Origin of the sequence: Spirosoma validum (genome assembly GCF_014699035.1) — a bacterium.
In the GTDB taxonomy this organism is placed as follows: domain Bacteria; phylum Bacteroidota; class Bacteroidia; order Cytophagales; family Spirosomataceae; genus Spirosoma; species Spirosoma validum.
The window spans coordinates 576,715-634,385 of sequence record NZ_JACXAA010000002.1 but is presented as its reverse complement, the minus strand read 5'-3'; the positions used below and the strand labels follow the sequence as shown (position 1 = coordinate 634,385).

Below are 57,671 nucleotides of genomic sequence, written 5' to 3'. Positions count from 1 at the left end.
TTCTTGTTCCAGGCAAGTATTTCGGAGAAGGTTGGTATTTGCTGATCTGTCAACTCTCCAACAAGGGTTTTAAGCTTTATTTCTCTCAGATCAGACAATGTCCATTCTGCAACGGGTCCTTTGGCATTCGATTCCCGGTCCAACGTAGCGTCATGTAACAAAACAAAACTACTGTCGCGCGTCATACGCACATCCATTTCGATGATTGCATCTGGAAGCATCTTTGCCGTTTTGGCGAAGGTTACAATTGAGTTCTCCGTATCTGCCGGACCAGGTCCACCCCGATGAGCAAGTATGAGTGGCCGTTTCCGGTTGGGTTTATACTGAAAGAAATCATCAATAGACTGAGTATTCTGAAAGCGATTTATCTGTTGCGCAGCTACATTGCTCGCTACAAGCGTAATGAGTAAGACTAAAAACGGAATCTTCATAGACTTCTATAAATCAAAATCCCCCGTCACGACTTGGTGTGCGGGGGATTTTGCTGACTTGATAAATGCTCGACTAGAATGAATAACGAATGCCAAGCTGAGCCTGCCAAACGTTATCAATCGTTATGTTTTTCACAAACGAATCTCTGAGCAGAATTGTCTGGTTAACCCCATTGTCAGTGAGAGTTTGCGTTGCAAGCCGATATGTTGGCAAACCGGCAGTATTTACACTAGCTACCGTCAGCGGGTTAGCCGACGTATTCAGCCAGCCTACTCCCCATTTGTTATTCAACAGGTTACCAACGTTCAAAATATCGGCCCGGAACTGAATCGTATGCCGGGTGCCTTTAGCTCCTGTTCTTACAAAGAACTCCTGCATCACGGTGAAGTCGAAACGGGTCAGCCAGGGCGCATAGCCACCGTTACGCTCACTATACTGGCCACGGCGCGTTTTCAGGTATTCGTTTCCTTCGATATACGATTCGAAAGCCGCCTGTTGTTGCTCTGGTGAATAAACAACGGCAGAAGTACCTGAACCGACGGTCGTTGAAGCAAACGCCAGATCGGTCGCTTTCGCCGGTACGAAGAGCAGGTCGTTATTATTTTGTCCGTCACCATTCAGATCACTACCATAAACGTATGATACTTTATAACCGCTGGTCGATTGCATACCCAGCGTAAAGGTTGTTGCTCCACCGAACTTACCGCCATAAGTCAGCCGATAATTTACGTAGCCGATGATTCGATGCCGTAAGTCATTATCTCCGAACGATACAGTCAGGTAATTCTGTCCGCCAACGGTTGGTGCGTTCCCCACAACCGTACTACCAACCGATTGCAAATCTCTGGCCAGTCCATACGTATAGGCTAACATTCCACCAAGCCCATTATTCGCAGGCTTTTCGAGTTTTGCCGTGAATGTGTACGCATTTCCCTCGGTCGTATTTTTCAGTACGAAGGCGTTTGTGTTATACGGATAGTTGATAAAGCGGGTCGTTCCATTTGGGTAACGCCCCCGCGTGTCGGGACCGGTAAGCTGGCGATCCGGAGCTTTCAGGTTGGCGTCAATGTAGCGCAGTCCCTGAATTGTCTTGTTATAAATCACTTCCAACGTACCTATCAAGCCCCAGGGCAACCGTTGATCAATAGCAATGTTTGTTTTCCAGACCACAGGATATTTCAGATCAGGGTCCGTTGCGTTAACCGCGTAACCTGTCAAACTCGAAACATCGGTGGTTTGGGGATTGGGCAATACACCGGCTGGCAATTTGCTAGGATCAGTTACAAATGGGAATCTCCTGGTATCATCAGGTCTGGTAGCATCATAGTTAACGGTTAGGACGCCTGTATTAACCCCATTATTGCCTAACTGATTGGATACCAGTACTTCAGGAATACGCGATACGAACAGACCGCTACCTCCGCGGATTTGTGTTGATCTATCCCCTTTTACATCCCAGTTGAACCCAACACGGGGAGAAATCAGCAGGCGAGGTTTCGGGAAAGCGCCCGTATTGAGCTTATAATCGGCCCCGTTTTCATCCCGATATGTCTGGAGAGCTACACGTGGGTTGTTAAAGGCTGCGGCCGTCGAATTATCGTACGCGAAAATATCAGCCCGTATACCAGCCGTCAGCTTAAAGCTCGGATTGATCTGGAACTCATCCTGTACATAGGCACTATACGAACTTCTATGTAAAGTTTGTAAAGGCTCGGCACCACCAGGTACCAGCGAATAACGCAGGTTATAACGAGCTAATGGAACCGGCGAGGTGGTAGCCGTTGGATTATTTATCGAAGCCAGTGCCGCTTGTTTAAATTCATCAATCGATCTGTATACATAAACACCATTCGACGCTGGGAAGAATACGTTGTTCGATGTATATTTCTCATAGGCCAAACCAAACGTTAGCGTGTGCTTACCGGCAAATACACTGAAATTGTCAGTAATATTCAGCGTCGAATAATTAAGCTTGTTGTTTGGCGTAAACGGATCAAAACCGATAGAGGTGTATGTCGTTCCATCTTTCAGAATATCGATGGTTGGAAAGATGTCTGTACGGTAAGTACGATCTTCGATTTGTTTGTTGTACGTACCAACCAGTTTATTCGCGAATTTACCGCCAAATGTAGAGTTCAGTTCCACAGCAATCGAGCGGGTATTATCCGCAATTTTGTAGCCCGTGTTCTGTGGCGAAAGAGCGTCTCTACCCGAATAACCCGTTGACGAATAACCCGTACGGTTACCAAAACCTGCCGTACTGCTGCTATTACTATTGCTGATGGCCTGATCCGACTCCGAGTCGTGATGTGAGTAACGAACAGCAAGTTTATGATTGTCGTTGATGTTCCAGTCGAGTCGAAGCAACCCTTTCAAACTTTTCACATCATTGTTAAAGTTATCAATAGCTCCCAGATCACGGTTAAAATTATCTTTCATAAACTTGGAAAGATCATCCAGATCAGATGCTAAGACGCGCGATACGTTACCGCCAGTTGTTCCCCGGTTAGCTACCCAGTCGAGCGCGGGTGCACTACTTTTATACTGCTCTACGTTCGCGAAGAAGAACAACTTGTTCTTAATGATCGGACCACCAATCCGGAAACCCTGCGTATTCTTATTGATCGTCACCGGTGGCAAATCCTGGCCATCTGCTTTTTTCCCAGCTAAGTCACTATTCTGAAACAGGTAATAAACCGATCCTGAGAAATCGTTCGTTCCAGAGCGCGTTACGGCGTTGATACCAGCTCCAGAGAAACCCGTCTGACGAACATCATAAGGCGCTACGTTCAACTGAATTTCATCCAGAGCATCCAGTGAGACAGCCGTTGTACCAGTACGTCCACCAGCCTGAGCCGATGATCCTAAACCGAAACCGTTGTTAAAAACAGCTCCATCAATCGTGATGTTATTGAAGCGGGAATCCTGGCCACCAAATGACTGACCGTTTCCGTAAGCATTATATTTAGTAACGTCATTCAGCGTACGACCAATGGTTGGTACAGTATTGATCGTCTCCCGACCATAGGTAGCAGCGGCTCCTGTACGTTCAGAGCTAAAAATACCACTACGGTTTCCTGAAACAACAACCTCTGTAAGCTGAGAACTAGCATCTGACAGATTGAAATTCACGTCAGAGGACGTACCGAGGTTTGTAAAAACTCCGTCTTTTACCTGATCTTTGAAGCCAACAAACGTAGTAGTAATCTTAAACGGTCCACCCACGCGGACACCTGGAAGTGTATAACGTCCCGATGCATTCGTGGTCGTACCATACCGGCTACCTGATGGTTCGTGAATAGCCACAACGGTAGCACCAGGTAAGCCCACACCCTTATCGTCTGTTACGAGACCGTTGATAACGGCGGTGGTTACCTGCGCTACCGCTATGCTTCCAGCGAGCACAGTCAATAGCATACTGCCGAACAGCACGAACGCTACCCGAAATTGCAGTAAATTTCTAGACATAGAAGTGTTTGATTTGGTTAGTATTCTTGAGACATATACCGAATCAGACCGGCGCTCAAGTTTGTGACAAATATGCTTATATTTTTTGAGGCACGAAAGCCCCCCTTCTTAAAAAAGTACCACTATATGCAAAGTCGATAACTAATCTATAAAAATATTCACATTTTTAGACTGTTCTGTTCTATAACAGAAAATTATCTAATTGTTAAGTCAGTCAGCATAATATCTCTTAATTTAATAACATGACCGAATCATTTATAAATATTACCCTTACCAGACGTGCCATGTTGATCCATTCCTCCTTAGTTTTGTCTCGTTACAGCGCTGGTCGAAATAAGCTTATTTATCTGCCCTGATATACCTTTTTGATTTGCTCATCCAGGCAGATTATAGCTTTTGACGGCGATGGTGAAAAAGTTATTTATGAAAACCGAAGAGTGACGAATAAGATTAATAGATATAGAGTTCTTTTATTCGTTCGCTTTTTCACTTTTGAAGTTAGATGAAATTGTTCTATCGCCAGACGGGCGAAACAGGCCCGTCTATTGTTATTCTTCACGGCGTTTTTGGCTCGTCGGATAACTGGCTCACTATCAGCAAATCCATTGCCGCCAAAGGGTATCGAGTATTTGCGCTCGACCAACGTAATCATGGCCAATCGCCCCGTGGCGACGAACATGATTACGTTGGTATGGCCAACGATTTACATGAATTTCTTATTGACCATCAACTCGACGATCCAATTCTGGTTGGGCATTCGATGGGCGGCAAGGCAGTCATGCAATATGCGATGCTTTATCCGGGCACGTATCAGAAATTAGTTGTGGTCGATATTGCACCCAAATTTTATCCAGTTCACCACGCCGAGCTTGTTCGTGGGATGAAAGCGATTGACTTGGCGACTATCAAAAGTCGTACGGACGCTGATGCTGCCCTCAGCCGCTTTGAGCCAATCCTGACAGTACGTCAGTTTCTGCTCAAAAACCTTTACCGCAATGAGCAGGGAGAATTTGCCTGGCGGCTAAATCTTCCTGTTATTGAACAGGAATTGCACGGTATTGGCGAAGAGCTGACTAATCCGCGTGTGATAACCGAGCCAACTCTATTCATGCGCGGTAGCGAATCTCCTTACATTCTGGACGAAGACATTCCGACAATAAAACGTATTTTTCCAAATGTCGAGATCGAGACTATTCAGGGAGCGGGTCATTGGGTACAGGCCGAAAAGCCAGCTGAGTTTGTTGATGTGTTGATAAAGTTTCTGTCGTAATCATGCCCACGCTTTATCTTATCCCAACTTTACTTGCCGACGATACTGCTCACCAGGTTCTGCCTTCGTCAATCCGTGAGATTGTTGAAAAAACTGACGCTTATTTCGTGGAGAACGTCCGTTCGGCCCGGCGTTTCATCAGTGGGCTAAAAACAAGCCGAATTATTGATGAGACGACATTCTTTAATTTGGACAAAGACACGTCCCCGACCGATACGCGCCGACAGATTCAGGAACTGACAGAACGTAAACGTAACGCGGGCGTTTTGTCGGAAGCTGGTTGCCCGGGTGTAGCCGACCCAGGTGCAGTCATAGTTGGCATGGCGCATACGCTGGGCTGGAAAGTAGAGCCATTAGTGGGACCATCATCTATTTTACTGGCGCTGATGGCATCGGGTATGAGTGGTCAGTCGTTCGTGTTTCATGGCTATTTGCCCATCGAGCGGCAAGATCGCGCCCGCGCCGTACGTCATCTCGAGAAAGAAGCCCAAGAACGCCAGCAAACGCAGATTTTCATGGAAACGCCCTACCGGAACGACGCCCTTTTTGCCGACGTAGTAGCCAATTGCCAACCCAACACGCGCTTATGTGTGGCTTGTAATTTAACGGCTCCCGACGCCTTTGTCCGCACATTAACCATCCGGGAATGGAAAACACAGGTGCCTGATTTACGTAAAAAACCAACGGTGTTTTTACTTTTGTAAAGGTATCTCGGGTTTTAACCCGCATTTTTGTCAATACTCTACGGGTTTTCTCCCGTGTTACGTTATGATTCAAGCTTTCGAATTTTCGCCCTTGCAGGAAAATACCTACGTCATTGCCGACGACGCTACCAAAGAGGCTGTTATTATTGATCCTGGCTGTTATGAGCAGGTTGAGAAGGAAACTCTGGGACGATTTATCGAAACTAATAAACTCACAGTCAAATACATACTTCTTACTCACGCTCATCTTGACCATGTGTTTGGCGTTGCTTACGTGAAGCGTAAATTCGGCGTGAAAGCTTATCTACACGAGTTAGACATGGTGATCTACAACGACGTACCAACGCGTTGTGCACTTTATGGTTTGCGTGGATACGAACCTTCCGAAATTGACGCTTTTCTGAAAGAAGGCGACAAGTTTACGTTTGGGAATATCACCCTGGATGTCATCTTTGTGCCTGGACACGCACCTGGACACGTAGCGTTTGTGAACCACGCAGATCGATACGTTATTGGGGGTGATGTGTTGTTTCAAGGCAGTGTGGGGCGAACCGATTTCCCATATTGCAATCATGATGACCTGTTGAACAGTATTCGAACAAAACTGTATACACTACCTGACGATTACATCGTTTATCCCGGTCATATGGACCCAACCACTATCGGTCAGGAGAAGCGAACAAATCCATTTGTTAGAATGTAGTAACGGGCTTAGCCCGTTACTACTAACTATGAACTTACTCAAACATTTACCCAATGCCATGACCTGCGGCAATTTGCTGTGTGGGTGCATTGGTATAGTTATGACGTTACGTGGTCATCTCGACACGGCCGCCTGGCTGATTGGTCTGGCAGCTATTCTCGATTTTGGCGATGGGTTTGTGGCTCGTCTGGTGAAAGTTTCAGGTCCATTTGGCAAGGAGTTGGATTCACTGGCCGATGTTGTTACGTTCGGAGTATTGCCCGCTATGATTGTTTTTCAGCTTTGCTGGTTCCAGGGCCTGGGTCCTATTTCCTATGGTGCTTTTCTAATTGCTGTCTTGTCAGCGTTACGTTTAGCCAAATTCAATATTGATACCCGGCAAAGCGACCAGTTCATTGGTGTGCCGACTCCAGCGAATACGTTGCTGATTGCCGCTCTCCCGTTAATGGCGCGCTACCAGCCTCAGTATGATGCGATCTGGAAAAACGATATTGCCCTGGGTATGATCATCGCGTTTGCCTTTCTGATGGTATCTGAGATACCTCTCTTTGCACTCAAATTCAAATCCTTCGGCTGGTCTGAAAACCGGATTAAATTTAGTTTTCTAATCGCTTCCGTTCTGCTCCTGTTATTTTTGCAGTTCGCAGCCATCCCGCTGATTATTTTGCTTTACATTATTCTGTCACTAATTTTTAATGAGCAAACGAGGGCATGAGTGATTTGGCAGGCCGTTACCTACCATTTACTTATTCGCTCATTCGCTCATTCATTAAAACCATGAAATACATCGCTGAAATTAACATCATGACCCGATCGGAAATTCTGGACCCACAGGGCAAAGCCGTCAAATTAGGGCTTCATAATCTCCAGATGGATACGATCGACAACGTTCGTATTGGTAAGCATATCCGGCTCGAAGTGGATGCCGATACCGAAGAGCAAGCCCGCACAACCGTTGATTCGGCTTGCAAACAGTTGCTGGCCAATCTTATCATGGAAGAATATTCATTCGACTTACATACAGCCTAAAAACAGGCGTTTTCTTTTTCGGTATTAATAGCACAGGTAGCTTCTTTTCAAAGGAGTCTACCATAAAAAGTGCTATTTTTACCGACTTTTTTTCTACTATCGAATGAATACGGTTTACTCAAGTATAAAGGGGTTAGGTTTTTACGTACCCGATAATGTGGTTACGAACAATGACTTGACTCAGTACATGGATACGTCTGACGCCTGGATTCAGGAGCGGACTGGTATCAAACAACGGCGCTATTTTACCTACGGCAAAGATACTAATGCCAGCATGGCCACAGCAGCCTCCCGGATGGCGCTTGACCGCGCCAGCTTAAATGCCAGCGATGTTGATCTCATTGTCTACGCTACCATTACGCCTGACTATTACTTTCCAGGCTCCGCTTTTCTGATGCAGCGTGAATTAGGTCTGGAGGGGGTTGGGGTTATTGATATTCGGAATCAGTGTTCAGGTTTTGTGTATGCTCTGTCGATAGCGGATCAGTTTATCAAAACGGGGATGTATAAAACCATTCTGGTAGTAGGCTCAGAGATTCAATCAACGTTTCTAAACAAAAGCAACGAAGGCCGAGGGGTAGCCGTCATTTTTGGTGATGGCGCAGGCGCGGCCGTTTTACAGGCTACAACCGACCCTGAACATCGAGTTTTGTCCACGCACCTCCACGCCGATGGACGCTATGCCGAGGAATTATACGTTCGTGATCCTGGTAGCAGTCGGGATGGACGCTGGCTGAGTGAAACAACACTAGCTGAAGGAAATTACAACGTAACGATGAACGGGAATACGGTTTTTAAGCACGCCGTAGTACGTTTCATGGAAGTGATCAATGAGAGTCTGGAGGCAAACGGTTATAAAGCGGAAGATCTTGCCCTCTTAGTACCGCATCAGGCCAATATCCGTATTTCGGACTACGTCCGGCAGCAGATGAACCTGCCCGAAGAGAAAGTTTTCAATAATATTCAGCACTACGGGAACACAACAGCGGCTTCGATTCCAATTGCTTTAACCGAAGCGTTTGAAGAAGGTCGAATCAAACCTGGCGATTTGGTTTGCCTCGCTGCGTTTGGCAGTGGTTTCACCTGGGCATCAGCACTAATTAAATGGTAAATACTGAATGACGAATGATACATGATCTATTACTTGGGTCATGTAGTTCATCATTTAGTACGTTCCAATCGACAACATTACCAGCGTGCAACCTTCGATCGGCTCGATACCCTCGCTACGTAGCTGACGTTCGAATTCCGGATTTTCGGCACCGGGATTGAAAATTACCCGACGAGGCTTCAGGCCTTTGATATAGTCGTAAAGTCCGTCTTGGTTCCGTGCCCCAACGTACATAGTCACCGTATCCACATCTTGCAGTTCTGGGTGCCCGGTATGAATTGGATGTCCTTCTATTTCGCCTTCTTTTAAGCCAAGCAATTCAATAGCATGGCCGTGCCGGAGCAAGCTGTAGGCAGCTAAATTAGCGTAACGACCCGCCTTTTCTGTCGCTCCAACCACTAACGTTTTTTTCGCAGGAGTTTCCATCTGATTTTGAGCATACACGTCAAGGATGTACACTATACTCTTAACTAATCAGAACCTATAGCGGTTCTAAGACCTGCTCATTTTCCGCAGAAACCTTTCCGTACATGACGTATTCTGACCAGAAGGGTACATGAGGGCAAAAGTTTATTTAGCGGATACTTTCACAATTCGTCCAATTTATTCTACTGATTTTCAGATAAGCATTAAAAATTTGACAACTATTTTAATGCTGTGTTGTTAAGCACTCACTAAAAGGCTCTGCCCTATTCAGTTGTAACGTATTGAAAAACAAGTAAGCCTCAAAATTTGCTTCGGTTATGGACGCCAAGGGGAATCAAAGTTTCTGGAATGAAAAGTGGGCGCCAATTCAGTTTGATGGCATTGAAAACCCGCCCCGCTATGAGGTTTCAAACTACGGACGACTACGTAGTTTCCAGTCGTCATTAGCGGCTCAGCAACGCCCTGAAGCGAATAATGCCCCAAGTAAACTCATTAAAGGATCGACCATTCAGGGGTATCGGTCCTTAAATATTCGTTCGGAAGGAAAAACGCTCAATCGCTACGTTCATAAGTTGGTTGCCGAGCTGTTTGTTAACCACGAACAGCCTGAACAGACGTTCGTGATCCACCTCGATCACGACAAGCAGAACAATTATTACCAAAACCTGCGCTGGGTAACTAAAAATGAGATGATTGAGCATAACCGGCAAAACCCTTATCTCAAAAATCGTACGCTTCCCCGTCAGACGCGTAACTATAAGCTTACCGAAAGCAAGGTCAAGATCATCAAGAAGCTATTGTTGAATGATAAAAACAGGCTGAAGATGATCGCTAAACAGTTTGGTATTACTCATACCCAACTCAACCGAATTCGTTCCGGCGAGAACTGGAAACACGTAACGATTGAGTAAAACATATTCTCAGGAAATCCTGCAATAATTTCTTTTAGCAACAGCGTTGACCACGTCTGACGGATCTTAATCGCTTTCCTACTGGCTTTCATTTTCCTTTTCAATTGTGAATCCGCCCGGTTCATAGCCAATTTCTGTGCCGATCACGTAGAGTAAATGTTTCCGGTCAATAATGACGCGCACGCCTTCTACGTTATATACTTCGTCGGCAGGGCCAGGCAGGTCAAACCCTAACAGCCACGACGATCCGCAACCGCCCCCCCGGATACCTACGCGCAGGCCATATTCACCAGGAATTTTATTGGCCTGCAACGTATCTAGAATCTGGTGACGCGCTTCGGGCCGAACTTTAACAGGATTATCGAGTGTCAGCATGAACGAGTTTATTGTTTGACGAGTATGGAAGGTAACAACTGACATACCACGGTCATCAAACTGAATAACGTTTTTACCATTACCCATTTTTACCGAACAACGTTCCCGTTTTTTATGGATATACTGAGTGACTTCCTGAAGCTAATCGTCCCGGCTGCGTTAGTTTTATATGGTATGTACCTGACTATTAAATTGTTGCTGGAACGCGAGGCAGACCGCCATCAATATGAAGTCAAAAACCGTTATACCGAAGCCGTAGTACCAATTCGTTTGCAAGCCTTCGAACGGATGGTTTTGTTTCTGGAACGTATCAGTCCCAATAACCTACTGTTACGCCTGGGTGGAAGCTCAACGACCGTTCTCGAACTTCAACAGCGGCTCCTGCAGGAAATTCGGGATGAGTACAATCACAACCTATCGCAGCAGGTATACATGAGTCAGGCCACATGGGATCAGATTCAGGCAGCCATGAACGACGTAATGGTACTCATTAACCAGGCATCAGGCGATACCCGTCCCGATGCGCCCGCTCTCGACCTGTCAAAGCGAATTTTTGAGCGGATCATTCAGAAAGACAAACAGCCTACTTCTGATGCGCTCAAAGCCGTGAAAGAAGAAATTCAGGCAATGTTTATGTAAGGTATCGCGGGTCTTCAGCCCGTATAGCCGCAGGCTAACTTGCAACTGATGATCTTTCTTTAGCCTACGGCTACGCGGACTGAAGACCCACGATATCTTAAAACACGCCCGCTGACAGTGTCAACGCTTTTTGAAATGCTTCCTGATTAAGAGATACTGCAATGCCTTCATTAGTTAGCGTTTCGATGATTTCTTCAGTTGGCAGGTTACCTGTAAGCTCGTCAGCCGCCATTGGACAGCCACCAAAACCACGTAGCGCACCGTCTATACGCTTGACACCCGCTCGTATAGCCGCTCGTACTTTATCTGGTGCTTCACCAGGCCGGGCATGCAGATGCGCTCCGAACTCAACCTGTGGGAACGCAGGAATTAACTGACCGAATAAGGCTTCAATAGCCTCGGGAGTTGATGAGCCTACGGTATCAGATGGAGCAATAACCTTGACCCCGATCTCCACTAACTGCGAAGTGAACGCACCAATTAGTTCAGGGCTGTAAGGGTCTCCGTAAGGATTTCCAAAACCCATTGACAGATAAACGACCAGTTCTTTCCCGGTCCGAATACACAAATTCTGAATTTCCTGAACGTCGGCAAATGCCTGCGTAATAGACTTGTTGGTGTTACGTTGCTGAAACGTTTCGGAAACAGACAACGGAAAGCCAACGTATTGAATTTGCGAATACGAAACGGCTTGCTCAGCTCCACGAACGTTGGCTACAATCGCCAGTAGTTTTGTTTTGGTCTTAAACAAATGAAGACCGGCCAGTACATCGGCAGTATCGCGCATTTGCGGAACTGCTTTTGGGGACACGAAACTCCCAAAATCGAGCGTATCGAAGCCAACCTGCAGGAGTGTATTGAGGTAGCGAATTTTAAGATCTGTTGGCACAAAATGCGACAGGCCCTGCATGGCATCCCGAGGACATTCGATTAATTTCATCGGCGTAGTGGTTTGCGCATCAACACAGCTAGCATTACCATTACAGCCGCACAAATGGCTAGTCCACCCGCTTCACGGGCCATTTCAATATTCATGCTACGCATTCCCATTTCACTAAATAGAAACCCTTCAAATACGGAAGGCCATTGGTACCAGGCCGCAATGACATATAAAAGAGCCATTGCCCCGAAAAACCACCACTGCCCCACCCCCGCGAAGGCCATAAAACAGGCTACAGCCGCAAAGCCATAAATAGGTATCCAGACTTCCGGATCAGGATCATTATACTGAAAGGCTGCAAATAGAACGAAGAGCAGACCAAAAATGATGGAAAGGGTTTTACGCATAATCAGTCAACATTCACCAGTCGAGTTGATAAGTCATCTATCAAGTGATTCTAATCTATCAGTTATTATACTCTTGATAAACAAATAACGATCACGCAGAGCTTTTCCGTCAATGGCAATATTCCGTCACGGCGTTGGTGGCGTCAGCATAGCCTAGCTGTTGAGCTTGTTTTAGATTCAGGCAACCCGTTTCTCGTTCATTATGAACTATTTGTGCAATCCCTAATCCGTAGAACGCTTTCCCGAATTTCGGATCTGCATTTACCGACTGCTGAAAATCGGCAATTGCCCCGGCGAGGTCCTTCTGTTGAAAACGCAGATTACCCCGGTTGTATAAAGCCAGGAAATTTTTCGGATCTAACGTAATAGCTTGCGAAAAATCAGTCAAAGCGGGTTGAATCTGTCCCTGTAAAGCAAACAGTTGTCCACGATTCAGGAAAATTTCAGCGCTGACAATACGACCTGTATCCGGCATCAGTCGGATCGCTTCTGAGTAATCTTTCACAGCCCCTGTTAGATCATTTTGCGCTGCTTTCAATAACCCTCGATTGTAATAGGATCGATAGAAATCCGGCTTGAGTTTGATTGCCTGGTCGTAGTCGAGAGTCGCATTGGCATATTCTTTCAGTTCAAAATACGCTACGCCCCGCGAGTTAAACGCTTCCGAATTTGCTTCATCAGCTTCAACGGCCTGATTCAGGGATTGAATAGCTTCCCGAAATTTTCCTTCTTTTAAATACGCCCGTCCCTGCTCAACGTACTTATCCGATGAACTACAGGCCAACAAACAGAGTAAGGCATAACAAATAATATAAGATGAGCGCTTCATGGGCCTTATTGCTAGAATGAGTGAATAGGTTAATAATTGGCACAAATCTTTATTAACCTATTCACTCATTCAAAATTGATTTTAGACAAAGGTACGGGTGAAATTTGGTCGTTTGATGAACAATTGCGTAACTTTGCATCGGCAAATCGGTGCTACCAGCTCCTGCTGAATCCCCCAGGTCTTGACCGAAGCAAGGGTAGGTGGTCGTAGCGGTGAGACATTGGTTTGCCATTTTTTATTTCCGTCTACTCCAGTTTCTATCAAGACGACGGTTAGTTTTGTTTAGCGAGGTGTTTATGTAGTAATAGCATCGAATCGCTAAATTTCTAAACCCAACATGAATCTGCTAAGTCAACTTGCCACGTCGTTTCAAAATGCGTTTCACGCTGACCCTCTGCTAATTTGCTCCCCCGGCCGCGTCAATCTAATTGGTGAACATACCGACTACAACGAAGGGTTTGTTCTTCCGGCTGCTATTGATAAAGCCATTTATTTAGCCGTTGGGCTTCGATCAGACGATGAGCTTCATTTTATTGCTCATGATCTGGGCAAAAAATATCAGGGGTCTCTGGCTAGTTTAGCTCCCACTCATACCTGGGCCGACTATCTATTGGGAGTAATTGCTCAATTTCGACTGGCAGGGCACTCTGTTGGCGGTCTTAATTGTGTTTTTAGCGGCACTATCCCCATGGGAGCAGGTTTATCTTCGTCGGCTGCACTTGAAAATGGAATTGGGTTTGCTCTTAACGAACTCTTCGGGTTAGGCCTCGACCGGCTAACCCTTTTAAAATTGTCGCAACGAGCCGAGAATGAATTTGTTGGCGCGAAAGTTGGTATCATGGACATGTTTGCCAGCATGATGGGCAAAGCCGACCATGTTATCAAACTTGACTGTCGTTCGCTCGAATACACATACGCCCCTTTACGTATGGACGGAATCAGTATTGTTCTGTGCGACTCGCGGGTGAAACACTCCCTCGTAACGTCGGAATACAACACGCGCCGGGCTGAATGCGAAGCCGGGGTACGATTCCTGCAAACATATTATCCGGAAATAAAAAGTCTGCGCGATGTGACGATGGCCATGCTCGACGAGCATTTGCGCAATACAGAACCCTTGATTTATCGACGGTGTGCCTACGTAGTACAGGAAAATCAGCGACTGCTCGATGGGGTAGCGGCCCTAGAGGAAGACGATATAGTTACCTTCGGACAATTGATGTATGGCTCGCATGAAGGCCTTAGTCACTGGTACGAAGTGAGTTGCCCAGAATTAGATGCGCTCGTCGATATTGCCCGCCAGCAACCGGGTGTACTCGGAGCACGCATGATGGGTGGAGGCTTCGGTGGATGTACCATTAACCTGGTGCACGAAGAGTCGCTTGATGCTTTTAGTGAGCAGATTATGAAACAATACAAAGCCCAAACGGGGAAAGATACGTACATTCACGTTTGCAAAATTCAGGATGGAACGCACGTAGTTGATGAGTCAGTAACTGTGTAAACACAACGTACCGGCAATCGAACAAACCACTTAATTAACTTTAGTTTTAACCATGAAATTTTTCATTGATACGGCCAATCTGGCCGACATTCGTGAAGCCCAGGAAATGGGTGTTCTCGACGGTGTTACCACCAATCCTTCGCTGATGGCTAAAGAAGGTATTACGGGAAAAGACAACGTAATGCGTCACTACAAGCAGATCTGCGAAATCGTAGGAAGTGATGTCAGCGCGGAAGTTATATCGATCAAATATGAGGAGATGATCAAGGAAGGCGATGAACTGGCCGAACTTGATGAGAACATTGTTGTGAAGATCCCAATGACCGGCGATGGTGTAAAAGCCATCAAGTATTTTTCCGAAAAAGGTATTCGTACGAACTGCACGTTGATTTTTTCGGCAGGTCAGGCACTGTTAGCCGCTAAAGCGGGCGCTTCGTTTGTGTCGCCTTTTGTTGGCCGGTTAGATGATATTTCGACTGATGGCATGGAACTGATCGAACAGATCGTCACGATTTTTACGAATTACGGGTATACAACCGAAGTTCTGGCCGCATCAGTACGTCACCCGATGCACGTTATTAAATGTGCCGAAATTGGTGCAGATGTAATGACAGCTCCTTTGAGCGTTATCAAGGCGTTGCTGAATCACCCACTCACCGATAGCGGTCTGGCGAAATTTTTAGCCGATCACGAAAAGGCAAATCTGCCGGTGAAAAAGTAAATAAAGTCGTCAGTCGTTAGTCAATAGCCGTAAGTTACTTTTACGCAAGAGACTGACGACTGACAACTGCTGACTGACGACTACTTTTATGCTTCCCCCCGAACCCGTTCTTAGCCTCGACCACGCCGACATTTATCAGGGCAAAAAGTTGGTCTTAGGCAACGTATCGTTTCAAATCAACAAAGGTGATTTCGTCTACGTAATTGGCCGTACGGGCAGTGGTAAGTCATCGATGCTCAAAACGTTATACGCCGATCTGTGGCTTCAGACAGGGAAAGGACACGTAGCTGGTTATGCGTTGAATGCCCTCACCCCGCGGGATATTCCTCAGCTTCGTCGAAAAATCGGGATTGTCTTCCAGGATTTTCAACTGTTTTTTGATCGGTCGGTCGAAGACAATCTGAAATTTGTTTTGAAAGCCACTGGCTGGACGAATAAAGCAGACATGGATCGACGTATTGCCGAAGTACTTACTCAGGTTGGTTTGGATACGGCCCAGCAAAAAATGCCCCACCAGTTGTCAGGTGGCGAGCAGCAGCGCGTCGTGATTGCCCGATCATTGCTTAACCACCCGCAAATAATTATCGCCGACGAACCAACGGGTAACCTCGACCCAGCCGTGGCTGATCAGATCATGAAAGTCTTTCAGGCGATCAATACCGGTGGCACCGCCATTTTTATGGCTACTCATAATTACGAGTTGATACACAAATACCCAGGTCGCGTGTTACGTTGCCAAGATGGTCAGGTAGTCGAATTGAGGGGTTAATTACTACGTGTTGGTTTACTTTGTCTTAGTGTAAACCTGCACTTTCTGGCTGTTGATGCCCGCAATTAGTTGATTATTGATAAACATCAGCGACCTGACATCGCCCCGCAGGTATAGCCCCGATTGATGCTGAGGTACATAGGTGAAATTTCCTTTCCGGTTATTCAGAAAAACCTGTCCATAGTTCGCGTCGATATTTCCCGTCCTGACTCGCCCGCGAGTCTGATTACCTGCCAACACCAAATCCTTAAATCCGTCGCCGTTCAGATCCTGCGAAAGTATAGCGTATACCGGAGCAAACTGAGCCTGAATGGGTAAATCCCGGCGCTCAAAGCGGCCGATGTTATTCACTAAATAAAGCGTAGATAAATCATTAATCGTCGCTTTCTGCGGTGTTTTTCCATTGAATTGCTTCAGTACATCGTCGGCCGTGGCGTCTGAATAAACAGCATAAGACGTGTACGTTTTGCGAAGGGGTGCCAACTGATCCAGTAACTCATCACGACTATAAGCCGGATAATTTTTCCCCTGAATGTAATAGCAAATAATTGGGTCAATGGTACCATTCCCATCAAAATCGTCGGTTAGCATCGTTAGAGGTAATTCAGAAGAGGCTCTAAAGTGACAATTCAGGCCGTAGTTTCCAACGATCAAATCCATATCTCCATCCTGATCAAAATCATCGGCGGCAATACGTTGCCAGAAACCGGTTGTTTGCTCCAGTTCATCGTATATCCGCCTGAAAACGCCATGTTCGTTTTGCAATCGAATAACGGGTGTCCACTCCCCTACTGCTATAATATCATCGAAACCATCTTTGTTGAAATCGACAATGCAGGCATCCGTTAACAGCCCTAAGTCGTTGAAGGCGTCACTTTTTACGAGAACGAACTTCCCCTTATTATTACGATATAATCGACTCGGCTGAAACCGGGGATACTGGTTCGGAACAACAGATCCACACACAAACAAGTCCAGATCACCGTCTTTGTCAAAATCAAGTGTTTTTACAGCATTGCCTGCATAATCGTTTAGATCCAGGCGATTCGCGTCTTTCGTAAAATTTCCTTTACCATCGTTCAGATAAAGTCGATTCTGGAGCAATAGATCGTTTGGCAAGTATTCATAGCCGCCACTTGTTACGTATAAATCCAGATCGCCGTCGGCGTCGGCATCCAGAAAAGCCGCGTCGGTATCCGTACATAGAGCATCCTGTTTGAATGCAGCCTGATTTGTTTTCAGAAAACGGCCGCCTTTCTGCTGGAGAAATAATTCGCCAGCCTGGCCTTTTCCTCCACCAATGTAGAGATCATCTAAGCCATCTTTATTTACATCCCCTTTCGTCATATGCGGACCTGCATACGAATACATATGCGGCAATAACAGTTGCCGGCCAAAGTCATTTTGTGGGAGTTGGGTATGCGTAAAATCCAACGTATTCGTCTGTGTAAACATCGACGTTGCAGTGCCTGGTTTGGGAGCTATTGCCGAAGCTGTCGGTGCATACGTAACGTTTAACCGTTGATTTGATTTAATTCCGCTGAGTTTCTGAACACTTCCGTTTGGCCACACAACAATCAGACTGTCAATTGTTTGATGTTTTCCCAAACCAAAATGCATAGGCACCAGCATACTACTCTGAAATCCGTGCGTTGGCGTATACTGCTGATACTGTTTTAGGTCGCTGCTGTACATGAATACCTTTGTCCCGGTTACGGACTGGGCCGTTTTTTTGGGGTCCAGAATCAAATCAATGAAGTTGTTTTCAGCTTTCTCAACGGCAAGATTCTGATACACAAACGCTTTTTCGTTGATGTTATTCGTTACAAGTTCCAAATCCCCGTCGTTATCCAGATCGGCGTAAACGGCCCCGTTGGAGACCACTGGTGTATCGAAACCCCAGTCGACTTGTTTGTTGGAAAAAGTCAGATTGTGCTCATTCCGAAAGATGTAATTTGGCGTTTTTGTCGATGGCATGTGGCTGATTGTTTCCATCACGCTCTTGTTTTGTTGCTGGCCCTGATCGGCGTAATATTTCACGAAATCGTTGTTCGTATAATCGCGCAGATAACCATTCGTAACAAACAGATCTTTGAATCCATCATTGTCATAATCGGCCAGTAAGGGTGACCAACTCCAATCTGTACTCGATACACCTGCCAATTGCCCGATTTCACTAAATATTGGGTTCCCAGCCGGATCGACACCGTTATTGAGTTGCAGCATATTCCGCATCGTTTCGGGATGGAATCCGTTACGTAGCATGGACAAATACGCTTCATACTTATCTGGCCCGAACAACAGTTTCTGCCGCTTATTATCTTCGGGCAACATATCCATCGTAACAATGTCAGGCAGTAAGTCATTGTTAATGTCCCCAACATCGTTGCCCATTGAAAAATAACTGACATGCCCCGTCGCCTTTTTCACTACGTCAGTAAACGTACCGTTCTTGTTGTTCAGGTATAAGTAATCTTCCTCCAGATAATCGTTGGATACGTAAATATCTGTCCAGCCATCGCCGTTCAGATCGGCAGTATGGATGCCTAGTCCAAAGCCAATGGGATTTCCTTTAATACCCGCCTGAACGCTAACATCAATAAATTTCTTATTTGGCCCGTCATTGCGCATAAGCCGATGCCCGGCCAGTGAATCGCGCATGGCGTGAACGGCGTCGGCGTCGAAACGTTTAAAGTCCTTTACGTTGTGATTGAGCAGATAAACATCCAGATCACCATCCTGATCATAATCAAAGAAAGCGGCCTGAGTTGCGTAAGTGATCAAATCCAGACCATAATCAGCCGCCCGGTCGGTGAACGTCAGGTTTTTGTTATTGATATAGAGCTTGTGATGACGTAACGCCGGTTTGTCTACGTTAGCTGACACCGATAGGTAAATATCCTGCCAGCCATCATTATTGATGTCAACAACCGTTACGCCGGTTTTCCACTCGCCCTGCCAGGTAATTCCAGCCGTTTTCGTTACGTCCTTGAAGGCGAGTTTTCCTTCGTTAATGTAGAGTTTGTCTTCGCCCTGATTGGCTGTAAAATACAGGTCAATTAAGCCATCATTGTTGAAATCTGCAGCCGCTACGCCCCCACCGTTATAGAAATACTCGTAGTTCAGTACGTTATCTTTTTCGGTTTCCTGAATGGCGTTGACAAAGTTGACATGCGTATCGTCGGCCGAAAGTTGTGTGAAGAGGGAGTCAGCGGATTTGTTTTTGCAGCCCACCAGCAGGAAGACAAACCAGGCAAGCGAACAAGTAACGCGGAGATAAGAAAAAGCCATAAAAAGCAAGTAGTCAGCTAAACAAAGATAAACCAAATTTCACGGGCTTCTGAACACACCATCGTAATGACTGCCCATGTAAGCCCCCCACTGATGCCGCCTGGATAGGGGAATGGTTGTGCCGATTTTATTAACGCGCATCCCGTCGAAGGTGTAGGTTTTGCGTGGGTTCGTTCCGTTACAGAAGACAATATCCAGGAAGCCATCCTTATCTAAATCGCCCACCCAAGGTGTCGATGATACGTTATGCCCAGGTAACCCTTCCAGCAGTGGTACAACCATATGCTTATCAAACTGAATAACCATCAGAGTATTAGAAAACGACTTGAATCCCAGCGAGTCAATCAACTGATAATCAACGCTAAGAATTACCTCATCAACGCCATCTTCCGTTACATCAGCCACCACGGGACTACTGGTCTGATAAAAGCCCAGGGAATCTGAGAACTCGATCTGTCCATTTATGCCATTGACCATAGCCTGTTTCGTCCAGGTCAGGTCGGGCCAGGTTCCCTGCGCAAACGACACGAACACATCCGGAACGGGATCCCTATTGAAATAACCAATGGCCATGGACGAATAGGCTTCGGTATACAGCAGTTGAGTAGACCAAAGCGAACGGTGCGTCTTGCCGTCAAAAGCCATGACCCGCCCATCCACACTGTTGACGACTATGTCTTTTATCCCGTCGTTGGTTAGGTCGGCCCAGGCGGGCGGAGCTATGAAGCCTTTGGTAGCGCAAGAGGCCAGTTGTTCGGCACTCGACAAATCGCCTTGCAGCAACATGCCAATCGTGCCCACAAACAAATTACCGCCGATGGTTTCGCCCCCCGTGCCGAAGAGAATCGGCGATCGCTCAGGATGAAGCGAGTCTTTATTGACTACCACCGACATATAAATCTCCTTTCCGTCGGGCATGGTCGCGCTGGCCAGCAGTTTACCAGTTCTGGTACTTATGACAACCAGCCGCCCTGCCCGCCGGTTCGGATTGTGTGGCGGTACGATAATATCGCCCCCATTGGCTAGTAGCAGATCGTCGATACCGTCGTGATCGACATCGTGAATAAACTGCGGGTTGTAAAAATTAAACCATGACTTGCCTGGGTAATTTAGCGTATCAAATTTCCAGATGACGCGCCCGGTAGCACCATCAATCGCCTGTAGTTCGGAAGACCGTCCGTTAATGAACACATCGTCAATCTGGTCTGCGTTGATGTCTTTCAAAGCCGCTGACCCAAAAATCTGATCATTCGCAGACCGATTCCAAAGCAATTTACCCGTTTTACCATCTAATGCGATAATGGCCGAGTCGCAGCGCTGAAATTCAAGTCGCCCAGCCCCCAGTATAATGTCCTGAACCCCGTCGCGGTTCAGATCGGTTACGCGGGGCGAGGAGAAGGTGCCAATGGTGGGTAGCAACGTCGACCAGGAGGTTTGCCCAACCGCTACCTGTGCATAAAACAAACCGAGGAGGAGTAAACTGAAAACGAAAAGGTGACGAGCATTCATTGGAACAGGGTAATAAAGATCATAACAGAACTGACGAGCCCCTTTGCTCTTAAACAAGGAATGCCTTCGTTTCCAAAGGCATTCCGAGGTGATGCATGGGCAGGGATTACTGCTTATCCCACCACACTCGTGAAATAAACGAATCACCACCCTGACGATCATTCGCAATAGCGTAGTTCGGATTTACAGCCGCTTCGGAAGGCGGATAGAGTAACCGACGAGGAATCTGTCCACCCGATGAGTTACCCGGATAATTTACCGGTGTCAGCTTGGGCAACCCCGTCCGGCGCCAGTTGGCCCAGCCTTCATAAAAGTTTAGTGTGGTGGCCGTCAGAATAAACATCTCATTATGAATCTGCGCCAGCTTATCGTCCAGCGAACCGCCTGGATAGGGGTTAGCCGCTACGTAATCGGCGGTGTTAGTGATGGCCGCCGTTGGGTCATAAAGCACTAATTGCGAGAGAGCGGCTGCCTGCCCTTTGGCATACTCGTCTTTAGCTGAACCGGTGGCCCAGCCACGCTCGATGGCTTCAGCCAGCAGGAAGCGTGTTTCAGCATACGTTAAAAAGATATTCGGATCATCGGCATTAACCATGATGGGTGCAGGACGTGAATAATTTTTCAGATTTGCATCACCGACAGTGGCCAGACTATATGGCGTCCCGGTTGTGTTATCGTAGCCATTTGGCAGACCCTTTTGTTTACTGGGCGTCTTATCACCACCAGCAATAGCCGCGATGACGTTTACCCGGGGGTCTTTACGCGCCTTCATCATGTCGATGAGAGTTTTCGACCACAAAACGGCGTCTTCGTTCAGAATATTTCGCCCGCCCGACGAAAAGATGCTGAGGTTATACGAGTTGGAGTTGATGCTATACGTAGGACCGTCTGAATGTTTAATCGTGTACGTATCATCATTGCTGGTCATCAGCCCCCCATCAACCGCTTTTTTGGCCCAAGTCTGGGCAGAAGCCGCATCAACTTTCTGCATCCGCATGGCTAATCGCAACATGAGCGAGTTGGCAAACTTTTTCCATTTAGTAACGTCGCCCCCGAACGAAAAATCAGCAGACGCTGGTGTAGTTGCCGACGCCGATAAAGCCTTACCTGCCTCATCAAGTTCCTTCAGCATATCAGCATAAATGTCTTTCTGAAGATCATACTTAGGCGCAAATGTCTGGTTCAGATAGCCTAAACCCGCTTCGGAGTAGGGCGCGTCGCCGTACATATCTGTAATGATATGCATTTGAAATACTTTCAAAATGCGAGCCATCGACAGAATGTTGACGTTCGCCGGATCGGTTTTGGCAAGGGCAATCAGGTTGACCAGGTTTTTAACCGAGTTTGAGTAGGAGTCGGCAAAATAAGCCCCGCAGTTTTCAGTACTATAGACGTATTTGTCGCCTACATAATACGAGTTTGTGGAAGCTAGTTGCTGAACCATTGGACCCGAATAAATCAGGTTTCCCCGCCAGGTTTTATAACCAGGGTCTGGCGACGATCCATCAATCATCAGCTGTACCTGTCCCAGCAGGAAAGGCAATGGCACGGATGATGGTGCATTCGGGTTTACGTTTATTGTCTGGAAATCCTTTGTGCAAGCCCCCATCGCTACGGTCAGGGTAAGCATTGCCAATATCTTACGTTTCATTTTTTCGAGGTTTTCAAGATTAACGTCAGGACGATTAGAATTTCAGGTTGAGGTTAATCCCCATTGAGCGCGTTGGTGGGGCACCCGCAAACTCCAGTCCCTGTGCGTTTGTGTTATTGTAGGTCGATTCCGGATCGATGTTCGGCGTGTGCTTCATCAGGATAGCCAGATTACGGCCCACAATGGAGATAGACGCGGCTTTGAACGGCATTTTATTCAGCAACCGTGCCGGAATGGTATAGTCGATAATCACCTGACGTAGTTTAAGGAAATCAGAGCTATAAACGAACGGCTCAGCAAAATTATACAGGTACTGGTAGTACTGCTGGGCCGGTACGTTCACCGCATTGGGTTCGCCTTTCTCGTTCACGCCCTTGCCAACAATACCCGTTTCGCGACCGGGCAGGGTTTCGGCATGAAGACCATAACGATAGGCCAGCGCGTTGGTACCCGAATAAATATGGCCACCAAACTTGCCGTCAATCAGGAAACTTAGCCCAATACCTTTGTAGCGGAAGGAATTATTAAAGCCAAGTGTAATTGGCGAAACGCCCGTACCATACGAGACCAGATCGCTCTTCAGCGGGTATCCCTGTGCGTCATAAATTACGTTACCGGTTGCATCCCGTTTATAGGCAAACCCTTTAATCAGGCTAAATGGCTGGCCAATTTGCTGAAACACGTAAGACGACTGCGAACGGGCCGGATCACCGACTTGCAGGTTCTGAAGATCACCGTAGAGAGAGATGACCTGGTTTTTGTTGTAGGCGAAATTAAACGAAGCATTCCAGGAGAAGTCACGGGCTTTAACGATATCGTAGTTCAGTAGCAGTTCAATGCCGTTATTCGAAATCTGCCCAACATTGAACAGAGCGCTGGAAAAACCCGATGTTCCGGAGATGGAAGCCGCTACGATATCGTTAGTTGTTTTACGGTTATACACAGCAAAGTCAATTCCCATCCGGTTATTGAACAGTCGTGCTTCAAGACCCAGTTCCGACGTAGTAGACGTTAGCGGCTGAAGATTTGAGTTAGGAACCTGACTACCATTAATCTGGGCCAGAGGTTGTCCTAAATGAGAGCCTGTCAGACCATAATAGAGCGAGAGATTGTAGGGATCCGTATCACCCCCGGCCTGTGCCCATGAACCCCGAAGTTTGGCAAAACTGATTGCAGCAGGTAGCTTAAACGCTTCTGTTAGCACAAAGCTGGCTCCAACAGATGGGTAAAAAATACTGTTTTTACCCGCAGCCAGCGTTGAAAACCAGTCATTACGACCACCTAAGTTCACATACAGGAAATTTTTGTACGAAAGGTCAGCCGATGCATATACTGAGTTAATACGTTTCTCGATATAATTGTAGGAAACACTTCGAGACGCCGGGCTAATGTTGGAAATATCGTAGAAGAACGGAATATTGAACCCACTACCACTGTAATTATCCAGTTTATTCACCTGCTTCATCAGGTTTCCGCCCATTAACAGGCTAAACCCAATATCATTTGTGATACTGTGCTTTATGGTCGCATTCAGGCTGTAGTTGCTTTCCGTAAAATTACGCAGGTTATTATTGTAGCCACCATTGAGCTGATAAGCTGTTCCTGTCGGCGTAATTTCCGTATTCCGGTAGGCATAGTTGTCGAAACCCAGACGTGCCATCAGCGACAACCAGGGCGTTACGGTATACGTAGGCTCAATGGCTGCAATGACCCGGTTTTTCTGATCATCCTGCTTGTATTGGTTAGTAGCAAAATAGGCGTTCTGGACGTAAATGTTTTCTGACCAAACCTTCTCATACCCACGGCTATCGAAGATATTATCCTGCATGGTTGAAATCGGCAGCGATGTCGGCATCGTAAACAACGTATAGTTCGCATTGCCCGGCGAATCGGACAGGCGTGGCCGGTTATGGTTTTTCTCCGTGATGTATTTAACGTTGGCCACAACCGTCAGCTTAGGCCCCAGCGTAGCGTTGGTATTCAACGCAAAGTTGTTCCGATGAAGCGTATTACCCGGTACAATCCCGTGGTTATCCAGGTTATTCATCGACAAACGATACGTAACTTTTTCGCTGGCTCCACTGATTGCGATCGAGTTGGTAAACGTATTGCCCGTTTTGTAGAAATTGATCAGGTTGTCGCGCTGCGCTACGTAAGGGCGGGCCACGCCATCGTATTGCATAACGCTGGTCCCATCTAATTTTCCGCCCCAACTGTTTGTCGTTGTGGCTTCCAGTACAGTCGTTGGTTTTTGGCCGTTATTACCAGCGCCGTAATCGTACTGATAATCTTTAAACCGTTTGATCAGCAGATCTTCAGCTACGAAATTACTGTTCACCTCAACCCCAATTCCCCGACCCACCTTGCCACCTTTGGTCGTTACCAGAATAGCGCCATTCGAGGCCCGCGAGCCATAAAGAGCCGCGGCTGTAGCACCTTTCAGTACGTTCATGGTTTCGATCTCGTCGGGGTTCAGACTCGAAATGCCGTCGCCTTTATCAGAACCACCCCACATCCCTACTGAACCCAGGTTATCGTTGTTAATCGGAATCCCATCCACAACAATCAGGGGTTGGTTGTTGCCACCAATCGATCCATTACCCCGAATCGTAATCCGGCTCGATCCACTTGGGCCCGTCGCCGTTCCAGTAATGTTCAGACCAGCTACTTTACCAACCAGCGAGTTCGCTACGTTGACCGACCGGGCCTGGGTCAGATCTTCACCTTTGATTTCAGTAGTCGAATAGCCGAGTGATTTACGCTCTTTTCTAATACCAAGGGCTGTTACAACAACTTCATCCAGCACAGACGATTGAGGAGACAGTGATACGTTCAGCGTCGAATTATTCCCGATTGGAACATCTTTTGCTACATAGCCAATAAAGCTAACCGTCAGTATTGATCCCTTAGGCACCTGAATTCGGTAATCACCTTTCTCATCGGTGACTGCGCCCTGCCGACTGCCCTTGACCACTACGTTGGCACCGTAGATAGGCGTACCTCCTTCGCCGGTAACGCGCCCTCTGACGTCAACGCTCTGCGCAAAGCTGAGCGTTGTCAGAAGGGAAAGAAGAAGGATTTTGAAATAAAGTAAGTTTTTTTTCATACTAGTGAAAAGAGTGAAAGACAAATGCGCTGCTGTCTATTGAGTTTATTCACACTATTTTGTACTTATCCTTGAATTTCAGCATGGGTAAATACCAAAAAATACTAAATAAATTCAACTGAAAATAGCCATCTAAATATAAGTAGATATACTCTAAATAGTACATCAAATAATGCTGCTTTTTATCATCTTTTAATCTGGAATATTTCTCGAAACATTTTTATGCATGATAGATATTATTGTATTTTACCAATAACTGATTTTAATCTCACGCACCGTCTTGTTTTTGGAACCGACCAGAAACAGCGTGTAATTAGCCTATCACTATACCTCTTTATCATGCGTAAACGTTTACTTCGATTAGCTCAAATTGGATTGTTGGCCTACTTAGTAGGGCCAACTATACTAGAAGCAAAAAACGATCGTAACAAACCCATCGACCCGAAAGCGACCAAAGAGACAAAAGCGCTCTATCGAAACTTACGAAAGCTGAGCAGGAAGCATATTTTGTTTGGTCATCAGCACGCTACTGAATATGGTCATGGATGGGTGGGTGATTCCAATCGGTCAGATGTTAAATCGGTAACGGGTTCGCATCCGGCCGTTATTGGTATCGACTTTAGTGGTTTGTCGGGTCGTTCGCTCGAAGCGATTGACAAGACAAAAGCGTTGCTACGTCAACAGATTATTGATACGTATAATCGTGGGGGCGTAACGACTGTTGCCTGGCATTTTTCCAATCCGGTTTCTAAAGGTGGATTTTACTGGATTGATACGGTTTCTGTAGCTGCAGTATCCCATCTAATTCCAGGCGGTTCTCACCATGAAAAATACAAAGAGATTCTACGTACCGTTGGTGATTTGGCTCGCTCCGTGAAAGGCAAAGACGGGAAACTAGTGCCGATGATTTTTCGACCGTATCATGAGTTCGATGGCGGTTGGTTCTGGTGGGGAAAGCCGCACTGTAGCCAGAAAGATTTTGTCTCCCTATGGCGCTTCACGGTTTCGTACCTGCGCGATAGCCTTCAGGTAAATAATTTCCTGTATGCCTTCTCGCCCGACTGCCTTTTCAAAACAGAAGCCGAGTATTTGGAGCGCTATCCAGGCGATGCGTGGGTTGATATGGTCGGCATGGATAACTACGCCGATTTCGGACGTAACGGTCGTTATGATGTAAGCGCTGGTATTCAGAAATTAAAAATTGTATCGGAGTATGCACAAAAAGCCGGGAAATTGGCCGCCTTCACGGAGACAGGACTTGAATCAATTCCGGATACAACCTGGTGGACCACTACGTTATTGAAATCGTTGAAAGCTGAAAAAATGCGACTAGCTTACGTACTGGTCTGGCGCAATGACAGGCAAAGTGCAACCCATTATTACGCGCCCTACCCCGGGCAGGCCAGTGTGCCTGATTTTCTCCGTTTTTATCAGGACCCGTATACGTGGTTTGAGGCAGATTTACCAAAAATGTATCGCTGAGGACGTAGTAGAAAGTCACTTGGAGCATTCCAGGAATTTACTCGCAGTCCAGACTAATCCTGTAACTTGACGTTAGAAAGTCTTGACGCTCCACTTCTCTAATTTTTTCATAGCAAACGACTTGCTTAATGCCTTCCTTTAGAACCGGTCTTATTCTTTTCATTTCCTGGAAAAATAAGACCCTTGTTAAGCTTATCGGCAAATAACTAAATTGCTCACGATTGGCATTTTTAGCCCGTCAGATCAGCAGAGTGGCACAGCTATTTTTATGGCTACGCACAATTACGAGTTCATACACAAGTACCCCGGTCGCGTGCTACGTTGCCAGGACGGTCAGGTAGTCGAATTGCGGGGATAACTAATTTTTCGTACAAACCTTTAACGGCTAATCAAACGAGCTTACCGTTTTGATGCCGCAGCGGAGCGTAGCGTGATTTTGCTCAGCACCGCTTCTCCAACAGACTTTCCCATAAGTTGACCGTTGTCTAATGCTGGTCGATAGTGAATACCGCCATATAGCCGACTGATTGAGGCTTCATCAGCCGCCTGGTTGAACGATGTAAATCGACGGGAAGGCAAGCCATACGCCATCTCTGTACTATCCGTAAAGGAAACAGCCTTTCCAAAAAAATGGGTCAATACCACAGCCGAGGCTGTTGAAACAACACTATGGCCACTGGGGTATTCAGGAAAGGGGGGCGTTTGCAAAACTGGTCGCCAGCTTTCATCCAGATGAGCATTGATATACGTCTCGGGCCGGATTACGTTGTATTGGTATTTCTCTGCCCAGCAGCTAATGAAACCGTCGAAAAGCGCAATAGCCGTTAACGTGTAAGCTGCACTTGTCGCCATCAGATCAGATTTCGTTTGCCGGGCCACTTGTCCAGCAATAGCCATCCAATGACCTCCCGGCGATAGTTTTTTACTGGCGAAATTCAAATGCCCCTGTATGTTCAGGAAAAACGGATTACAATCCCAATAATTAGCAATGAGTCGTTGGTCCGTAGTTAAATTCTTCCCTGTATCATAAACCTCTCGCACCATTGCATAAAATGGACTCCCATTAGTCGTGCTAAATGATGGCGGTCCGACGGTTCGACACTGTGCGGCTGAATCAAGCGTGAGCGGCCGGATGCGTGCCCAATAAGGTTCGACAGCGGCCAGATAACCGGGTGGAGTGGGTGCCCAAGCGCCGGCTTTTTTTGTAGGCGCATATCGACGTAATGACCGAGTCTGGCGGTAATTATCGCCTTTAGCCCATTCCAGAATATGCAGCGCAACCTGTGAACCAAATTCCTTTGAGGCTATAATCGTTCTCTCCGAATACCCTCGTTTTTGCGCCTGTAACCAGAGTTGAGCCGTGAGTTTGTCAAGCCGTTCTTCCGAGAAAATCAGCCCTTTCCCCACTCGCAAAAATGCTTCAATAGCCGCCAATTCCGGTCGACATTCAGTTGATGGACTAGCCGTTAAAGATGATAATGAGGGCAGTTGACCCGCCAGTGACCGGTATGACCCTTTCTGAAAGGGAATTAAGGCTTCATAGGCCGCTATGTGCGCATAAGCATAAATTCGGGAAGCTACGGGGGGAGAAAACACATCGGCCACCATAATATCGGTAAGTAACTGATGAGCAGCATGCAACAGGGTTGTTTCTGCAATCGGTGTTGGAGCGGGCGCCCAGGCGGTTAGGCTGGTGAGCCAGACGACGCAAAATACCAATCGTTTTTTCATCGCTCAAAACCCAGTAAAGAGCCGTCGTTTACTGTGAACAGCAACCGTTTTCGATTCGTAGCGGTACGTATGCTGATTACCTGCCGAACATCGCCCCCGGCCCAGATTCCCGTTTGACGAGGTTCGATAACCTTAAAATGCCCTCCCCCATCACCTTTCAGCAAACAACCAAAACTGGCCGAGCAAGGGCCAAATTGCACGCGATATGGATAAAAGTTACCCGCTACCAGCAAATCAGATTTCCCGTCGGCATCCATATCCTCGAATACTAACGCACTCCCCCGCGAAAATTGTGCCTCAACAGGTAAAGACTCAAACTGAAACGTACCATTCCCCTGATTTTTGAAAATACCAGACGCCAGTTGCCGTACCGAAACAACTGATGCTTGTGCCAGTTGCGATTTATTCAAAATGTCGGGCACAGTGGCATCAGCGTATTGATGATAGCGCGTGAATTTTTTCCGTAACGGCACCACCTGATCAAGCAATTCATCACGCGAAGCTACCGGGTATGCCTTGCCCTGAATATAATACGTCCAGAGGGGGTCCATCACACCGTCGTTATCAATATCGGTCGTTACAATCTGCATCGGCTGCTTTTGTTCAGCCCGGAACAGATTGTTCAGCCCGGCATTGCCTGCAACAATGTCGGTATCTCCATCCTGATCAATGTCCGCCAGCAGGATCGAAGCCCACATGCCTTCGCTATCAGCCAGTCCAGCTTTCGCCGAAATATCGGCTAGTTTTCCTTTCTGATTGTCGAACAAGCGCACCGACATCCAGTCGCCAGCTAGTAACAGTTCAGGGTACTTATCTCCCTGTAAATCCGTCCAGCCAGCCGCCTGCACCATACCAATGTGTCGCAACGCAGGCGCAAGCTGATCCGTTACGTCCGTGAAGTGCACAGTTCCATTAGCAGGTGTGTCGTTACGTAACAGATAACTCTCGGATGGTATTGGAAATGCGCCCGGCTTGCCGCGTCCGCCCACAAACAAATCCAGATCGCCATCCTGATCCATATCGGCAGCAGCAATAGCCATTTTACTACTTCTCATTTGCGGAAGCGCCTGTACAAGGCGGCTGAAACGGCCTTTCCCGTCGTTCAGATAAAGGCGGTCCTGGTATTCGGGCGCACCCGTTTCGTATTCATTGCCGCCACTCACTACGTATAAATCAGCGTCGCCATCTCGGTCAGCGTCGAAAAATAAGGCGTTTACGTCTTCGCTGGCAGCATCCGCTTTCCAGGGCTGTTCATCCGAACGTTTGAACGTACCATTAGTTTGCTGTATCCATAGCTCGGCATTTTGCCCAACAGCTCCGCCCAGAAAAACATCGTCCAGTCCATCACCATTTACATCCGCTTTTGCCAATGCCGGTCCCAACCTTGATAGTTCGTAGGGAATGAGTACCTCTACTTTAAAATCGATAAAGTCGTTTTCACGATGGCGAAATGGCAGTAGCTGATTCATCGCCAATGGATTAAACCAGGAGGTTTCAGTTTTGGGCAGAGCAGACGTAGTAGTGGCATCCGCTTGTCGTATTTGAATAGTCTGATCAGCAGGTACGTTTGTTTGCTGGGTCTGATGGCCATCGGGCCAGTAAACGGTCAAGCGGTTTATAGTTGTCTGTTTTCCTACACCAAAATGGATGGTCGGTTCAACGGATGCCTGATACCCCCGCACCGGATACGCTTCCTGCAACTGACGCCCATCATTAGTTTCAATTACAACTCTCGCTCCAATCGCCTGCGTGTTCGCATCCTTTCCAACCAAACGCACGCGCAGAAAATGGGCTTCGCTCCGGCTCTGTTCAGCGTTGTTCCGGCAGAGCGAAACAGGTTCATTCTGTTTACAGATCACCAGGTCCAGATCGCCATCGCCATCAAAATCGGCATAAGCCGCAGCGCCTGATACGGCTGGCGTCGCCAGGCCCCAGGCAGCCGCCTTGTTACTGAATGTCAGATCATGGTTATTGCGAAAAGCATAGTTTGTCAGCCGATTCGATGGCATTTTTCGCACCAGATCGACGGTCTGAAAGTTCAGATTCCCCTTAGCTGCTTCTTCCAGTTTAGCATCGGCAACCGTGTATTTCATGAAATCCAGATCAGTGAAATCGCGCAGATAGCCGTTCGTTACAAACAGGTCTTTCCAGCCATCGTTATCCAGATCAGCCAGTAATGCAGACCACGACCAGTCCGTAGCAGCTATACCCGCCAGTTGACCAATTTCGGAAAAACGGGGCACTGGGCTAATAGAAGGCGATTTCTCTGCTATTTCTCTTAGCCCGGTACCGTTCCCCCAATTCCCGCGATTTAGTTGAAGCATGTTCCGCATCTGCTGACGGAAATAGCCGCTGTCGATCAGCATTTGATAAGCGTCATACTCGTCAGGGCCTTTGAGCATCTTTTGCCGATGATTATCTTCAGGCAGCATATCGAGCGTAACGACATCGGGTAACGTATCGTTGTTAAAATCGGCCAGGTCGCAACCCATCGAAAACTTGGATGTGTGGGTCATAGCGCCACGTAGCGACTCTCTGAAACCGGTATGATGCCCCGTTCCGTCGTGCTGATTCAGGTACAGACAGTCCTGTTCGGTATAATCGCTGGTCGTATATAAATCCGGCCAACCATCGCCGTTTAGATCGCTCACCCCCACGCTGAGGCCGAAATTAAGCGGATTGTTCAGAATACCTTCGGCCAGCGTTACGTCCGTAAACTTACTCTGGTCGTTACGTAGCAGGCGATTGCCAAACCGAAAATCGGGCGTAGCGCGAATCTTGCGGGTATTTAGAAACGGATTGTAGGTATGATTGGAGTGATTCAGAAGAAAAACGTCTAAGTCACCGTCGCGGTCGTAATCGAAGAAAGCGGCTTGCGTAGATTGTGTTCCGGGCAAATCCAGCCCAAACTCTTTTGCCCGCTCCCGAAACTGCGGTACGCCGTCTTTAAGGCCCTCATTAATAAATAATTCATTGGCTAATTTTTCAGGCGAGTATTTCCCTGAATGACAGACGTAAATATCCACTCGTCCATCGCCATTCGCGTCGGCAACACTCACACCCGTTGCCCACGTACCATTTCCCGCTACGCCAGCTTGTTTCGTTACGTCGTTAAAACGCCAGTTTCCTTTGTTCAGATAGAGTTTATGCGCTACGGTATTGCCGGAGAAAAACAAATCAGATTGACCATCACCATCAAAATCGCCGATACCGACGCCATTGCCATTGTACAGGTATTCATACCGAAAAATGTTAAGCGAGTCGGTTTCCTGAATGACATTGGTAAATTGAACACCCGTCTGCTCAGGCGAAAGCACTGTAAATAACGGTTGTGATTCGGGTAAATTGGCGGGCCAAATCAGCCCGAGCAGCAAGGTAACAACGGCCAAAAGCGTTTGAGGTGTCAACATAGCACGTCAGTTAAGCCGAAGGTTTTCGTCGCCGGGTTCGTAGGCCACGTACAGTAATAACAACGTCATCATTTCCTGATCGCTCCGCATTTGCCCATCCGACGTAATGATTTTAGGCGGTTTGTTGGGATTCAACGGATTACTTTCCGTATTGTCATACGTTCCAATCACGTTAATGACCGCTCCCGTTGGTAAGATAACCGGCTTTTCGTAGCGGTAGATTTCCTGCCAGCGAAAATCCCAGTCCGGGATACGTACCAGTGGAATCGTATCCTGATCGGCCTGAGTAACAAAGGCTGTAAACCGTTTGCCGATCTGGTGCATGTGTGGCCAGGCGTATAATAACGTAATGGGTTGATTTCGGTACGCTACCTTCAACTTGGTTGTCAGGCTATCGCCACCAAATACCAGCAGCGGGGGCGAAATATCGCGCTCACCAATACCACCCGACCCTAAACTGATGACTTTTACCGTCCGGCGAATTGGTTTTTTGGTAAAGAAAAAATTAACGCCATTCAAGCTAATGGTATCCTTCGCAGATGGTCCGAAATGCACGGTCAGCAACATGACGCCCCGTTTCGGCATCACCCAGCCCATATCGGCCGGATACGTCTCGACTGTTGTTCCGGGAACCCACCCTCCGTAATACGTCATTTGCTTTTTGTAGGGCAACCACTCCCGGTATCGCGAAGCATCCTCACCATTCAGGTCGACCTGTTCTGCGGTATTGGTCAGGCTAATCGCGGGATCTTCTACCGGGTGAATCGCAAAATTGGCATGGTGAATCGCCTTCTTATTGTTCGAGGTAAACTCAACAGCTTCAACGTTAGCCGTTTCTGCCAGACCAAACGGAATCTTAAACACCATAAAATGTTCTTTGCCGTCCCTTACAACCGTGAATGGCTTTAGCATACGTAACGTCAGGTCGGGTACACGCGAGTAACCCGTACCGGCCTGCGCCCGCTTCAGCAAAGCGCTTTCAGCCTCAGTGTTCACTTTGCCCTTCGGCATGTCGGCGTCGATCCAGTCCGTCAGGGTTTTGATTTGTTCCGGTGTCAGGCTACGTTTATTAGCGAATGTAACGTAATGATCGTCTGCACGCCAGGGCGGCATATAGCCACTCACTACAACCTTTTTAATGAACTTCGACCGTTTCGTTACATCTTCATACGTAATGAGCGAAAACGGCGCGGCCTCCCCCGGTCGATGACACACGGCGCAGTTGGCATGAATTAGTGGCTGAACATCGCGGTAGAAGGTAGGCTTCTGTGCATAGCTGGGCTGTCTCATTATCATGCCAAATACACAGATAAAACCCCACACTACGTAATTTTTCATATACGTTGGAATCAATGGAATACCTTGTTAACAAAAGTGACGGAGCCGTTTTGCGGCTCCGTCTTATTATCTACCAACTTATGAAAAACAAGTGCTATTTCAAAATTATTAGGGCACATCCCACCATACACGTCCGGTAGCGTCCTGCGGACTCGTACCAAAGCCAGATTCTTTAGCCATCTCATCATAAGCAGCTTTCCGATTGGCGTAGTTCGCTTCACTTGGATTTGGCAGACCCAGCGGTGCCCGGCGGGGTACCACCAGCGTAGCGCCATTCGAAATCAACGCGGGAAGAGCCAGAGTCGACGTAGTGTTTGGTAAACCGGTACGCTTCCACAACGCCCAGCCTTCAGCCGGTTGACGGAGGAAATTTATATACTCCTGGCTGGCAATCAGATCCATCGCTTTAGCTGCGTTAAAAACCACCTGTGGTTTCGCCAGATATGCCGTTTTTTCAGCCGCCGTCATGGGCGTATAATTTGATACTACCGTTCCCTGTGCTACCACATCGTACCAATCCAGCGAAGCCACAACACCGGAATCATACCAGGTTTTGGCCGTTTCGGTCGTAATGGCCTGTGCTGCCAGTTCGGCTCGCATGAAGCAGAAATCGGCGTACGTAATAACCGGAAAGTAATTTTTACCCGTACCTGTTGAGCCATTCACGGCATAGGAAGCCTGAAACAAACGCGGCTGTATGTACGATAACGTATCAATAGCCGTACGCGTACCGCTGATGGTTAAATAGCGGGGTGTATAATAGCGCTGGATGTTCTGGGCTGTCCTGGATGCATCGGGGCTGGTAAAGCCACCAACATAACGGCGTGCTGACTCTTTTGTGCCAGTGGGAAGCTGTTTATCCGTAATAAGCAGATCGATGTTAGCTTGCGAGTAGCCATTGGGCGTAAAGAACGCGTCGATGCGGGGGTCCATCGTGTCCCACATGAAATCGACAAGCGGTTTTGCCGCTCGCAAACCGGCCGGGTTCCAGTTGGAATCTCCTCCACCGGTAAATCCAGCCGGTGCTATAAAAACCCAGCCATCGGTATTGCTGCTCATCAGATCAGTAGCAGGCGAGCTCAACACTTCCTGCGCAATGGTCTTTAGCTTGGCGGCATCCCGTTTGGCTAGACGCATCGCAATTTTTAACCGGAGCGCATTAGCCGCTTTTACCCATTGCTGGGTATTGCCGGCATAATACTGATCATTTGTGCCCAGAGCTACCTGCGAAGTCGTTTGGGGGGTTTTCAGCGTGGTGATAGCTTCTTTCAACTCGGTATCCAACGTAGCAAAAATGGTTTGCTGTGGATCATATTTTGGCGTTAGCGTACCACCGTAACGGGCCTGAAAAGCCTCTGAATACGGAATACTGCCATAAATGTCGCTTACGTAGAACGTATAGTAAGCTTTCAGTATCCGCGCAATCCGGATCATGTGCACATAACGGGGCTGTTCTGTAGCGGGTAGTTTTTCGATCAGTTTTTCCAGATCGGTCAGCGTATTACCAACGCCATTGGCCCCGCTGTAGAGTCGACCGTACCGCTGGGAGAAATTATCGTATACCTGAGTGAAGTTCTGCCCGTTACCATTGACGGCCGTCGAGTACTGCATCCAAGGCATGATCCGCTGATACGTATCATAGAACGCTTCGAAATCCTGATTGTGTACACCAATCGATGCATTAAGGAACTGGTTAGCGGGCGGCACGCTCGTCAACGATTCCGGGTCGATGTTGACATCGACAAACGCCTGCTTCTGGCAACCGCTAAATAGTAGCGTTCCTGCCGTTAACAGGCCGACAATGTGTTTTTTATAAGAGATAATCATTGTATCTTTTCGATTGAGATCAGCGATTTTGGGTCATACCATTTACTTTTTTTGGCGAATTATACAACCCAGAATCATATACTAAATTAGAATCCGACATTAACCGATACCCCAATATTGCGGCTGAATGGCAAACCACCGTATTCGGCAAATTCGCCAGCGTTGTTGCTCTTCAGCGACTGCGGATTGATGCCATCTTTCGCCGTCCGGTAGAGGTAACCGAGGTTACGTCCAACGACGCTCAACCGAAGCGACTGCACTTTCACCTTATTCAGCCAGTTAGCCGGTACGTCATAACTCACCGATGCTTCGCGCACGGCGACCCAAGAGTTTTCAAATACTGAATATTCCCGGATACCTGATCCCCAGTTAGACAGGTTATCATAGTATGCATAGGCAGGAACCGGTGTGAGATAGCCTTTAGAAACAGCATCAGCATAGGTCATACCACCCAGATCAACCTGTTTGCCATCTACCGTGGCCGTCACCCCTTTGTTCAGAACACCATCGGGAATGATACCGTCGTTGCGCCGATTACCCTGTGCATCAGTAAAGGCGATACCACCGTTTTCTGCATCTCGTCCAGCGAGACTATTGGAAAGACTACCAAAAGCAGAACCGTAAGCATGGGTTGCCGATGCCATCACACCACCAATTTTGGAATCGAGCTGGAACGTAGCAGACAGATTACCGAAGCGGAAATTGTTGACGTTACTGAGCAGAAAATTTTCCAGCATAGTACCAACGTCTTTAGAACCCTGACCAGCAGCGCCACTACGTAGGTAAGTCAGATAACCACCCACACCGTTAGCGGCTCCAATGAGCTTGCGGCCTTGATCATCGCGAGCATAGGCATAAGTCGTTGTAATCGTTCCGTAATCACCGCCAGCTCTGGCCACTGACTTGAGATCAGCTCCGAATGCCAGACTCAATTCATACGTATCGATTCCGTCGGCCAGTTCCAGAATTTTGTTCCGGTTTCGGCTGAAGTTAAACGACGTATTCCACTGGAACTTACCCGTTTTGATCGGCGTACCCGTCAGCAAAATTTCCACACCACGGTTTAGAATCTTACCAGCATTAACCAACCGATTTGCAATGCCCGCTTCCTGAGCCACAGGCAGAGTAAAGATTTCATTAGTCGTCAGCTTATTATACACGGCGACATCAACTCCCAGCCGGTTGTTAAAGAACCGAAGATCAGCTCCCACTTCCCATTCCCGCGCCAGACGGTTTTTCAGGGTATAGTTTGGCAGAGTATTGTCTCGAAAACCATACTGGGGAATTAAGCCACCCGTTGATGTGTAATTTCCATTGGCCGAGTAAAAACCTGTTCGGTTTGTAATCCAGGCATCAGTATCGCCACCGGTGAAGCCGTAGCTGGCTCGCAGTTTCCCGAATGAGAGGGCTTTCGGCAAATTCTTAACCGACTGCGTGAAATCCCATGCTAACCCAACTGAGGGATAGTAATACGATTGCTGACCACTTCCATTGGCATACGTTAGTGCCGATGAATAATCCATCCGGTTCGTAAAGTTCAGAAACAAAACATCCTTATAACTCACATCACCATAGAGGTAGGCCGCGTCTGTACGCTTAGATGGGTTTAGGCGGGTGGTTATGTTCAGCGGATTGATTGTGTTGGAAAGGGCAAATACCCCTGGTAAGCGTAGTCCACCGTTTGTGCTCAGCTCATAATAGCGGCCTCCATTGATCCGGTTTGTTTCGCCCCCCAGCGTCAGGTTCAGGTGAAATAGCGAACTCAGATCCCGGTTGAAAGTTAATAAGCCCTGAACGCGCGACTGGCTATTGGCTTCTGACGATTGAACGTAGCGATCATTACCTGCGAAGCCCTGTCCATCGCCCAAGTCACGAATGTCGTTCTGATATAGTTCGTTCTGGAAATTGGCCCGCACCAGACCAGTTAGCCAGGGTGTGAAGTTCAAATTTACGTCGATATTGCCCCGGAAGATTTTTTCGTTACGTTTGGTATTCTTCTGGAACGTATCCCACAGGAACGGTGAGATGTTATAAGGATCAGCGGCCCCCTGTTTCCGTCCACCATTGGGCGAGATATAATTATTAACCCAGTAATCGATATCAAAGCTCCGTGGACGACCGTATACGAAGCGAAAAACAGGGTTAAAATTACCACCCTGGCGGATTGGATTGAGGTTGTTATTGACGGTATAATCCGCCGATACGTCGAGATTGATAAGTTTACCGATCTTTTGGCTGGCCCGTATATTGAAATTATCCCGCTTCAGTTCGGCACCACCCGGCATAATCGTGTTGTTGTACAGATTCGAGTAGGAAGCCCGGAACGATGAACGGTCATTGCCTCCCTCGACAGCCAGGTTGTGATTCGTAAACCGACCTGTCTGGAAGAATTTCAGCGGGTCATTCGCTTTCCAGGGTATCATCCGACCATCGAGATCTCGTACCATATGCCCATCCAGCTTCGGTCCGAACGAATAAGGCCAGTTCTGATTATCGACCTGATCGGTTCCGTCGGCAGCTTTGGTAAAAGTTGGCGAGATACCGGCCCCATATTGATTCTGAACATCAACGAATCGATACGCATTTTCAAATGACGATGTATGGTTGTAGTTGACACCCAGACCTTTTTGCTCCCGACCGCGTTTGGTTGTGATAACCACAACGCCATTAAGCGCTTCCGAACCATACAGCGCACTAGCGGCCGAGCCTTTAAGAACAGTCATTGTCTCTACGTTATCGGCGTTGATGTTCTTCATGATGTTACCAAAGTCCTGAGCGGCACCCCACGAATCGGCTCCCGTCGTGCCAGGCCGAATCAGTACCCCGTCAATCACGAACAAAGGCTGGGTGTTTGGACTAAGTGACGCATTTCCCCGAATCCGAATCCGTGAGGAAGACATCGGACCACCTGAGCCCTGGTCAATCTGTACACCAGCCACTTTTCCCTGGAGAGCATTCACCAGGTTAGCGCTATTGGCACGTTCTAAATCCGTACCTTTTACTTCCTGAGTGGCATAAGATAGTTTGCGGGTTTCCTGCTTAATCCCAAAACCTGTTACAACAACTTCGCTGAGCGCCTTGGCATCGTCGGCCAACGTAATGTTAAACTCGGATGTTCGGCCAATGGCTACCTGTTGCGTTGTAAAACCAATAGCCGATACAACCAACGTAGTGGCATTAGCAGCTGGCAGATTCAGTCGAAACGTACCATCGGCGGCCGCCGTTGTACCTGTATTCGTTCCTTTGACCTGGATCGTAGCACCAGGAATAGGGTTATTCTGACTATCCCGCACGTGCCCTGTGATGGTAGCCCTCGACTGCGCCAAAGTCGGTATACACCGAATCAGGACCAGCATGATTAACAGTAATAGTTTTTTCATTCGGACGGAGATTAGATTAGTTTACTAAGGAAAGTGGCCCGTTTAAACTGAGCACTTTATTCTTTATGCAAGTTTAATATAAATTTATTCCATCATTAATACTGATTTAATATTTTTTTTTAAAAACTATATTAGTATTTATAATCTTACAAAGAAAATATATAATTATTTACAATTAAATCAACAAATTTCAACCATCATTAGCCTTTTCAAAAGATAGCTTCTTATAAAAATACTTAATAGAATAGAGAGTATTAATACGCTACGAATATGATCGGCATATACTTATAGTATTGCACGCATTTTTACCGGCTACTCATCAGATCATGCTAGTTCATTTTAGAAAGCAGGTAAAATACCCGCTTTTTTTAGTCGCACGATGATAAATTCGCCGATAGCTTTACCCTGAGTCTGCCCATTTTCAATAGCATCTCGGTAATGAATTCCTCCATATAGCCGGGAAATAGCTGCTTCAGCAGCCGCCTGCCGGAAGGATTTGAATTCACGCTCAGGTAATTCAAATAGAATTTCGGTATTGTCGGTAAACGCGAATTTATCCCCCAGCATATACGTTAGCAACTCGGCAACAGCAGTTGAAATAACGCTATGACCGCTGGTGTATTCGGGGAAGGGTGGAGTTTGTAAGAGCGGTTGCCAGCGTACATTGATATAGCGGTTAATTACCGTTTCAGGGCGAATGCGATTGCTACGGTATTTTTCGTCCCAACAACTAATAAAAGCATCCATAAGCGTCATCGCCACCAACGAATGAATCTGCAGTGCTTTGTCAAACGGTAGTTTTGCCTGAGCCGTAACAATGCTGGTAATGTTCATCCAGTGTCCGCCAGGACTGATTTTTTTAAATCCAATGGACATATGCCCCGACGTATTGACCGCAAATGGGTTGCAATCCCAATAGGAAGCAATGAAGCGCTGCTGCTCGGTTAATGTATTTCCCACCCGATACACCTCATAGGCCAGTTTATAAAATTCGCTGGTAGTGTCTTTGCTGAACGTAACGGGTGATTTAGGTTTAAATTGAGTACAGGAATCAATGACCATAGGGCGAATGATACGCCAGTGCGGTTCAATTGCTTCAATATAGGCTGGCGGTGTTGGGTACCAGAAACCGTCTCTCTTAGTGGGTCGGTACCGTAATCGGGCGCTTAGTTTTCTGTAATTATCATCGGCGGCATACGTAACAATCTGTTTAGCAATCATCTGCGCTACGTTCACCGACTGCTGAAGAGCTGACTCGCTGTATCCTTCCTTTTTAAGCTGACTGAGTAATTTTTGCTGATCTTCTTCCAGCATAGAACCCGATGGCAGAATCAATCGGCCGGTTTCAAGAATACAGTACAGCGCAGCTACCTGATAGTCGTAGGGCTCTTTTTGCGTCAGTTCGAGCGGTTTGAAATCGCGAACAAACGATGCAGGCGATGTGATTCCTTTTTGCTGACGGGCAATGATCTCATGCGCGCCTAATAAACAGTACGTATAAAAACGGCTGGCTGCAGGCGGATTGACAACGTCATGGATCATCACCATCGTTACGGCAAACATTGTCGGCTGGAGATGTTTACCTAAGTCATACTTAGGTTTAGCCCCGGCAGTCTGGCAAAGAAAAACCCCAATAAGCAATAAATATCTCATGGTTTTTGCGCGCTATAGACCTGCAGAGGCTGATTGAACGCTCCAATAATCAGGTATTTTTTCTGCTGTACCGTTACGTCAATCACAGACTTGACATCCCCCGTTACGGACAAACCGGCATTTGGCTGACTCACATATGTGAAATTTCCTTTCCCATCGCCCGTTAAAAGACATCCATAGTTCGCATCCATGCTACCCAGTTTCAAGCGATTATCCGTTTTATTACCGAACAGAAGTACATCTGCATGGCCATCCTGATTGACGTCTTTTACAACACTGACGGTTACTGGGGCAAATTGTGCTTGTATGGGCAATAGATGTTTCTCAAAGGCGCCATTTTTTGCCAGATAACAGACCGTGTGACACTCCGTTACGGTGAGCTTTTGCGCTCCGGCTAAATCTTCCGCCGAAAAAATAGTCTGAATGGTTGCGTTCGCATAATCCTTATAAAAACCAAATTTCTTGCGCATGGCATAGATCTGATCATTCAATTCATCCCGACTGACGAACGGATAAGCCTGCCCTTGTACGTAGCAACTGAAGAATGGATCAATAGACCCGTTTTTATCAAAATCAGCGTAATACAATTCCGCTGGTTCTTTTTCCGAAAAATGCAGTTGCGAATTTGTTCCCAGATTTCCGGCAATAATGTCTTTCTGCCCGTCGCCATTCACATCAGCAACTGTCAGCGATAGCCAGAACCCTGCTGATGCTTCGGGGAAATACGATTTTGTTTTATCGACAAACCCATCTTTTGTGTTCAGATAGATTTTTATGGACATGAACTCACCGCATAGAATCAGATCATTACGTCCGTCGTTGTCCATATCCGCCCATTGCGCATCAGTGACCAGACCTGCCCTGGCAAAAGGAATCGGTACCGCCTTAAACTGACCGTTTCCCGCGTTTTGGAGTAGATAAGAAACAGCCGGTTCCGGGTAGCGACCCGGTATCACGCGACCACCTATGAACAAGTCAAGATCACCGTCGCCATCGTAATCGCAGGGACGCACGCAGGATTTACTGCTGGCATTGAGGTTGGGTAGCGCCGTTTTCGACAAACTCAGGTTTCCCTTTCCGTCATTCATATACAACTCATCCTGTAGGGAAGATGTATTCACCTCAAACAACGAATAGCCGCCTTTCGCTACGTATAAGTCATCATATCCGTCTCCATTAGCATCGAAAAAAACGGCTGCAGAAACGGCCGACGTGGCTTCGTCACCAATCGTCAATGGCTCGATTTTTTGAAACGGTTGTGCATCCGATTTTCCCCCTTTCTGTTGTACCCAGACGCGACCTGGTTTATTCTGATCGCCACTGATGAACAGATCGTCCAGCCCATCTTTATTAACGTCTCCTTTTGCCAGCACAGGTCCTGTATGCGAATACATCCATAGCATGAGTGGTTGTCGTTTGAAATCATTCTCGGTATAGCCTTCGTGCGTGTGCGACACAATGGGCTCCACCCTGGAGAAAACAGAACCGGACTTTTTCGGCGTCAACAACGTAGTAGACGTAAGCCCCGTAGTCGGTTGTTGGATCACAACCAGTTGATTGATCGCCATGCCGACGATGGTCTGTTTCGTCTGATCGGGCCAATTGATGACAACCGAATCAATGGCCGTAACAGTACCAAGACCAAAGTGAAGGGTTAGCGGTTGTGTCGACAAATAACCACGTACCGGACTGATTTCCTGATACTGACGGTTTCCTTTCGTATACAGATGTATCTGTGCGCCCAGCGCATTTTTGTTGCCGTGCGTCGGAACCAGTTTTAACTGAACGTAGCTATTTTTCGATTGCTCACGACTCAGATTCTGATAGATAAAAGCCGGTTCGTTGATATTATTGACCACGAGTTCCAGATCACCATCGTTGTCAAGATCGGCATAAGCGGCTCCGTTTGAGATCGAAGGCGTCTGAAAGCCCCACTCCTGCTGCTTATTTGCAAAGGTTAGATCGTGGTTGTTGCTAAAAATATAATTGGGAATTTTGGTCGACGGCATCGCCTTTACCAGATCCATCAACTGTATCGATTCGCGATTGATGGCTTTTTTGACCTTATAATCGCCCCAGTATTTCAGAAAATCTTTATTGGTATAGTCCCGTAGGTACCCGTTCGTGATGAATAAATCTTTATAGCCATCATTATCAAAATCGGCCATCAGCGGAGACCAGCTCCAATCGGTATTTGATACGCCCGCGGTCTGAGCAATTTCGCTGAACGTCGGTATGCCTGCTCCACTGCGGCCGTCGCCATTATTCAGTTGGAGCATATTGCGCATGTATTGCTTCTGCAAGCCTTGCTGCTGCATCAATTCAAACGACTCGTAATTTTCCTGAAGCTGGAGTAATTTTTGTCGGCGGTTATCTTCGGGTAGCATGTCCAGCGACATAATATCCGGAAAACCATCATTGTTGTAATCAGCGATGTCAACGCCCATCGAAAACTGAGCCATATGCCGAAAACTCGCCGATGAAACCTCGCTAAACGTACTATTCTGATTATTAATGTAGAGATAATCAGGCTCATTGTAATCATTCGTTACGTAGATATCCGGCCATCCATCCTGATTGATGTCAGCCACAGCCACGCCCAGGCCAAACGTTAATGGATATTGCTTGATACCCGCTTTCATTGATACGTTAATGAAGCGGCCTTTCTGATTTTCGTAAAGTTTATTGCCAGCCAGTTCGTCGGTTTCATTATGGAGCTTGGCTAACTCCATATTGTCGTATTTCTTGACGTTGTGATTTAACAGTAACAGGTCCAGATCACCATCTTTGTCGTAATCCAGAAAGGCAGCCTGCGTGCTATAGCCTGGATCATCGAGCCCGTATTCTTTAGCCTGCTCGCGAAAAGTGAGGTTTTTTTGATTGATGAATAGCTGGTTCCGGCGCATATCGGTAGGCACTTTACCCGAATAGCAGACGTAAATATCCAGCCAGCCATCGCCATTGACATCAGCCAGACTGACACCCGTTTTCCAGCCGCCCGGACGACCAGCCACTTCAGCCCGAACGCTGTTCGTAATATCTTTGAAGGTTAAACCGCCCTGATTCAAGTAAAGCCTGTTTGGTTTTAGATTGGCCGTAAAAAATATATCCTGTAAACCGTCATTATTAAAATCGCCCACAGCGACCCCGCCCCCGTTATAAAAATATTCGTAGGCCAGTACGTTAAGCTGTTCATTTTCGTCAATGTCATTGCTAAAACTGACGTTGGTTTTGCTGGCTGGAAGGAGCTGAAACAACGACTGAGCGTTAACACCACGTATAGGAACACACCCCAACAAAATGACGCCAAGGACGTAGCGAAAAAGTTGGCGAAAACGTAAATCCAATTGATTAATGAACATTGGTGAAACCATACGCACGCAAAAGAATAGCCAATAAAAATACGTATAAAAAGCCAAAGGTCCCATGAAGAGACCTTTGGCTTTTTAATGTAATTCGGCTCCTACTTATCCCACCAAACGCGGGATATCCAGTTATCACCCGACGACAATCTCGCTGTTGCCGACTGATAATTCGCCGTGTTCAGCGTTGCTTCCGTCGTCGGATAGGGTTGACGACGAGGAATCTGACCACTGGAGAAGTTACCGGTATAATTTACTGGCGTGAGTACTGGGAAACCCGAACGCTTCCAGTTGTTCCAAGCCTCGCTATTGTTCATCAGCATACCATCTGTAGCCCAGTATTGTTCGTTGATCTGTTTCAGCGCATTAGCCGCTACCAGCGGATGAGCATCGGCATAGGCATTCGCCGTGGCAGCGTCGATAGCAGCCGCTGTTCCATATTTCGACAGCGACAGGATACCTGCAGCTACACCGTTTCTGTAATGCTGAGCAGCCGTACCACTGACCGTGAAACCACGCGTAGCCGCTTCAGCCAGTAGCAATTCTGTTTCAGCGTAGGTCAGGACAAAAAGTGGTGCGCTACGGTTGCGATAAATCTGCGTTGGACGAGAGTATTTGCCGATAGGCGTGGCCTCTGCTCCTGCTCCGGTACCGCCAGGGTAACCAGCCGATTTACTGATGTCGGTCGCCTGACCATTCAGATCATAGCCGTTAGGCAGACCTAGCTGAGCACTCGCGGTAGTGTTGCCACCACTAGCGAAATCCTGATTGGCGGTCAGGCCATCGACAGGCACCTCGGCTACTTTACTCAAACGAGGATCGTTGTTCGCTTTCAGGTAATCGATCATGGTTTTGCTCCAGCGCACCTGATAAACATCGGCTAGTGTCGATAAAGCTGCACCATTTCCGTTTCCGTAACTGTTGGCATTGTCGGCCAATACATATGCATCATCATCAACACTGGTAAAGACACCGCCGGCAGCAGCTTTTTCAGCATAGCTCTTAGCCGTGGCAGCATCAGCTTTCACCATGCGCATAGCCAGTTTCAGCATCAGCGAATACCCAAACTTTTTCCATTTCGTTACGTCTCCTTTGTACGTAAACGCATCATTGGTAGGTAGCGCAGCCGATGCATTCAGGGCAGCGATGGAGGTTTCGAGCCGACTTAGCAACGATTTGTAAATGCTCTCCTGCGTGTCGTAGACGGGTAAGCTGGTACCCGCTTTGCCTTGCAACGCCTGGGTGTAGGGAATATCGCCGTAGGTATCGCTGATCGTTGCAAAACACTGTGCCTGCATGATAACGGCAATACTATTCAGGTTAACCTGAGCGGCATTACCTTTCGTTAACTGCTCCATTTCATAGGCGAAGCTGGCCGCTTTAAAGCCCTCATTCCAGGTACTTGCCAGATACGAGTTGGTATTACTCGAAATCACGTATTTGTCGCCGTTGGAATAATAGTTGGCAGCACCCGATGTGGTTGAGGCCAGAACCTGCGCCCACATACTCTGGAAAAGGATGGGGCCATTATAGCCAGCCGTAGAGTTGACGTAACTCCACTGAATGCTGGGCAGCAACAGATTAGCATCAAATGTAGCGCCCGATGCCTTGGTTGGGTCTGTATTAAGCGCGTCGAATGTATCCGTACACGAAAATTGCAGTGCCCCGATGAGGAAGGTTATTGCGATGAGTCTCTTCTTCATTGTTCTTTTATTTGAATCGAATGTTCAGGTTAACACCATAGTTACGCGTAGCTGGCAGATTGGCTCCCTCAATACCCGAATAGGTTAGGTTAGAGCCAAACGAAGCTTCAGGATCGATGTTGGTCGTCTTCTTCATGAGGTAAAATAGATTCCGGGCAACGAACGAAATGTTTACCGTGCGGATCAAAGGCAGCTTCTCCAGCACACGAGCGGGGAGGTTATAACCGAACGTTAACTGACGCATTTTGATAAAGTCGCCGTCGACTACACTGATTTTCGTTACGTTGTTAGCCAGCGCTGTATAGTACGCCTGCGCTGTAGCGTTAACCGTATTGGCAGCTCCGCCTTCAACAACACCCGTTGTAATTCCGCCTTCACGGCCTACTAACGTAGCTTTGTGCAACCCTCGGCGATACGCGTAGTTTTCCGTTGCCGACAGGATTTTGTTACCGTAGTTGTAATCGATCAGGAATGACAGGTTGAAATTACCGAACGAGAAATCGTTATTCAAACCACCGTAAAGTGTTGGCAGGACCGTTCCCATGTTGATTAGATCACCCCGAACCGGTAGCCCTGATGCATCGACAACGATTTGCCCATTCGAAGCATATTTGTAATCATACGCGCGAATTTGAGGACCTGCCTGACCAACGACGAAGGAAGTGATGGCATTACCCAGGGTGGCCCGGTTCGAACCGAGCGTAATTGGGTTGTTGTTCGCATCGGTTTGTAAAACTTTGTTATGCACGGACGTCAGGTTGAGCGAAACATTCCAGTTCAGATTCGTTTTCCGAATTGGTGTACCGGTTATCTGTAATTCAACCCCTTTGTTCTGTACAGAACCTGTACCTACCACACCACTTGCGTAACCCGTTGCCCAGCTGTAGTTGGCTGGCATAATTTCGTTCTGGGTTTCCTGCGTGTAATACGCTAAATCGAAGCCTAAACGGCTACCGAAGAAACGGAGTTCAAGACCTAATTCAAGTTCAGTCTTGGTAAATGGCTTCAGGAACAGATTGGGCAGACGGTCACTAAAGTTACCCGTAGCGGTTCCGTTGATTGCGTTGCCGACGCTGTAGTATACACTGGTTCCGTAAGCCGTGGTGGGTTCACCGCTAGTTCTGGCATAAGCAGCCCGGAGTTTACCAAAACTCAGGCTTGGTATCTGAACCAGGTCAGAGAATACAAAAGCTCCCGTTACTGACGGCGTAAAAATACTGCGGTTAGCGCTGGGCAGTGTAGAGTATGCATCATACCGTCCTGTTGTGCTCAACGTTAAAAAGCTTTTATAAGCTAAGTCAACGCTGTAATAAGCCGATTGAACTTCCGTGTTCGCTACTTCGTAGGTACGGTTGTAGTTCACAACATTGTTCCAGCTGTACAAGTAAGGAAGTACGAATGGACCACCATTCAGCCCTATTTTCTCGTAATTATTTTTCCGAATGTTTCCACCCACCAACGCATTGACAGAGATATCTGACGTAATGTTCTTATTAATTCCAATCAGACCATCCATGTTGAGTTCGGTACGCTGCGCATTAGAAAGCTCCTGCAGACTTCCCCGGGTATTTTGCGTGTAGGCTGATCCCCAGGGCTCTACTTTAAGAATGCGATCATTCGCGTTATCATATCCAACGCGCGCCTGGGCATAGATCCAGTCGGCGAACTGATACTTGGTCGACACCATAGAAATCAGTCGTTTGCGGCTGACATTATTAACGAACTGATTAACGACAAAATAGGGGTTCGTTACGTACTCGTCATCGCTAAAGACAATCTCCCGACCGGTTGTCGTGTTATAACCGGGTGCCAGAATACGCTGATCGATGTTGGTTGCCAGCAGCAGACCATTATTGGCGTTCATAGGACCATCACTCAGAATAGGCTTATTCTTTACCTGTTCGTCGATATAGTTGGCTAGTATGCTAAAGCTCAGCTTAGACGTAATATTTTGATCAGCTGTCAGATTGATGGTCTTCCGGGTCAGACCAGTATTCTCGATTATACCTTTGTTAGCCAGGTTCGACAATGACAGCCGGAACGATCCATTATCCCCTCCCCGCGTTACCGAGACGGTATTGGTAAAGTTCGAGCCCATTTTGTAGAAGTTTTTGATGTTATCCCGTTGCGCTACGTAGGGATATTGATTCCCGTCGAACTGGATAACATTTGTTCCATCCAGCTTAGCTCCCCAGCTCATCCGGCCTGTTTGCTGAGCTGTTGCCTGAGTGGTGGGTTTAACTCCATTGATTCCCTGACCATAGTCGTATTGAAAATCAGTGAAATTGACTGGCTGATCGGTCGTCAGGTTCATGTTATAATCAACCGAGAAATCGCCCTTTCTACCTTTTTTCGTTGTAACGAGAATAACACCATTTGATGCCCGGGCACCCCATAATGCTGATGCTGACTGACCTTTCAACACCGTCATGGTTTCGATATCATCCGGATTTAGGTTACCAAGTCCATCACCTCCATCGGCTCCTCCCCACTCTCCAGCACTGCCCCGCTGGGTATTATCCATTGGTACCCCGTTAATAACGATCAATGGCGATCCGCCCGAATTCATACTAGGCATACCCCGCATCAGAATTTTAGCCGTTCCTCCTGGACCGCTATTGGTGCCTTTTACGTTCAGACCCGCTACCCGGCCAGCCAGTGAGTTACCGATGTTCGTTTCGCGAGCTCTAGTCAGTGATGAACCATCGACGGTTGTGACAGCGTAACCCAGTGTGCGGGTTTCTTTCGATACGCCCAACGCCGTAACGACAACCTCATTCAGGTTCACGTCGCCCGGATTTAATTTCACGTTAATTATAGACTGGTTCCCAACAGTTATTTCCTGAGCAGCATAGCCGATATAGGAAAAAACCAGCACGACATTGTTATCAGGTACCGTGATGCGGTAGCGACCGCTACCATCCGTATTAGTACCACGGGTCGTTCCTTTAATGGTGACCGTTGCACCAGCCAGATCATTTCCTTTTTCGTCAGTAATCGTCCCTGTAACCTCTCTGTCGAGAGCAAAAGAGGGCGAAGCCGCACACACAATCCAGGCTCCCAGGAAAAGTAGAAGCCTGGGAATGGTTTGGAGTAATTTTGGTTTCATAAGTTTTCAGCACTTGATTAGGTTAAAAAACAAACTCTGATCAACAGACCGCAGATCATCGTTTATAAACGATCCGCGTCAACTTGCAATCACACAAAATTTAGATTGTTTACAAAAAACCAGGGGTTAAATAGGTATTAATTCTATACCGTGGTGAACGATGATTCTTTGGCAAAAAAGGCTATAGACGCTTTTTTTAGCCAAATATATGCATAACCATACAATAGTTTTTTAATTTTTTTAAAAATGACTTACTTTAACCACCGAAATTGATTTGAGTACTTGCTTAAATCAGGAACGTAGTATTGGTTTTAATGAAGGCTTATAAAAGTAATTTAGCTGTAGAATATTCTTTGGGCAATAGCTGCTATAAAGCCAAATGATTTGCCTGTTTTTCTGTTTTACCTATCTATCTCCATGAATTCATCTTTTATACTTGAAGAAGAACCCGTAGGCCAACAATCGGTTGTCGATTATAAAAAGAACCAAAAACAGCGGAAGGTGCTGGCGCACCTGTATACGCAGGGTACCTGTACACTGGCCAACTTAGCGCATTTACTCCATAATAGTGTCCCTTCGGTTACCGGTCTGGTTGACGAGTTAATTCAAACACAATGGGTAACGGCTATCGGAACAGCTATTGGTAATAATGGTCGACGACCTGTACTCTTCGGATTAAATACGAAGCATCATTACGTTGCGGTCATTGACGTCAGTACGCACGACACGAAAATCCTCTTCATGGACACTCAGCGTAAGGTCGTATTTCGCGGTGACTATGACCTGCGGCTAGCGGATAATTTCAGTTTTCTTTCTTCATTGATCCAGTATTTTACTAATGCCCTAACCGATTCAGGAATAAACGCTGAAAAGTTAGTTGCAGTTGGTATATCTATGCCGGGCCTGATCGATTCCCGACGAGGATTGAATTTGACGTATAAGAATCTGAATCATACTAACAATTCAATAACGGGTTGGCTCTCAGATCAGATTAACAAACCAGTTTACCTGATTAATGATACAAAAGCTACCGTACTGGGCGAAAGCCGGTTTGGTGGAGCGCAGGGAAAAAAACAGGTATTAGCCATCAATATTGACTGGGGCGTAGGACTGGGAATTATTGTAAATGGTGAAGTCTTTCAGGGCGCCAGTGGCTTTGCAGGCGAGTTAGGTCATATTCAGGTCGATCCGGAAGGCGAGTTATGCCGCTGTGGCAAAATCGGCTGTCTGGATACTATTACCTCGGCTTTAGCTTTGGTTCGGCGGGTGCAGCGTGATATTCTGGCCGGGCAAGTTTCGAAGCTAGCTACTTTTAAAGACCAGATTGATCAGATTGGTATTGACGAATTGATAAACGCAGCTCATCAGGGAGATTCGTACGCCATTGACATTCTACACGAAGCGGGTTTTCAGTTGGGGAAAGGACTAGCTTTAGCCATTAATTTATTCAATCCTGAGATAATTATTATCGATGGCGTACTGACCAATGCGGCCGATTTTATCCTGAGTACCATCGAGCAAGCGATTAGCAAATACTGCCTGAGCGATTTTCGGAATGATTTGACCATCGAGCTGACGCAACTAAATGGTACAGCCAAATGGTTGGGTACACACGCGTACGTAATGGAAGACATTTTCGCCAATTACTGATCAAATTATGCGCTGCCTAGTATGGGGATTTTTAGGATGCATATTGCTGACCATCATGGGTCTTACGCCCCTCCATATACCTACGTACCAGGGAACTTCGTTCCAGGAATCTCCCCGGGTTCTTATCTTCTTTGATACGGAGTGTCCAATTTGTCAGAAGACAACCCGCCGTGTTCAGGACTTAGCCGACCAATATACTGGCCAAGTTCAATTTGAGGCTATCTATCCCACCGAAACGACTACATTGGCTGACGTAAAAGCATTTGAGCGAACATTCAAATTAACGATTCCCCGCCAGCTTGATCCAACTCACAAACTAGTTAGACAGTACAAGGCAACGACTACGCCAGAAGTGCTGCTAATTTCGGCTCAGGATAAAATTCTGTACCGGGGGAGCGTAGACGATCAGTTTTATAGATTAGGTCGTTACCGGCCAGCCCCCACGGCATTTTACTTGAAAGATGCTATTGAGGCTACTTTGGTGGGTAAATCCATTGCCATAAAGCAAACTACGCCTACTGGTTGCCTAATTAATCGTGACTAAACTCTTGTTACTTTTTTGACAACTCACAACACTTTACCTAAAAAACGGAATCATCAACGTTACGTTATGAAAAAGTTATTTACAGCTATCCTTCTGATTATTACGCATGTCGTTCAGGCACAGTCGATTTATTCGTTTGACAAAGGATTAGCGATCGGTCCCTGTCATCATTACGGTCGGGAAGCGCTCTATACCGACCAGCTTGCTTACCTGCTTTACCAGAACAAATTACAAACACCGACCGAAGGTCAATCCCTGCCAGGCAACGGTTCACAGGATGTAAAATGGCAGGCCGTTACAGCAGACAAAGACCACAAGTTTCGAGGTCGTTCGTTCAACAATGGTTATTTGTATTTAACCTACGACTCCCCGCGAGAACAGACTGCCTTGCTCCACACGACAGGCCATAACATGGTGTATGTTAACGGAGCCCCACACGCTGGCGATCCGTATGCCAGCGGATGGCTATACGTACCGGTTATGCTTAAAAAGGGACGTAACGAGCTCTATGTTCGCACCTCTCAATTTTCCCGTTTTCAGGGTTTATTCACAGAATTAATTTTTCCGAAAAAGCCCGTTAGTCTGAATACAGATGACCCAACATTACCAAGTATCGTATTGGGCAACCAAACCGAGTCTCTGTGGGGTGCCGTCGTTGTTGTGAATACGTCTACCAAACCGCTGACTGGTCTACAAATACAAAGTCAGTTAGCAGGTAATACGTTATCCACCGACGTACCGACCGTAGCACCGCTGACAACCCGTAAAGTAGGCTTTCGGGTTAATGGGTCAGGCGTTCAGCAGAAAGGTGATGTGAAAGCGCAGATACGTCTGATTCAGGCAAACAAAACCCTCGATGAGAAAGAAATCAGTCTGGCAGCCGCGGAATCACTTAGTCATCAGAATTATACGTTTATCAGCAAGATCGACGGTAGTGTCCAGTATTACGGCGTAGCTCCTCAGCAAAAACCCGACGGACAGGCTCCCGCCCTGTTTTTATCGGTGCATGGTGCGGGGGTCGAAGCCAGCGGTCAGGCCCGTGCTTATCAACCTAAAGATTGGGGAGTGCTGGTTGCTCCAACAAATCGACGCCCGCGGGGATTTAACTGGGAAGACTGGGGTCGACTCGACGCACTGGAAGTTTTTGACATCGCTAAAAAACGGTACAAACCCGATCCACGACGCATTTACCTGACCGGCCACTCAATGGGCGGACATGGCACCTGGTATCTGGGCGCTACGTTCCCTGGCAACTGGGCGGCCATTGCTCCCTGCGCTGGCTATCCGACGCTGGCCGACTATGGTTCACACGATGGTAAAATTCCGACCGAAGGTGGTACACCGATGGAGAACCTGTTGCTTCGGGCGAGCAGTCCCAGCAACGTACTGGCTCTGGCAACGAATTATAAACCGCTGGGAATCTACGTTCTTCATGGTGATGCTGATCCAACGGTGTCCGTCGAATATGCTCGTCAGATGCGGAAGCTGCTCGGTACGTTCCACCCCGATTTTTCATATTACGAATATCCTGGCGGATCGCACTGGTATGGGAATGAGAGCGTCGACTGGAAACCCTTGTTTGAGTATTTCCGGGAACATCGCGTTCAGGTCGATAGCGCGGCTCATAGTATCGACTTCACAACCACTAATCCAGCTATTTCGTCCACCATGCGCTGGGTAAGCATCGACCAGCAACTTAATCCACTGCAACCAAGTCGGATACAACTCAAGCGAAATAAAAAAGGGAAGACCATTAGCGGTGACACACAGAACGTCGGTTTACTTAGTTTCGACCTGAGCGATTTTCAACCCGGCGAAACCATAACGATTACGCTCGATAGCCTGAAAGCGATCAGTTATGCCGTTAAAGGGTCAGCGGATAAGTTGCATCTCGTCAGAAAAGATCAGTGGGAAATGGGTACCAAGCCGACCGCCGAACAAAAAGGTCCGCATCGGAATGGTACGTTTAAAGAGCCGTTCAATAACCGAATGGTCTTCGTATATAGTACGTCGGGAACAGCCGACGAAAACAACTGGGCGTTTAATAAAGCCCGATACGACGCAGAAACCTGGTATTATCGTGGAAATGGTGCCGTTGACATCATTCCCGATAAAGAATTTAACGCTGGTCAATACGCAGACCGGGGTGTTATTCTGTACGGTAATGCAACGACCAACCGGGCCTGGAACAAATTGCTGGCAAATTGTCCCATTCAGGCAAGCCGGGGTACATTGACAGTCGGTAGCGAACGCTACACAGGCGACAGCATCGGTGCCTATTTTGCCTGGCCTCGCCCGGATAGCCCGACCGCGTCTGTCGCTGTCGTTACAGGAACGGGGCTGCCCGGACTGAAAGCAACGGATGCTAACCAATATTTTGCGGGTGGCAGTGGGTTCCCCGATTTTATGATCTTCGACCTGACAATGCTCCGCGATGGGATCAAAGGCATCCGCAAAGCTGGCTTTTTCGACAACAACTGGTCGTTAACTAACGAACAGACGGTTAGTCAGACGGAAGCGCCGTAGGTAGTAGCTACTTGCTGTAACGCAGGCTGTCTGCGTTACAGCAAGTTCAGCCGGTTCATCAACTCAGCTTTGTTGGCCCGACTGATGGGAATGACTTTTGTTGCGACGACCAGATTGCTTTCTTCGATGTCAACGATTTTGTCGAGGTGAATGATGTAGGAACGATGCACCCGCAGGAACTGAGCGCCAAGCTTTTCTTCCAGCGATTTCATCGTCGTGTAGGCGACAAATGTCTGGTTTGTTGTTACGATTTTGACGTAATCGCCTGCGTTTTCAATGTAGAGTATGGAATCATAGGAAACCCGGATGTAGCGTCCATCTGCTTTTATGTAAATCGCCTTCTGATCACCAGCCTGTGTGTGCACGTTCCTGGAACGCGCTTCTGTTTCCAATACCTTTTCGACCGCCAGTTTAAAGCGGGGTTGCGAAACAGGTTTTTTCAGGTAATCAGTCACCTGGTATTGAAACGCATCAAAAGCATATTCCGTTTTGGTGGTTGTCAGAACAACCTGCGGTGTTGTTGTTAAACGCTCCAGCAAATCAAAACCCGACAGACCAGGCATTTCAACATCCAGCCAGATCAAATCGATATCATCATCCGCCAATAGCTTCAGCGCCTGTGTAGCGTCTTCGCAGACGGCAACCAGCCTCAGCGACTCATGTTGCTCACACAGACGCTGTAGCGATTTGCGCGACATCATTTCATCATCAACAACGATACACTTGAGTGCCATAGCTTATTTTCGTATCAGGTAGTTTTGCCACTGCGTCTGTAATAAGGGTTGCCGGCTCATTAAATCGTACCGGAAGGTGTGCCAGAGATGTCGAACCGTATTCGCGTCTGGCTCTGCCTGCATCATTTCTTCCAGTTGAATCATCATCGCTTCCAGGTCTGACAGTCCGACCATTCCTAAGGTAGGTTTAAGTTTATGCGCCAGCTGACGCACATCGTCCCAGCGTTGCTGCTGAATCAGAATATCAAACGCATCGAATTCGGTAAGTACCGTTTCCAGAAAGGTTTCGAACATGCTGGCCGCGTAGTCAGTATCGTCACCATACAACTCGCTGAGCCGATCATAATCCAGCGGGTGCGTCACAACCCCGCTGGCAACATGCCCAACCACCTGTGCCTGCTCTTCGGTAGCGTATTGTTTCAGTACAGTCAGCAACTTATCCGGCGGGAAGGGTTTTGAGAGAAAGCCGTCCATACCTACTTTGATCGCCATTTCTTTCTGATCCAGCATAGCCGACGCGGTCAAGGCAACAATGGCCGTCTGCTGGTTCAGATTATCAATCGATCGGATAGCAATGGTCGCTTCATAGCCGGTCAGCACTGGCATCTGAATATCCATCAGAATCAGGTCAAACTTCTGTTTGCGACAGATATCGACGGCCTGTTGCCCGTCGTTGGCAATCGTGAAGGTTACTCCCCACTTTTTCAGTAGACCACTTACGTAGCGCTGATTCATCAGGTTGTCTTCCGCAACCAGAATCGTCATGTTTTCAACCTTTCCCGTTGTTTCATTAGCGAGTATCTCTTCTGGTGTATTCTCTTCAGTCATTACCAGTTCATACGGCAGACTGAATGTGAACACGCTACCCTCGCCTTCTTCGCTACGTACCGAAATTTTCCCTTCCTGTAATTCAACAAGTTCTTTGGTAATCGCCAGACCAAGTCCCGTACCTTTGTGTTTATGCCCCTGAGGGCTGATCTGGCGGAATTTTTGAAAAACTCGCTCAACTTTATCGGATGGAATGCCAATGCCTGTGTCAGACACCTGAAACTCGATCCAGGTACGTGTAGCTTCTTTTTTCCGAACCCGTGCCGTAAGAACGATAGATCCTTCTTCCGTGAACTTCTCAGCATTGCCAAGCAGGTTCAGTAAGATCTGATTTAGCATCAGTTCGTCGCCAATGTACTTGCCGCTGATTCGGGCATCCAGCATGACATCCATCACAACCGGACGTTTCTGGAGCCGCATCTGGAATATTTTCTGAAGACTACGTAGCAAACCCGCCAGGTCGAACGGTTCACGGTGAACTTCAACCCGGCCCGCTTCGATCTTCGCCATATCGAGTAAATCGGAGATCAGCGAGTGTAGAAAATCAGCCGATGAGCGAATAATATCCAGATATTCTAACTGTTCCTGGCTGGGACGCGTATCGTATAGCAGGTGGGTCATACCGATGATGGCGTTGAGGGGTGTACGAATTTCGTGGCTCATGTTGGCCAAAAACTGTTTTTCCGCCTGTCGGGATTCTTCCGCCAGCTTATGAGCCTGTGCTACTTCGATTTCCAGTTGTTTTCGCTCCGTCAGGTTGTAATGAATACCAATAGACCCAATGATGGTACCGTGCTCATCCATAATCGGCGATCCGCTGATGAGTACCCACAACGTTTGGCCGTTCTTATGACGTAGTGGAATTTCATACGATGTAGCTAGTCCCTGTTTACGTATCACTTGCTGTCGGGCAACAACCTCGCGCGCAGCAGGCGTCAATAGCAGCTCGGCCGCATTCTGACCAATTAATTCATCCGACGTGTAGCCGAGCATCTGACAGAACCGCTCATAGGCACGCACAATCGTCTGGTTATTATCTACTTCGAGCAGCCCCAGTTCCATGTTGTTCATGATGCCCCGGTATTTCTCCTCACTTTTGCGAAGCTGTTCGCGGGCCAGATACTTTTCCGTTACGTCGGTATATCGCCACAGATGCCCCATATACTGATCGTCGCGAAAGACCGGGATGAAATCACGCTCGAACTGCCGACCATCCGCCATACAAACTTCTTCGCCAAGTACAACCCGCCGATTCTGGAGAAGATCATTAACACGTTTTCGCTCTTTTTCGGGCTCTTCGAACAAATGCGCTACCAGTCGAAACGGAATGGAACAGATAGGAACATCCTGTTGAAAATCCAGCTCATTAAGACCAAACAGATCACAGAACATTCGGTTGATCAGGACAATAGCGTGGTTTTCATCCTCGATCATCACCGCTGATACAGAGCTGGAAATCACGGTGGTCAGTCGAATCTGTGCACTGACCAGCGCCTTTTCTATCTCTTTCTGATCAGTGATATTACGGGCAACAGCAACCAATTCCCATTTACCGTCTTCGTTTGTAACCAGCCGAACTGTCTGGCCTATCCAGCATTGGCTGCCATCCTTACAGAGCACAGGAAACTCCTGGTAAGTGTTGTCGACTTTATCGCGCAACATGCTCATGTAAAAATCGTGTAACATCCCCCGATAGTCTGGAATAACCAAATAGTTATAGGGTTTCCCCAATAGCTCTTCTTCCATATAACCTAGTGTACGCTCGACCACCGGACTAACATACGTGAAGGTGCCATCAATGGGTGACACTTTGTAAATGATATCGTGAACCGATTCAATTAACTGCCGATGCTCCTGATCACTTCGGCGGAGTTCCTGCACTTTCTCCGCTATTTGCTGAGTCAAACTATCGTTCAGGAGTCGGAATTGTTCTTTGGTTTGGCTGAGTTCATCAATTTTTTGTGATAACTTTTTTTCGGCCTGTAAACGGGCTTCGCGCTCCCGCTGGACCGACTGAGTTAACAAATATATTTCCTCAACACGCATACAATACGGTGATCTTCGAATGAATAAAGAGTCGTTGATTCGAAATGAACTATTCTCAACATAATATAAATATAAAGTAAACTATAAAGACGATATGAATACTTTCATTTTTCACAAATATACTAAACGGCTATTCCGGCAAGCACAGACTTATGAGACCATCACCAAAGCATAATTTCTAATCGGATAGCTGTCTGACAGTTGACGGACGCTTTTTACCAAAAAACGTACAAATCATGCAGTTCATCGAAAAGCAACCGACCTCCCCTAGTATGTCCACTACATTTGAACCATTAAATTATTCAACGGAAAACGAAGGTCACGGAAAATTGCTTTTGCTTTCCACTTGTTACTTCCCGAGTTCGCTCACTAACAGACAATATACTACTACTGCTTAGCCATGAATCGTTTACTTTCTATTGTCCGCCCCGTTTTACTCTCTGATTTTTTACCACAACGTGTTCGATTGCCACGCTTATTCTCAGGATGGGTGCACCCCAAAATGCTGCGTCTTTTTCTGATCACCACCGGTCTGTTTGCACTGGAACTCTATCTGGTTATCAAGTTTTTTTTCTAGCCGTAAAGCACATAGCTTCTTAATTAATATAGCCTT

The 57,671-nt window shown here is 47.2% G+C and carries 38 protein-coding genes (1 of these 38 running past the window's edge); 16 read left to right on the top strand and 22 right to left on the bottom strand.

Features of this window, described 5'->3' with window-relative positions; genetic code table 11:
* Together IC230_RS07485 and IC230_RS07480 are read right to left on the bottom strand one after the other, a co-directional pair.
* Window positions 1-431: the 5' portion of a glycerophosphodiester phosphodiesterase family protein gene (locus IC230_RS07485; protein WP_191038348.1), read on the bottom strand. The gene continues 439 nt to the left of window position 1, outside the view; only the first 431 of its 870 coding nucleotides appear in the window; the start codon lies at window positions 429-431; its stop codon lies off the left edge, out of view.
* 73 nt (window positions 432-504) lie between these two features.
* On the bottom strand, window positions 505-3,900 hold the full coding sequence (locus IC230_RS07480; protein ID WP_191038347.1) for a TonB-dependent receptor: 3,396 nt from the start codon (window positions 3,898-3,900) through the stop codon (window positions 505-507).
* 502 nt (window positions 3,901-4,402) lie between these two features.
* On the opposite strand from IC230_RS07480, the gene IC230_RS07475 reads away from it, so the two are divergent.
* The 6 genes from IC230_RS07475 to IC230_RS07450 all read left to right on the top strand — a co-directional run bounded on the left by IC230_RS07475 (window position 4,403) and on the right by IC230_RS07450 (window position 8,717).
* Window positions 4,403-5,170, top strand: a complete 768-nt coding sequence (locus IC230_RS07475) for an alpha/beta fold hydrolase (RefSeq protein ID WP_191038346.1) — start codon at window positions 4,403-4,405, stop codon at window positions 5,168-5,170.
* Window positions 5,171-5,172: 2 nt separating this feature from the next.
* On the top strand, window positions 5,173-5,874 hold the full coding sequence (locus IC230_RS07470) for an SAM-dependent methyltransferase (RefSeq protein WP_191038345.1): 702 nt from the start codon (window positions 5,173-5,175) through the stop codon (window positions 5,872-5,874).
* A gap of 64 nt (window positions 5,875-5,938) precedes the next feature.
* Entirely contained in the window at window positions 5,939-6,577 is a 639-nt protein-coding gene (locus IC230_RS07465; protein ID WP_191038344.1) for an MBL fold metallo-hydrolase, read from the top strand.
* Window positions 6,578-6,605: 28 nt separating this feature from the next.
* A complete protein-coding gene (gene pssA, locus IC230_RS07460; protein ID WP_191038343.1) occupies window positions 6,606-7,292 on the top strand; it encodes a CDP-diacylglycerol--serine O-phosphatidyltransferase in 687 nt (228 codons plus the stop codon).
* 62 nt (window positions 7,293-7,354) lie between these two features.
* Complete coding sequence (gene purS, locus IC230_RS07455; protein ID WP_191038342.1) at window positions 7,355-7,606, top strand: phosphoribosylformylglycinamidine synthase subunit PurS; 252 nt, start codon at window positions 7,355-7,357, stop codon at window positions 7,604-7,606.
* A gap of 103 nt (window positions 7,607-7,709) precedes the next feature.
* Window positions 7,710-8,717 carry a 3-oxoacyl-ACP synthase III family protein gene (locus IC230_RS07450; RefSeq protein ID WP_191038341.1) on the top strand — a complete coding sequence of 336 codons (1,008 nt, stop codon included), beginning with the start codon at window positions 7,710-7,712 and terminating at the stop codon, window positions 8,715-8,717.
* A gap of 54 nt (window positions 8,718-8,771) precedes the next feature.
* Here IC230_RS07450 and IC230_RS07445 read toward each other — a convergent pair whose 3' ends face one another.
* Window positions 8,772-9,143 (bottom strand): CoA-binding protein, encoded by a 372-nt coding sequence (locus IC230_RS07445; protein WP_191038340.1) that lies wholly within the window; start codon window positions 9,141-9,143, stop codon window positions 8,772-8,774.
* A 317-nt stretch (window positions 9,144-9,460) separates the two neighbouring features.
* Here IC230_RS07445 and IC230_RS07440 point away from each other — a divergent pair, with 317 nt between their 5' ends.
* A complete protein-coding gene (locus tag IC230_RS07440; protein WP_191038339.1) occupies window positions 9,461-10,054 on the top strand; it encodes an HNH endonuclease in 594 nt (197 codons plus the stop codon).
* A gap of 78 nt (window positions 10,055-10,132) precedes the next feature.
* Here the strand turns inward: IC230_RS07440 and IC230_RS07435 are convergent, their stop codons facing one another.
* Window positions 10,133-10,429 carry a HesB/IscA family protein gene (locus tag IC230_RS07435; RefSeq protein WP_191038338.1) on the bottom strand — a complete coding sequence of 99 codons (297 nt, stop codon included), beginning with the start codon at window positions 10,427-10,429 and terminating at the stop codon, window positions 10,133-10,135.
* Window positions 10,430-10,543: 114 nt separating this feature from the next.
* Between IC230_RS07435 and IC230_RS07430 the strand changes: the two genes are divergently transcribed.
* Window positions 10,544-11,068 carry a DUF7935 family protein gene (locus tag IC230_RS07430; RefSeq protein WP_191038337.1) on the top strand — a complete coding sequence of 175 codons (525 nt, stop codon included), beginning with the start codon at window positions 10,544-10,546 and terminating at the stop codon, window positions 11,066-11,068.
* A 97-nt stretch (window positions 11,069-11,165) separates the two neighbouring features.
* On the opposite strand, the gene IC230_RS07425 is transcribed toward IC230_RS07430, so the two are convergent.
* From IC230_RS07425 to IC230_RS07415, 3 genes are all read right to left on the bottom strand, one after another.
* Window positions 11,166-12,008 (bottom strand): hydroxymethylglutaryl-CoA lyase, encoded by an 843-nt coding sequence (locus IC230_RS07425; protein ID WP_191038336.1) that lies wholly within the window; start codon window positions 12,006-12,008, stop codon window positions 11,166-11,168.
* Entirely contained in the window at window positions 12,005-12,355 is a 351-nt protein-coding gene (locus IC230_RS07420; RefSeq protein ID WP_191038335.1) for a transmembrane 220 family protein, read from the bottom strand. The genes IC230_RS07425 and IC230_RS07420 overlap by 4 nt, the downstream gene beginning before the upstream one ends.
* A 109-nt stretch (window positions 12,356-12,464) precedes the next feature.
* Complete coding sequence (locus IC230_RS07415; RefSeq protein WP_191038334.1) at window positions 12,465-13,184, bottom strand: tetratricopeptide repeat protein; 720 nt, start codon at window positions 13,182-13,184, stop codon at window positions 12,465-12,467.
* 337 nt (window positions 13,185-13,521) lie between these two features.
* Between IC230_RS07415 and IC230_RS07410 the strand changes: the two genes are divergently transcribed.
* From IC230_RS07410 to IC230_RS07400, 3 genes are all read left to right on the top strand, one after another.
* Window positions 13,522-14,688 (top strand): galactokinase, encoded by a 1,167-nt coding sequence (locus tag IC230_RS07410; protein ID WP_191038333.1) that lies wholly within the window; start codon window positions 13,522-13,524, stop codon window positions 14,686-14,688.
* A gap of 52 nt (window positions 14,689-14,740) precedes the next feature.
* The gene (gene fsa, locus IC230_RS07405) at window positions 14,741-15,409 is read left to right on the top strand and encodes a fructose-6-phosphate aldolase (RefSeq protein ID WP_191038332.1); all 669 of its coding nucleotides are present in this window, start codon (window positions 14,741-14,743) and stop codon (window positions 15,407-15,409) included.
* An 88-nt stretch (window positions 15,410-15,497) separates the two neighbouring features.
* Window positions 15,498-16,178 carry a cell division ATP-binding protein FtsE gene (locus IC230_RS07400; protein ID WP_191038331.1) on the top strand — a complete coding sequence of 227 codons (681 nt, stop codon included), beginning with the start codon at window positions 15,498-15,500 and terminating at the stop codon, window positions 16,176-16,178.
* A 15-nt stretch (window positions 16,179-16,193) separates the two neighbouring features.
* Here the strand turns inward: IC230_RS07400 and IC230_RS07395 are convergent, their stop codons facing one another.
* The 4 genes from IC230_RS07395 to IC230_RS07380 form a co-directional block, all read right to left on the bottom strand.
* A complete protein-coding gene (locus IC230_RS07395; protein WP_191038330.1) occupies window positions 16,194-19,469 on the bottom strand; it encodes a VCBS repeat-containing protein in 3,276 nt (1,091 codons plus the stop codon).
* 39 nt (window positions 19,470-19,508) lie between these two features.
* Entirely contained in the window at window positions 19,509-20,978 is a 1,470-nt protein-coding gene (locus IC230_RS07390) for an outer membrane protein assembly factor BamB family protein (RefSeq protein ID WP_191038329.1), read from the bottom strand.
* 106 nt (window positions 20,979-21,084) lie between these two features.
* The gene (locus IC230_RS07385; protein ID WP_191038328.1) at window positions 21,085-22,629 is read right to left on the bottom strand and encodes a SusD/RagB family nutrient-binding outer membrane lipoprotein; all 1,545 of its coding nucleotides are present in this window, start codon (window positions 22,627-22,629) and stop codon (window positions 21,085-21,087) included.
* Between the two features lie 34 nt (window positions 22,630-22,663).
* Window positions 22,664-25,735, bottom strand: a complete 3,072-nt coding sequence (locus IC230_RS07380) for a SusC/RagA family TonB-linked outer membrane protein (RefSeq protein WP_191038327.1) — start codon at window positions 25,733-25,735, stop codon at window positions 22,664-22,666.
* 339 nt (window positions 25,736-26,074) lie between these two features.
* Here IC230_RS07380 and IC230_RS07375 point away from each other — a divergent pair, with 339 nt between their 5' ends.
* Window positions 26,075-27,217, top strand: coding sequence for a glycoside hydrolase family 26 protein (locus tag IC230_RS07375; RefSeq protein ID WP_191038326.1), 1,143 nt, complete (start codon window positions 26,075-26,077; stop codon window positions 27,215-27,217).
* A 399-nt stretch (window positions 27,218-27,616) separates the two neighbouring features.
* On the opposite strand, the gene IC230_RS07370 is transcribed toward IC230_RS07375, so the two are convergent.
* From IC230_RS07370 to IC230_RS07330, 9 genes are all read right to left on the bottom strand, one after another.
* Window positions 27,617-28,948, bottom strand: a complete 1,332-nt coding sequence (locus IC230_RS07370) for a vanadium-dependent haloperoxidase (protein WP_191038325.1) — start codon at window positions 28,946-28,948, stop codon at window positions 27,617-27,619.
* Window positions 28,945-32,358, bottom strand: coding sequence for a VCBS repeat-containing protein (locus tag IC230_RS07365; RefSeq protein WP_223860411.1), 3,414 nt, complete (start codon window positions 32,356-32,358; stop codon window positions 28,945-28,947). Before IC230_RS07365 ends, IC230_RS07370 begins: the two co-directional genes overlap by 4 nt.
* Before the next feature lie 6 nt (window positions 32,359-32,364).
* Window positions 32,365-33,696, bottom strand: a complete 1,332-nt coding sequence (locus IC230_RS07360) for a c-type cytochrome (RefSeq protein WP_223860409.1) — start codon at window positions 33,694-33,696, stop codon at window positions 32,365-32,367.
* A 108-nt stretch (window positions 33,697-33,804) separates the two neighbouring features.
* Window positions 33,805-35,523 (bottom strand): SusD/RagB family nutrient-binding outer membrane lipoprotein, encoded by a 1,719-nt coding sequence (locus tag IC230_RS07355; protein WP_191038324.1) that lies wholly within the window; start codon window positions 35,521-35,523, stop codon window positions 33,805-33,807.
* Window positions 35,524-35,609: 86 nt separating this feature from the next.
* Window positions 35,610-38,903, bottom strand: a complete 3,294-nt coding sequence (locus IC230_RS07350) for a SusC/RagA family TonB-linked outer membrane protein (protein WP_191038323.1) — start codon at window positions 38,901-38,903, stop codon at window positions 35,610-35,612.
* A 339-nt stretch (window positions 38,904-39,242) separates the two neighbouring features.
* On the bottom strand, window positions 39,243-40,556 hold the full coding sequence (locus IC230_RS07345) for a vanadium-dependent haloperoxidase (RefSeq protein ID WP_191038322.1): 1,314 nt from the start codon (window positions 40,554-40,556) through the stop codon (window positions 39,243-39,245).
* A complete protein-coding gene (locus IC230_RS07340; protein ID WP_191038321.1) occupies window positions 40,553-43,918 on the bottom strand; it encodes a VCBS repeat-containing protein in 3,366 nt (1,121 codons plus the stop codon). Before IC230_RS07340 ends, IC230_RS07345 begins: the two co-directional genes overlap by 4 nt.
* A 101-nt stretch (window positions 43,919-44,019) precedes the next feature.
* Window positions 44,020-45,621, bottom strand: coding sequence for a SusD/RagB family nutrient-binding outer membrane lipoprotein (locus tag IC230_RS07335; RefSeq protein ID WP_191038320.1), 1,602 nt, complete (start codon window positions 45,619-45,621; stop codon window positions 44,020-44,022).
* Window positions 45,622-45,628: 7 nt separating this feature from the next.
* The gene (locus IC230_RS07330; protein ID WP_191038319.1) at window positions 45,629-48,730 is read right to left on the bottom strand and encodes a SusC/RagA family TonB-linked outer membrane protein; all 3,102 of its coding nucleotides are present in this window, start codon (window positions 48,728-48,730) and stop codon (window positions 45,629-45,631) included.
* Between the two features lie 417 nt (window positions 48,731-49,147).
* Between IC230_RS07330 and IC230_RS07325 the strand changes: the two genes are divergently transcribed.
* The 3 genes from IC230_RS07325 (at window position 49,148) to IC230_RS07315 (ending at window position 53,450) form a co-directional block, all read left to right on the top strand.
* Complete coding sequence (locus IC230_RS07325; protein ID WP_191038318.1) at window positions 49,148-50,380, top strand: ROK family transcriptional regulator; 1,233 nt, start codon at window positions 49,148-49,150, stop codon at window positions 50,378-50,380.
* A gap of 7 nt (window positions 50,381-50,387) precedes the next feature.
* On the top strand, window positions 50,388-50,924 hold the full coding sequence (locus tag IC230_RS07320; RefSeq protein WP_223860401.1) for a redoxin domain-containing protein: 537 nt from the start codon (window positions 50,388-50,390) through the stop codon (window positions 50,922-50,924).
* A 66-nt stretch (window positions 50,925-50,990) separates the two neighbouring features.
* A complete protein-coding gene (locus IC230_RS07315) occupies window positions 50,991-53,450 on the top strand; it encodes a carboxylesterase family protein (protein ID WP_191038317.1) in 2,460 nt (819 codons plus the stop codon).
* 35 nt (window positions 53,451-53,485) lie between these two features.
* Here the strand turns inward: IC230_RS07315 and IC230_RS07310 are convergent, their stop codons facing one another.
* Together IC230_RS07310 and IC230_RS07305 are read right to left on the bottom strand one after the other, a co-directional pair.
* On the bottom strand, window positions 53,486-54,184 hold the full coding sequence (locus IC230_RS07310; RefSeq protein WP_191038316.1) for a LytR/AlgR family response regulator transcription factor: 699 nt from the start codon (window positions 54,182-54,184) through the stop codon (window positions 53,486-53,488).
* A gap of 3 nt (window positions 54,185-54,187) precedes the next feature.
* Complete coding sequence (locus IC230_RS07305) at window positions 54,188-57,058, bottom strand: PAS domain S-box protein (protein WP_191038315.1); 2,871 nt, start codon at window positions 57,056-57,058, stop codon at window positions 54,188-54,190.
* Window positions 57,059-57,458: 400 nt separating this feature from the next.
* On the opposite strand from IC230_RS07305, the gene IC230_RS07300 reads away from it, so the two are divergent.
* A complete protein-coding gene (locus tag IC230_RS07300) occupies window positions 57,459-57,635 on the top strand; it encodes a hypothetical protein (protein WP_191038314.1) in 177 nt (58 codons plus the stop codon).
* Window positions 57,636-57,671: the final 36 nt, after the last annotated feature.

Excerpts from the sequence above, each read along its gene's own strand:
- IC230_RS07415 (WP_191038334.1), bottom strand. The coding sequence starts at position 13,184 with ATGAAGCGCTCATCTTATATTATTTGTTATGCCTTACTCTGTTTGTTG.
- IC230_RS07350 (WP_191038323.1), bottom strand. The coding sequence starts at position 38,903 with ATGAAAAAACTATTACTGTTAATCATGCTGGTCCTGATTCGGTGTATA.
- IC230_RS07335 (WP_191038320.1), bottom strand. The coding sequence starts at position 45,621 with ATGAAGAAGAGACTCATCGCAATAACCTTCCTCATCGGGGCACTGCAA.
- IC230_RS07305 (WP_191038315.1), bottom strand. The coding sequence starts at position 57,058 with ATGCGTGTTGAGGAAATATATTTGTTAACTCAGTCGGTCCAGCGGGAG.
- pssA (WP_191038343.1), top strand. The coding sequence starts at position 6,606 with ATGAACTTACTCAAACATTTACCCAATGCCATGACCTGCGGCAATTTG.
- IC230_RS07375 (WP_191038326.1), top strand. The coding sequence starts at position 26,075 with ATGCGTAAACGTTTACTTCGATTAGCTCAAATTGGATTGTTGGCCTAC.
- fsa (WP_191038332.1), top strand. The coding sequence starts at position 14,741 with ATGAAATTTTTCATTGATACGGCCAATCTGGCCGACATTCGTGAAGCC.
- IC230_RS07370 (WP_191038325.1), bottom strand. The coding sequence starts at position 28,948 with ATGAAAAAACGATTGGTATTTTGCGTCGTCTGGCTCACCAGCCTAACC.
- IC230_RS07360 (WP_223860409.1), bottom strand. The coding sequence starts at position 33,696 with ATGAAAAATTACGTAGTGTGGGGTTTTATCTGTGTATTTGGCATGATA.
- IC230_RS07480 (WP_191038347.1), bottom strand. The coding sequence starts at position 3,900 with ATGTCTAGAAATTTACTGCAATTTCGGGTAGCGTTCGTGCTGTTCGGC.
- IC230_RS07445 (WP_191038340.1), bottom strand. The coding sequence starts at position 9,143 with ATGGAAACTCCTGCGAAAAAAACGTTAGTGGTTGGAGCGACAGAAAAG.
- IC230_RS07465 (WP_191038344.1), top strand. The coding sequence starts at position 5,939 with ATGATTCAAGCTTTCGAATTTTCGCCCTTGCAGGAAAATACCTACGTC.
- IC230_RS07380 (WP_191038327.1), bottom strand. The coding sequence starts at position 25,735 with ATGAAAAAAAACTTACTTTATTTCAAAATCCTTCTTCTTTCCCTTCTG.
- IC230_RS07310 (WP_191038316.1), bottom strand. The coding sequence starts at position 54,184 with ATGGCACTCAAGTGTATCGTTGTTGATGATGAAATGATGTCGCGCAAA.
- IC230_RS07355 (WP_191038324.1), bottom strand. The coding sequence starts at position 35,523 with ATGATTATCTCTTATAAAAAACACATTGTCGGCCTGTTAACGGCAGGA.
- IC230_RS07325 (WP_191038318.1), top strand. The coding sequence starts at position 49,148 with ATGAATTCATCTTTTATACTTGAAGAAGAACCCGTAGGCCAACAATCG.
- IC230_RS07300 (WP_191038314.1), top strand. The coding sequence starts at position 57,459 with ATGAATCGTTTACTTTCTATTGTCCGCCCCGTTTTACTCTCTGATTTT.
- IC230_RS07330 (WP_191038319.1), bottom strand. The coding sequence starts at position 48,730 with ATGAAACCAAAATTACTCCAAACCATTCCCAGGCTTCTACTTTTCCTG.
- IC230_RS07365 (WP_223860411.1), bottom strand. The coding sequence starts at position 32,358 with ATGTTGACACCTCAAACGCTTTTGGCCGTTGTTACCTTGCTGCTCGGG.
- IC230_RS07320 (WP_223860401.1), top strand. The coding sequence starts at position 50,388 with ATGCGCTGCCTAGTATGGGGATTTTTAGGATGCATATTGCTGACCATC.
- IC230_RS07340 (WP_191038321.1), bottom strand. The coding sequence starts at position 43,918 with ATGTTCATTAATCAATTGGATTTACGTTTTCGCCAACTTTTTCGCTAC.
- IC230_RS07395 (WP_191038330.1), bottom strand. The coding sequence starts at position 19,469 with ATGGCTTTTTCTTATCTCCGCGTTACTTGTTCGCTTGCCTGGTTTGTC.
- IC230_RS07385 (WP_191038328.1), bottom strand. The coding sequence starts at position 22,629 with ATGAAACGTAAGATATTGGCAATGCTTACCCTGACCGTAGCGATGGGG.
- IC230_RS07345 (WP_191038322.1), bottom strand. The coding sequence starts at position 40,556 with ATGAGATATTTATTGCTTATTGGGGTTTTTCTTTGCCAGACTGCCGGG.
- IC230_RS07420 (WP_191038335.1), bottom strand. The coding sequence starts at position 12,355 with ATGCGTAAAACCCTTTCCATCATTTTTGGTCTGCTCTTCGTTCTATTT.
- IC230_RS07425 (WP_191038336.1), bottom strand. The coding sequence starts at position 12,008 with ATGAAATTAATCGAATGTCCTCGGGATGCCATGCAGGGCCTGTCGCAT.
- IC230_RS07475 (WP_191038346.1), top strand. The coding sequence starts at position 4,403 with ATGAAATTGTTCTATCGCCAGACGGGCGAAACAGGCCCGTCTATTGTT.
- IC230_RS07435 (WP_191038338.1), bottom strand. The coding sequence starts at position 10,429 with ATGCTGACACTCGATAATCCTGTTAAAGTTCGGCCCGAAGCGCGTCAC.
- IC230_RS07450 (WP_191038341.1), top strand. The coding sequence starts at position 7,710 with ATGAATACGGTTTACTCAAGTATAAAGGGGTTAGGTTTTTACGTACCC.
- IC230_RS07410 (WP_191038333.1), top strand. The coding sequence starts at position 13,522 with ATGAATCTGCTAAGTCAACTTGCCACGTCGTTTCAAAATGCGTTTCAC.
- IC230_RS07400 (WP_191038331.1), top strand. The coding sequence starts at position 15,498 with ATGCTTCCCCCCGAACCCGTTCTTAGCCTCGACCACGCCGACATTTAT.
- IC230_RS07440 (WP_191038339.1), top strand. The coding sequence starts at position 9,461 with ATGGACGCCAAGGGGAATCAAAGTTTCTGGAATGAAAAGTGGGCGCCA.
- IC230_RS07315 (WP_191038317.1), top strand. The coding sequence starts at position 50,991 with ATGAAAAAGTTATTTACAGCTATCCTTCTGATTATTACGCATGTCGTT.
- IC230_RS07470 (WP_191038345.1), top strand. The coding sequence starts at position 5,173 with ATGCCCACGCTTTATCTTATCCCAACTTTACTTGCCGACGATACTGCT.
- IC230_RS07390 (WP_191038329.1), bottom strand. The coding sequence starts at position 20,978 with ATGAATGCTCGTCACCTTTTCGTTTTCAGTTTACTCCTCCTCGGTTTG.
- purS (WP_191038342.1), top strand. The coding sequence starts at position 7,355 with ATGAAATACATCGCTGAAATTAACATCATGACCCGATCGGAAATTCTG.
- IC230_RS07430 (WP_191038337.1), top strand. The coding sequence starts at position 10,544 with ATGGATATACTGAGTGACTTCCTGAAGCTAATCGTCCCGGCTGCGTTA.